This is a genomic window from Fulvivirga marina, assembly GCF_016775155.1.
Classification (GTDB): Bacteria; Bacteroidota; Bacteroidia; order Cytophagales; family Cyclobacteriaceae; genus Fulvivirga; species Fulvivirga marina.
Window position 1 is genome coordinate 1 of sequence record NZ_JAEUGD010000004.1, and the last position, 57,671, is coordinate 57,671.

General features: G+C 39.9%; 45 protein-coding genes and 1 tRNA gene (1 of these 46 running past the window's edge). 26 read left to right on the forward strand and 20 right to left on the reverse strand.

From position 1 onward, the window contains the following. The first annotated feature begins 87 nt into the window (after positions 1–87). On the forward strand, positions 88–336 hold the full coding sequence (locus JMN32_RS01795) for a hypothetical protein (protein ID WP_238354309.1): 249 nt from the start codon (positions 88–90) through the stop codon (positions 334–336). 89 nt (positions 337–425) lie between these two features. On the opposite strand, the gene JMN32_RS01800 is transcribed toward JMN32_RS01795, so the two are convergent. Further along, entirely contained in the window at positions 426–788 is a 363-nt protein-coding gene (locus tag JMN32_RS01800) for a hypothetical protein (RefSeq protein WP_202854569.1), read from the reverse strand. Positions 789–806: 18 nt separating this feature from the next. Next, a complete protein-coding gene (locus JMN32_RS01805; protein ID WP_202854570.1) occupies positions 807–1,784 on the reverse strand; it encodes a phospholipase D-like domain-containing protein in 978 nt (325 codons plus the stop codon). Positions 1,785–2,159: 375 nt separating this feature from the next. On the opposite strand from JMN32_RS01805, the gene JMN32_RS27460 reads away from it, so the two are divergent. Both JMN32_RS27460 and JMN32_RS01810 read left to right on the forward strand, forming a co-directional pair. Continuing rightward, positions 2,160–2,291 carry a hypothetical protein gene (locus JMN32_RS27460; RefSeq protein ID WP_262896689.1) on the forward strand — a complete coding sequence of 44 codons (132 nt, stop codon included), beginning with the start codon at positions 2,160–2,162 and terminating at the stop codon, positions 2,289–2,291. Positions 2,292–2,315: 24 nt separating this feature from the next. Beyond that, the gene (locus JMN32_RS01810) at positions 2,316–2,579 is read left to right on the forward strand and encodes a hypothetical protein (protein WP_202854571.1); all 264 of its coding nucleotides are present in this window, start codon (positions 2,316–2,318) and stop codon (positions 2,577–2,579) included. Between the two features lie 65 nt (positions 2,580–2,644). Here JMN32_RS01810 and JMN32_RS01815 read toward each other — a convergent pair whose 3' ends face one another. Together JMN32_RS01815 and JMN32_RS01820 are read right to left on the reverse strand one after the other, a co-directional pair. Continuing rightward, complete coding sequence (locus tag JMN32_RS01815) at positions 2,645–2,875, reverse strand: hypothetical protein (RefSeq protein WP_202854572.1); 231 nt, start codon at positions 2,873–2,875, stop codon at positions 2,645–2,647. Between the two features lie 113 nt (positions 2,876–2,988). Further along, positions 2,989–4,170 carry a P-loop NTPase family protein gene (locus JMN32_RS01820; protein ID WP_202854573.1) on the reverse strand — a complete coding sequence of 394 codons (1,182 nt, stop codon included), beginning with the start codon at positions 4,168–4,170 and terminating at the stop codon, positions 2,989–2,991. Between the two features lie 1,309 nt (positions 4,171–5,479). On the opposite strand from JMN32_RS01820, the gene JMN32_RS01825 reads away from it, so the two are divergent. Beyond that, positions 5,480–5,671, forward strand: coding sequence for a hypothetical protein (locus JMN32_RS01825; RefSeq protein ID WP_202854574.1), 192 nt, complete (start codon positions 5,480–5,482; stop codon positions 5,669–5,671). A 104-nt stretch (positions 5,672–5,775) separates the two neighbouring features. Then, complete coding sequence (locus tag JMN32_RS01830; protein WP_202854575.1) at positions 5,776–7,032, forward strand: tetratricopeptide repeat protein; 1,257 nt, start codon at positions 5,776–5,778, stop codon at positions 7,030–7,032. A 3-nt stretch (positions 7,033–7,035) separates the two neighbouring features. On the opposite strand, the gene JMN32_RS01835 is transcribed toward JMN32_RS01830, so the two are convergent. After that, positions 7,036–7,470 carry a helix-turn-helix domain-containing protein gene (locus tag JMN32_RS01835; protein WP_202854576.1) on the reverse strand — a complete coding sequence of 145 codons (435 nt, stop codon included), beginning with the start codon at positions 7,468–7,470 and terminating at the stop codon, positions 7,036–7,038. Positions 7,471–7,908: 438 nt separating this feature from the next. Here JMN32_RS01835 and JMN32_RS01840 point away from each other — a divergent pair, with 438 nt between their 5' ends. The 8 genes from JMN32_RS01840 (at position 7,909) to JMN32_RS27675 (ending at position 21,697) form a co-directional block, all read left to right on the forward strand. Next, the gene (locus JMN32_RS01840; protein WP_202854577.1) at positions 7,909–8,223 is read left to right on the forward strand and encodes a hypothetical protein; all 315 of its coding nucleotides are present in this window, start codon (positions 7,909–7,911) and stop codon (positions 8,221–8,223) included. 3 nt (positions 8,224–8,226) lie between these two features. Further along, positions 8,227–8,463, forward strand: a complete 237-nt coding sequence (locus JMN32_RS01845) for a hypothetical protein (protein WP_202854578.1) — start codon at positions 8,227–8,229, stop codon at positions 8,461–8,463. 96 nt (positions 8,464–8,559) lie between these two features. Continuing rightward, on the forward strand, positions 8,560–17,919 hold the full coding sequence (locus JMN32_RS01850; RefSeq protein WP_202854579.1) for an RHS repeat-associated core domain-containing protein: 9,360 nt from the start codon (positions 8,560–8,562) through the stop codon (positions 17,917–17,919). Between the two features lie 18 nt (positions 17,920–17,937). Next, entirely contained in the window at positions 17,938–18,264 is a 327-nt protein-coding gene (locus JMN32_RS01855; protein ID WP_202854580.1) for a hypothetical protein, read from the forward strand. A 1-nt stretch (position 18,265) separates the two neighbouring features. Beyond that, positions 18,266–18,634, forward strand: coding sequence for an SMI1/KNR4 family protein (locus JMN32_RS01860; RefSeq protein WP_202854581.1), 369 nt, complete (start codon positions 18,266–18,268; stop codon positions 18,632–18,634). A 302-nt stretch (positions 18,635–18,936) separates the two neighbouring features. Further along, entirely contained in the window at positions 18,937–19,833 is an 897-nt protein-coding gene (locus JMN32_RS01865; RefSeq protein ID WP_202854582.1) for a hypothetical protein, read from the forward strand. Between the two features lie 84 nt (positions 19,834–19,917). Then, positions 19,918–20,103: a hypothetical protein gene (locus JMN32_RS01870; protein WP_202854583.1), complete on the forward strand. Its 186-nt coding sequence runs from the start codon at positions 19,918–19,920 to the stop codon at positions 20,101–20,103. Continuing rightward, positions 20,090–21,697 (forward strand): recombinase family protein, encoded by a 1,608-nt coding sequence (locus JMN32_RS27675; protein WP_394369145.1) that lies wholly within the window; start codon positions 20,090–20,092, stop codon positions 21,695–21,697. The genes JMN32_RS01870 and JMN32_RS27675 overlap by 14 nt, the downstream gene beginning before the upstream one ends. On the opposite strand, the gene JMN32_RS01880 is transcribed toward JMN32_RS27675, so the two are convergent. Next, positions 21,660–21,731 (reverse strand) — tRNA-Glu (locus JMN32_RS01880). The two genes, JMN32_RS27675 and JMN32_RS01880, sit on opposite strands and share 38 nt — an antisense overlap. Positions 21,732–21,903: 172 nt before the next feature. On the opposite strand from JMN32_RS01880, the gene gap reads away from it, so the two are divergent. Then, on the forward strand, positions 21,904–22,893 hold the full coding sequence (gap, locus tag JMN32_RS01885; protein ID WP_202854584.1) for a type I glyceraldehyde-3-phosphate dehydrogenase: 990 nt from the start codon (positions 21,904–21,906) through the stop codon (positions 22,891–22,893). An 86-nt stretch (positions 22,894–22,979) separates the two neighbouring features. Here gap and JMN32_RS01890 read toward each other — a convergent pair whose 3' ends face one another. After that, positions 22,980–23,723, reverse strand: coding sequence for a YebC/PmpR family DNA-binding transcriptional regulator (locus tag JMN32_RS01890; protein ID WP_202854585.1), 744 nt, complete (start codon positions 23,721–23,723; stop codon positions 22,980–22,982). Between the two features lie 31 nt (positions 23,724–23,754). Then, positions 23,755–24,603, reverse strand: a complete 849-nt coding sequence (locus JMN32_RS01895) for a DMT family transporter (RefSeq protein ID WP_238354310.1) — start codon at positions 24,601–24,603, stop codon at positions 23,755–23,757. A 107-nt stretch (positions 24,604–24,710) separates the two neighbouring features. On the opposite strand from JMN32_RS01895, the gene JMN32_RS01900 reads away from it, so the two are divergent. The 9 genes from JMN32_RS01900 to JMN32_RS01940 all read left to right on the forward strand — a co-directional run bounded on the left by JMN32_RS01900 (position 24,711) and on the right by JMN32_RS01940 (position 36,579). Then, complete coding sequence (locus JMN32_RS01900; protein ID WP_202854586.1) at positions 24,711–25,514, forward strand: prolipoprotein diacylglyceryl transferase; 804 nt, start codon at positions 24,711–24,713, stop codon at positions 25,512–25,514. 65 nt (positions 25,515–25,579) lie between these two features. Next, positions 25,580–26,818, forward strand: a complete 1,239-nt coding sequence (locus JMN32_RS01905) for a J domain-containing protein (protein ID WP_202854587.1) — start codon at positions 25,580–25,582, stop codon at positions 26,816–26,818. A 97-nt stretch (positions 26,819–26,915) separates the two neighbouring features. Further along, complete coding sequence (locus JMN32_RS01910) at positions 26,916–27,353, forward strand: hypothetical protein (RefSeq protein WP_202854588.1); 438 nt, start codon at positions 26,916–26,918, stop codon at positions 27,351–27,353. Positions 27,354–27,452: 99 nt separating this feature from the next. Then, positions 27,453–31,811 carry a PKD domain-containing protein gene (locus JMN32_RS27595; protein ID WP_202854589.1) on the forward strand — a complete coding sequence of 1,453 codons (4,359 nt, stop codon included), beginning with the start codon at positions 27,453–27,455 and terminating at the stop codon, positions 31,809–31,811. Between the two features lie 4 nt (positions 31,812–31,815). Next, positions 31,816–32,226: a hypothetical protein gene (locus JMN32_RS01920; RefSeq protein ID WP_202854590.1), complete on the forward strand. Its 411-nt coding sequence runs from the start codon at positions 31,816–31,818 to the stop codon at positions 32,224–32,226. A 46-nt stretch (positions 32,227–32,272) separates the two neighbouring features. Beyond that, complete coding sequence (locus JMN32_RS01925; protein WP_202854591.1) at positions 32,273–33,784, forward strand: MFS transporter; 1,512 nt, start codon at positions 32,273–32,275, stop codon at positions 33,782–33,784. 18 nt (positions 33,785–33,802) lie between these two features. After that, the gene (locus JMN32_RS01930; RefSeq protein WP_202854592.1) at positions 33,803–34,261 is read left to right on the forward strand and encodes a nuclear transport factor 2 family protein; all 459 of its coding nucleotides are present in this window, start codon (positions 33,803–33,805) and stop codon (positions 34,259–34,261) included. A gap of 164 nt (positions 34,262–34,425) precedes the next feature. Beyond that, positions 34,426–35,274 carry an OmpA family protein gene (locus JMN32_RS01935; RefSeq protein WP_202854593.1) on the forward strand — a complete coding sequence of 283 codons (849 nt, stop codon included), beginning with the start codon at positions 34,426–34,428 and terminating at the stop codon, positions 35,272–35,274. A 111-nt stretch (positions 35,275–35,385) separates the two neighbouring features. Next, on the forward strand, positions 35,386–36,579 hold the full coding sequence (locus tag JMN32_RS01940) for an aspartate aminotransferase family protein (RefSeq protein ID WP_202854594.1): 1,194 nt from the start codon (positions 35,386–35,388) through the stop codon (positions 36,577–36,579). 14 nt (positions 36,580–36,593) lie between these two features. Here JMN32_RS01940 and arsC read toward each other — a convergent pair whose 3' ends face one another. The 4 genes from arsC to JMN32_RS01960 all read right to left on the reverse strand — a co-directional run bounded on the left by arsC (position 36,594) and on the right by JMN32_RS01960 (position 42,247). Further along, positions 36,594–36,935: an arsenate reductase (glutaredoxin) gene (arsC, locus tag JMN32_RS01945; RefSeq protein WP_202854595.1), complete on the reverse strand. Its 342-nt coding sequence runs from the start codon at positions 36,933–36,935 to the stop codon at positions 36,594–36,596. Positions 36,936–36,939: 4 nt separating this feature from the next. After that, positions 36,940–37,482 carry an ATP-dependent protease subunit HslV gene (hslV, locus tag JMN32_RS01950; protein WP_202854596.1) on the reverse strand — a complete coding sequence of 181 codons (543 nt, stop codon included), beginning with the start codon at positions 37,480–37,482 and terminating at the stop codon, positions 36,940–36,942. A gap of 132 nt (positions 37,483–37,614) precedes the next feature. After that, a complete protein-coding gene (locus JMN32_RS01955; protein WP_202854597.1) occupies positions 37,615–39,249 on the reverse strand; it encodes a pyruvate dehydrogenase complex dihydrolipoamide acetyltransferase in 1,635 nt (544 codons plus the stop codon). Between the two features lie 82 nt (positions 39,250–39,331). Then, on the reverse strand, positions 39,332–42,247 hold the full coding sequence (locus JMN32_RS01960) for a BamA/TamA family outer membrane protein (protein WP_202854598.1): 2,916 nt from the start codon (positions 42,245–42,247) through the stop codon (positions 39,332–39,334). Between the two features lie 102 nt (positions 42,248–42,349). Between JMN32_RS01960 and JMN32_RS01965 the strand changes: the two genes are divergently transcribed. After that, positions 42,350–42,721, forward strand: a complete 372-nt coding sequence (locus JMN32_RS01965) for a transposase (RefSeq protein WP_317191756.1) — start codon at positions 42,350–42,352, stop codon at positions 42,719–42,721. A 529-nt stretch (positions 42,722–43,250) separates the two neighbouring features. Here JMN32_RS01965 and JMN32_RS01970 read toward each other — a convergent pair. The 3 genes from JMN32_RS01970 to JMN32_RS01980 form a co-directional block, all read right to left on the reverse strand. Continuing rightward, a complete protein-coding gene (locus JMN32_RS01970) occupies positions 43,251–43,676 on the reverse strand; it encodes a response regulator (RefSeq protein WP_202854599.1) in 426 nt (141 codons plus the stop codon). 103 nt (positions 43,677–43,779) lie between these two features. After that, a complete protein-coding gene (locus tag JMN32_RS01975; protein ID WP_202854600.1) occupies positions 43,780–44,439 on the reverse strand; it encodes a response regulator transcription factor in 660 nt (219 codons plus the stop codon). Continuing rightward, a complete protein-coding gene (locus tag JMN32_RS01980; protein ID WP_202854601.1) occupies positions 44,414–47,167 on the reverse strand; it encodes a PAS domain-containing protein in 2,754 nt (917 codons plus the stop codon). Before JMN32_RS01980 ends, JMN32_RS01975 begins: the two co-directional genes overlap by 26 nt. A 165-nt stretch (positions 47,168–47,332) precedes the next feature. Here JMN32_RS01980 and JMN32_RS01985 point away from each other — a divergent pair, with 165 nt between their 5' ends. Both JMN32_RS01985 and JMN32_RS01990 read left to right on the forward strand, forming a co-directional pair. After that, positions 47,333–47,848 carry a YfiR family protein gene (locus JMN32_RS01985; RefSeq protein WP_202854602.1) on the forward strand — a complete coding sequence of 172 codons (516 nt, stop codon included), beginning with the start codon at positions 47,333–47,335 and terminating at the stop codon, positions 47,846–47,848. Between the two features lie 173 nt (positions 47,849–48,021). Further along, positions 48,022–50,118 (forward strand): TonB-dependent receptor plug domain-containing protein, encoded by a 2,097-nt coding sequence (locus JMN32_RS01990; RefSeq protein ID WP_202854603.1) that lies wholly within the window; start codon positions 48,022–48,024, stop codon positions 50,116–50,118. A gap of 100 nt (positions 50,119–50,218) precedes the next feature. On the opposite strand, the gene JMN32_RS01995 is transcribed toward JMN32_RS01990, so the two are convergent. The 5 genes from JMN32_RS01995 to JMN32_RS02015 all read right to left on the reverse strand — a co-directional run. After that, a complete protein-coding gene (locus JMN32_RS01995) occupies positions 50,219–51,886 on the reverse strand; it encodes a dipeptidyl-peptidase 3 family protein (protein WP_202854604.1) in 1,668 nt (555 codons plus the stop codon). A 53-nt stretch (positions 51,887–51,939) separates the two neighbouring features. Next, entirely contained in the window at positions 51,940–52,851 is a 912-nt protein-coding gene (locus tag JMN32_RS02000; RefSeq protein WP_202854605.1) for a DUF4249 domain-containing protein, read from the reverse strand. A 5-nt stretch (positions 52,852–52,856) separates the two neighbouring features. After that, the gene (locus JMN32_RS02005; protein ID WP_202854606.1) at positions 52,857–55,244 is read right to left on the reverse strand and encodes a TonB-dependent receptor; all 2,388 of its coding nucleotides are present in this window, start codon (positions 55,242–55,244) and stop codon (positions 52,857–52,859) included. 132 nt (positions 55,245–55,376) lie between these two features. Beyond that, entirely contained in the window at positions 55,377–56,213 is an 837-nt protein-coding gene (locus JMN32_RS02010) for a DUF4249 domain-containing protein (protein WP_202854607.1), read from the reverse strand. A gap of 5 nt (positions 56,214–56,218) precedes the next feature. Beyond that, positions 56,219–57,671, reverse strand: the 3' portion of a protein-coding gene (locus JMN32_RS02015) for a TonB-dependent receptor (RefSeq protein ID WP_238354311.1). 914 nt of this gene lie beyond the right edge of the window; only the last 1,453 of its 2,367 coding nucleotides appear in the window; its start codon lies off the right edge, out of view; its stop codon occupies positions 56,219–56,221.

Here is a 57,671-nt window from a genome sequence, read left to right on the forward strand (position 1 = left end):
AAAAACAGTTCAAATTTAAGTTGTTTTCTCTACTTTTAAACTGTCCTATTTTCGGGGGTGCTTACATTTTAACCTAACGGTTTGGCTATGCGCAGTGTCCCGAAGGGCACTGCGTATAGGTTATTGTGTAAGAAGCTGGAAAGAAAGCGTAAAAACCTTATTCGATTAGGAGTGAAACAAGGACAGGCATATGCCTGGAGCAGAACCCGAATGGGTGGATGGGCAGTAGCTCAAAGCCCGATTCTAGGTACTACAATAACCTTATCACGGCTCAAAAAGAAAGGGTATGAAAGCATGATGGATTACTATTTGAAATTCAAACCTGAAATTCAGTGAACCGCCGTATACGAGACCCGTACGTACGGTGGTGTGAGAGGCGCACCGTGGGCTTATGGCTCACGGCCGTCTACTCGATTAGCGGCTGCCTATTCCTCTAATCTTTTAAGTGGAATTATTTTGACAATATATTTTCCAATATCTTGGTTTTGTGTATGAACTCCATTTATTTCCAAATATTCATTATCAACATGTTTTATATTTTGCCATTTTGCTTCAAACACAGTAGGAAATAAATAAGGGTCTATATCACTTTCTAAAAGAGTTAATTGTCCATAACTATCGTAACCATCATATGTTACCATAATTCGCATCTGTTCATTAGTTAATTTGTTTTTTGCAGTTGTAATACTAACAATTGAGTTAAACTGAATAATACTATGACTATTCATTAATTCATGTTGCTGAACAAACTCCCTTAATTGCTGATTATTTATATATTTCTGTTCCATTTTATTTGCTATACCATTTTAGTTATTGTTACTTCTCTTTATTCTAGATTCAACTTCATTAATTAAAGCAATGTTTTTTTCAAACAATTGAAAATTGTTCTCTTGTTTAAATACACTGTCGATTTCTTCAAGTTTTTTAATACTATTAGTCATTGTGACCTGAAAATTTCTGTGATACTCATTGTATGAGTTTATAATTTGCTCATCAGAGATTTCTTTGTTTTCAATTGTCTCATTAAATATATTTTGGTAAGCATAATCACAAAGTTGTGATATGCTTTCAAGAATACTAAAATTCAAGTCATAAACGATATTGAAATTGTCAGGATTATAAACCATAAACCAATTTTCAATTATATTATTTAAGAGCAGTTCTACTTGATTGTAATTTTTAAGTGATGAAATTACTTTCTCAATGGAAGGGTTTAATCTTAGTATCATTGGATTGATGGAATTCCAAGTTGCAATTGTATTCGCAATGAGCCCAGGAATAGCTGTCATGGTTGGTCTCCGATTAACCTTATTAATTTCTCGTTGAATAAATAATCTAAAATCCAATAATGTCCTTCTTTTCCAACTTCCAAATATGTATCGATGCCTATGAATTGTAATGACTTCAACTCTATGTCTCCAACTTGTATCTGTAAAATTGCTTGAACCGTAATACAAATCATTTTCTGTCATAAGCCACTTCGAATGATTGTTCCCATTTAGTATTAATCCGATTCCATTTGTCAAGCAGAAATTAATTATTGCTGGTTGATTATTGTGATAACCTGTAAGATTAGGTGGTATCACCATTAAAACAGGTACTCCTTGTCTAACTTTTGCAAGAAGAATACTAAAGAAAGTATAACCAGCAGTCTTAAAAGTAAAATTGTAACCACCTACAATAATAAAAGAATTTGCGTTATTTAATATGTCTAATATTTCAGGTGTGATATCTTCACCGCTATCCTTGATGCCCCATATTGAATAATGATTGTTGCCTATCATAATATTGTTTTAATAGTTGGCTTGTTCATGTTTTTGCGTTGCTATATGTTTCTTAGGTTGCCGCTAACAATTGAATATGTGCAACGTTGCACATATTCACATTATATAAGCACTTAAATCAACTAACGCATACAAACGACAACAATCGGATTTATCAGCACTTTAATACACTCATTTCGCTCAACAGTCGTTTAAAACTTTCCCAACAGCACAATTTACTTTCGGAAAGTCATCTTTGCTTATGTGAACGAAATTTAAAGCTAGTCAATGCTGAACTACTTTGTCAATACCCAACCTTGGGTATATTGAGTAAAAAAATCAATGATTCCCTAATGCACATACGATAAAGCTATCCCTTGACAAAAATCAAATATCATGAACCAAGAATATAAAGAAACCCTATTAGTCATAAGAGCAGGACAAAAGATTGAAATAGATAACATGAGTTTCACCATACAGAAAACCTCACCATTCATAATGAAGGACGACCTGGCAGTTACCCTCTAGGGGAGTAAGCCCCATGCCATCACCTTGCACCCAACACGAATATTTAAATACAAAGACTACTTATGGAAACCTGAAAAAAGAGGGATCAAATTAAACACAACCGATGGAGGTTGCTTTACCCATTTCGATCCGTTTGATGAAAGAGAATATAAAGACTACCTGAAAGACGAACTAGCCAAAGAGGAGAAAATACATTGCATAAGCGCATTTATAAACACTGAAATTAACCCACGTATAAACTATGATTTTGATAAGGCATTTAGTGAGCTAGACGGGATAGGACAATGAAGGGGAGCGGGCGTTAGGAGCATTTTCAGGGAAGGCCAACCGTGAGCCTTCCCGGATTACTTAAATCACCCATTGGGCGGATCACCAAGTTTATCAAAAATGATTTGTATTTGCCTGGGGTTGTAATATCTCCCTGACCTTTTTCCTATCAGGTGTTGAAAAGGCTTTAACCAGGAATAGAATGTTTTTCTACTTACATCATAGGCCGCCGAAAGCTCACCTACCCCCATTCTTCCAAATGTCTTTGCGCTTTTAATATTTTCCTTCAACATATCTATATATTTTTTTGTTAACACTTTATTTCAGTTTACGGGAACCCTGGTTGAAATTTTCACCCTGCTTTCAAACTATGCCGAACTAGGTTGATTTGTACCGGACTATACAGGTTTATGCAGGATTATACATTAATTTACGGTTCAAATATTTCCATTTCCCCGCCCTGGTTAAACCTGCCGTTCTGTATGGCATAGCCCTTTTCCGGCACATGTATGATCACGTCTACGTCATGCTCAAACTCTTTACTGCCCCGTGCCCTGCCGTCCTGGGTGACTTGGGAAATGTAGACAAAGGATACACCCGGATTTTCCTCCTTCATTCGTAGCAGGTCGTCCGGGGATAATTTGAGCTTGGTAATACTGTCCAGGAATATAAAGTCATACCCTGAGAGATCACCAGGAATATAGCCACTGGCAATAAGCAGGTTCGGATGCGCTACGCCCTTCTCCCTTACCTTATCCTGTATGGTGTGGCCTATACCTTCCTCTTTGGTGAGATATAATACCCTGCCGTGGTTAGCGGCCAGATAACCGGCAAACTCAACCGCCAGATAACTCTTGCCAAACTTCGGTGCGCCATAGATCAGGACACTAAAGCCCGGCGTAGGATCACCTATGAAATCAAGCCACTTACCGGTAAACCCTAAAGTCTCAAACTCCAAACCCATGAGGTCAACACTGCTGATAATGCGTGTATCCTGGTGAAGATCTTCACCCGCACTAGTGCCTGGCTCCAGTCCCTCCAGTCCAAGTACTCCCTGCAACCCCTGCAAAGCTGTAGCACTAATTTTCAAGGGTTCGGTTCCCATGTGGCAACCGTAGGATTTAAGGCTTTCCGACACTTCCTGGACATACTTAAAATAGGGGTCAGCCTGGGTAATTTTCTTTTTCTTCTTCGCCTGGACAATGGCATTATACAACCGGGTGGCCTTGTCGCTGTCTACCTGCTTACCATGCATCCCGATATATCTTTTTAACAGCCTTACACTTTCCCGTACCTGCTCACTGCCTGTTACCTCTCTGAGCCTTTCCAGGGTCTTATTATCAATGCTTACCCGGATGGTCTTGCCCATCTTGTTATAAGTATTGACCGCCCATTTTTGAATGCCTTCGATCAGGTTGGCGTTAGGGCTGGTCTTCCGAATCTTCCGTTCCACAATTTTACGTTGCAAGGCATTCAGGAAAAGTAAAATGCTTTGCCTGGTCTTTTCCTTCCCGTGTATGTTCAGAACGCGCTTAAAAAGCAGGGTTTCTTCACCCAGGGCAATAAGCCAAACTAATAGTGATGTCCTGTCCGGATAAACAATGTAAAACACCTTAAAACGGTCTGTTACATGCTATTACATTTAAAATCTGACCATTACTGCTAAGTACGCTCAATAAAGGTAAAATAGGAATGTCTCAGGGTCGACGCGATGTTTATCCAGACCTGTGATCACGTAATCAATTTTGCGGTTGGGTTGCAATAGTTCTTCATAGGTTCTTGTTTTACGATTTAAAAATGATTGTTTTGTGTTTATATGTTTTATTGAAATAGTAATAAAATAATAATACACTTTATAATGTGATCAAAAGTAACATTAGGGACATTTAAGAACACTTTAGCGCCATTTGCACCCAAATATAACCTATATGATCATTTTATTAAACTTGTGTCATTAAAAAATGCTGCATGAATCAATACAATATTTTAACAAAAAATTATTTTGACTCTAACAAACACTAACACACGCTAACACTACTTAACACGAAGTCATTTGTCAAAATTTTCTACCGTTTCGGTCCGTTTCAGAAACTAGAAATTAGGGGGATCATAGTAAATTTTAATCACTTATGTCGGACTCAGGTTTGTAGCCATGGAGGGCGCGTAGAAAGTCAGTATATTTTTCAAGATGCTTACAGTTAAAAATATTACAAAATAAGTGCAATTTTTTACCAAAAAGAAAATATAATATCTGGTCTTATAAAAATTGGCTATACAATTACTATATAGTACTAGTATGGATAAAACTTACAGGTAAACAATGACGTGACAAAGAAGGCCAAAAATGGAAGGCTTGCTTAATATTTGAAAATAGATGATATAGAAACCAGGTTACCAAAAAATTGCCAGATAGGTAAGTTTGAATCATTTAAAGCAGAAGGAAGTCTTAACCCTAGATTAACACATAAAAGACCTCCTTCTTACTTATATTGATACAGGCTATGGAGTAAAATATTTTAATATTTTCAACTGGTAGATGCTTTAGTATTTTCTGCAATTCTCAACATCCTCATATTCCAATGCGACCGGAAAAAGTTTCTTTATGTAAGGTAAATCCTTAAAAATTAAGAAAGTTTATCAAAAGGACTCGATTACTAAAAAATAGCTCATAATACTCTTTAACTGGTAAAACGTATAACATATTTATTGATCTGTCACGGTTAAAAGCGTTTCTCAATCCTTATGATTAAAATAGACCTTTTTCAAAAATAATGTTCAAAACTTACATATGATTAAAAAGTGTATTCGAGTATTAATTTTATATAAACCTTACTAACAATAGATAATAAGTTACTTTGGATTGGCTCAGGACCACAAATGGTTTACGTTTGAAGGGTTCAATCAAAAAAACAAACAGCCTCATGAAAAATAACTTTAAAACCTTGATATCCCGATCATTGCTAGTACTCACGTTTTTAGGTTTCTCTTCAATATTTGTAGGTTGCAGTGATTCAAATGAAGAGGAACTGTTCAATGAGAATATCCAGCTTAATGATGCAAAAGACAACAACGGAGGTTCGACCAACGATCCAGAAATCATATGGCCCTCATGAATCCAGAAAAACTTACATAAGACATCTTCAAATTCATAATCACATTTTATAAAATGCCATTTGGTCCTACTATTGCAGGTAATCAACCAATCACCTGAAATACCATGACCAAATGGCTCCTAGTAATTTTACTACCTTTCTCTGCCTACTCCAAAACAGACAATGCATTATATTACTACCAACAAGCACAACAACTTCTTAAATCTGATCAAACCAAGGCTCTGGATTTACTGGAAAAGAGTATAGCTATCGCAGAAGTGAATGAAAATATAGAAGAATTTGCTAAAGCTTGCTACCTCGCCGGATGTATTTATTTGGTAAAAGACAATCAATACAATGCACTTAAAATGTTTTATGATGCACTTAAATCTAAAAATGATACGATTAGATCAAATGCATTTAATAATATAGGCGTAACGTTTTTTAAAAGTTATTCCTATAGAAAAGCGGTTGAATTCTATTTGAAAGCACTCAGTCTTAAACAGCAATTAGGCGAGGTTAAAACCATACCAGCAATATGCAGGAATTTAGGAATGTCATTTCGTTATTTAGAGAAATATGATTCAGCTCTTTACTTTCATAAGAAGGCTTTAGCATACTATGATCGAAATATAAATACTGAACATTACTCACTCACATTAAATGATATTGGCTTGGTTTATAAAGCTGAATGCCAATATGAGTATGCCATAGACACTTTCCAGGAGTCCATTGCCATGCTTGTAAAAGGCGCTCCGTATTACGATGAGCGATTCTTGCAAGCCACAACCAATATTGGTGAGACGTATGCTCTAATAGGTATGAATGATCTAGCACATGAGCATTTTCTAAAGACTTTAGTATATATTGACAACTTTGACCACTGGACTGAATTCAGACTATTAAATAATCTTGGCTCAATAAATAAAGTGAAAAAGCAATATGACAGTGCAATTTACTACTATGAACAAGTGGTTCATTTAGCTGCACCAGGGAAAACAAATATGGAAGATCAAGAATATGTGATGGCTCATGAGCAGCTATCATTTATTTATGAATATTTGGGGGAAAGTTCTGAAGCTATAGCCCTTCTTAGGGTACTAACAACGCATCATAAGCAAGTTTTAGATAAGGTTGCGAACCTTGACCAATTGCATAAGCAGTATATGGCACAATTGGCCTTATATGAAATTCAAGTAAAGCAAAAGCAGGAAAAACTTGAATCAGCAAAGCGTTTAAGGGTCATTATTAGTGTTGCAGCAACAATTTCACTTATGGCATTAGCTATTTTTATTATTTGGCTTAGAAAAAAACTAAGAAACCGTATTGAGGAGCACCAGCGACGTGAAAACATTTTCGTGCACTGGTTAGAAAGCTGGTAGTATTTATTTATTCGATTTGAATAAATGAAGCATCTTTTCCCGCTCCTCACCCAAACGCACTACTTTATCATTTAAGGTATGGTTTCGTTCTAGGATACTGATAACCATTTCCTCAAGCTCATCTAATTGGCTCTCGGAACCTGATGTTTTAATCTGCTTAACTAATTTAATAAGCTCGCTATATCCTAGAATTGGTTTTGCTTTCACATCGTCACGCACCTTATCTGTTTCCATTCCTTCTAGCACAAATTCATAACTTGTCCGGCAGACTCTTATGAAGTTATATAAAAAGTCAAAGTCAGGTTTAATATAATTACTTTCAATTTGAGTTACCTTTTGACGACTTACACCGGTTAAGCTGGCTAGTTTATCCTGAGTAAAACCAGCCTCCTTACGCTTTAAACGTACCCTTTCCCCGATGGTCAACAAATTTTCCATGCATTAATGTTTAAATATTTTGCAAATGATCAAAATTTGATCTATTATTGAAATGCTAAGGCAACTAAAATACATAAAATGATATAAATAACAACAGGAGGTCTAACGTGATTAATTCTCCGAATTTCAGCTCAGAAATGTATTTAAAAATGATCCATCACAGCAGGCACGATCGAGAGATTAAAGCAGCGGTACGGTCAATTAGGCATATTCCTTTATTATGGTTGGCCTTTGAGACATTGGAGTCTAAATATCCGCTAAATCAGCTTAACGATGTGGTCGGCTTTCGCAAGAGACAAAGTACTATCGAATTTGCAGATAAGAGCCGGGTTCTAGCTCGGCTATATTTTGAAGAATCCAACTGATGTTGGTTTAGGTTGATTAGCCATAGCAGGAGGCAAACGAGCCTCCTGACTATGGCACTAAAACATTAAAAACATGGAAAACAAAAACACTACATGGGAGGAGTCCGTGCAGCGCTACCAGCAATTGCTGGACGCTCTTAATCAACTTGTGCAGGACACGAGTCGTTTAGCGGGGAGTTATGAGAAAACCAATGTGGATTTTGCTCAACTCATCTATGAAAACGGCCTGTATGAAATCATGAAAAAGGCCGACCTGCTCAAAGAATACGAACGCGCCTTTGAATTCATGCACTACAGCCTCAAAGGGCAGGTAGCTCAATTGCAACAGTTCCGTAATATCCTACAACATCTATCGATTAAAGACCCTGTGAACATGCCGGTAAACTGAGTGATGAAAATCTTTGATTACACGCACCGGCTCAAGGGAAACTACTTTATCAATGCTAAAAACAAAGTGGTATTGATAGATATGGAATACAGAACTATTAAACCTTCAAGTTTCTCTCTTAAGCTTTTCTTTCGGATCAGTTCCGACCAGCTTAAGGAAATACCACCGGATAGTTCCCTATATCAAAACATACTTGCAAGATATACACAACTCCTTGACAATCTAATCCTTATGGATTAAGACAATAATTAATATAATTTTATTAATTTAATTTATAATATTTATATCTACTTTCGGCATTTCCAAAAGTAATCTTACTTCAATCTTCAATTAACCATGACACCTCAAAAACTTCTAATCAGCACCCTGTTTGTTATTATTTCATCCTTTATTCCCGGCTTTGGCCAGGGGGACGCTCCCACTCAGGCACCCGAGGCAGGCTTCCAGCTTGGTAGCGACATTACTGGCGGGGCGGTTAGCGCTGTCAATCTATTCACCGGAGAGGTCAGCTTTCCACTCAACCTCGTATCTCTCCCTGGTAAAAACGGCATCACTCCCAGTGTCAATATATCTTATAATTCCGCAGGTGTCAGCCGGCAAGCTGCGGTTTGGAACAAGGACGCCCCTGCCGGGGTGATTGGGTTGGGCTGGCAAATGGATTTCCCGAAAATCATTGTCGATCACAAACAAACCGGTACACGGGAAGATGACGATTTTTACCTGATGGATGGCGGGGTCAGCCAAAAACTTGTACTGATCAGGAACGGGGCTATCCAGCATTACACGACAGAGCAAAAATCAGCGACGGCCATAACTTATAACCCTGCGCTTGAAGAATGGAAGGTGGTTAGTGGCGATGGTGTGATCATGACTTTCGGTAATAAAAACAGCAATCGCAACACTATCCAGTGGGTTGTAAAGCATGACAACTGGATTGGCAGCACCATGCGAACTTCCAATGCCTCATCGATGGCCTATGTCTGGAACCTGTCTGAAACGCAAAATCGCCTCGGTGATAAAATGTCCTTTCAGTATGAGGTTACTGATCAGTTAGCAGGCGGCAAAAAACAAACAGAGGCTTGCTACATTAGCCAGATCGCCGGACCGACAGGTGCTAAGATCAACTTTATTTATACTGATAAGCAGGCGGGTGAGTATGCAGAACCTCATTTGGAAAAGGCCGAACCGGATGCTTACCAGGAAGTTTACCAAAAAAGATACCTGCACCATATTGATGTGATCAACCCTTACGGGTTAAAGCTGAATACCGTCAGCTTTACCTATGAATTGCTCGGCACAGGGAATAGCGCCAAACGCTTATTAACCGCGATTAAGTCTACCAACAGCTTCGGAGAAACCTCGCCCGGTATTACGTTTGAATATGAGCGTTCAGGTGGCCTCATAGGCAAAATATCCTCTATCACCGAGGCTATGGGAAGTAATGTCAATTATCATTATGCACCGGTTACGCTTTCGCAGTCGGAGCGCTTTAAAAGCATTACCGCGCCTACGGGTTTCGGGGCACCTTCGGTATGGCAGGGCAATAATTTTGTGCTGGCAGGCTGGCATGAGTTGGATGCTGACGGTAAAGCCAAAAAATCCGGCGCAACATTCAAGCTACAGGCTCACACTTGGGATGGAAGATGGATCAGCCGGGATATTTTTAATATCAACAACGTAGTTTATGAATATGGAAGCTACAGGGATATTCAGGTTGTGGCTATGGGGGATTATTTCGCTTTTCTTAAAAAGAATTCCAGTCAAAGCTATTCGTTTTATGCTTATCACAAAGACCCGCAGCGACCTGGAGAATGGGTAAGCTTCGGGCAAAGCGTTGATGTAGGCAGTGGCCAGCCCACTCTGATGGGCGGTGATAATTTCGTGGCCGTGGGAGAGCGTGAAGACGGTGATTTGCACATCATCACATGGAATGGCTACGATTGGGAGAAAAAGGTTATTGCTTATACAGGTAATAAAGAGGTTTTTAATTACACGGCAGCCAATAATTATATCATTCGACATAGTACCTACGGCAGTGATGATGTGGAATTATATCATGTCAATGGTAAGCGTGAATGGACGCGCGCAAAATTTCCTGAGAGCCATGTCGTTAATACGCACCCTGAGGATTTGGTGCGGTGGTATGCCTCCAACTCCTTTGCTGTATTGATCGGTGAAAGTATTTTTCTAAACAGCAACAAGTTTATTTTTAACTGGGATGAGAATTACAACGTTAATCAGCGCACCGATATTGACATACTGGACAATGATGCCATTATAAATATCGTGGGGAATGACCTGGTTGCCTTTAAATTCCCTCAAACGCAGATCAAGGCCTTCCGCTACGATGGCGGGCAATGGAGAAGTACTTCGGGCATGCAATATATGTATGCCGCATTTAGCGCCCCTTCCTACGGTGAGGATATTATTCTTTATACCGATAAAGATAGCGGCATTGGCAAGCGCAATATCTATAATCCCAACACCAACTCATGGGGTGGAAGTGTAAATGTAAGTGGTGGTGGCTATCAGCAAATGGCCGGTCCCGATGGGCTGTTCTATAACAATTACAAATTTTACAAACGCCAGGCTAATGGCACGGTATCACAACTGGCAACAACTTCTAATACCTCTTTGCGTGGCAAGCCCCATTACGGCATAGGCATGGAGCCTTTCGCTATCTACACGTCGGGAAGTGACAGCTATATCCAAAAGTTTGACAACGGTGCTGATGCAGGGCTGATCACACTAACAGGCCGGAAAATAGACGGCCCGCCTTGTGATGGCTTTAACCTGCTTTCCCGTCAATATGTTAGTGGTCAGATCATTGCTTCATATAACGGCAGTTGTCCTGACCGGGCAACGAACCTGCTACTGAGCTATCTGGCAGATGGTCAGGTTTCAGGGCAGATTACGCGACAGGTGGTCAGCAAAGTAGAGGTCAATGACGGGTACCAATCAAGATATACGGCCTTTAGCTATACCACCAACACGGCCAAGGCGGATGTGAGCGGTATAACCGCGCAGTTTAATAAGGCAAGGGTTATTCCAGGAAGTAATAGCGCTTCATCTACGCCATACGGCTATACGGACACGTATTTCTTTAATGGCTTAAGCTCTGAGGAAAGTAGCCTCCCCTTTCCGGATGAACAGGCCAACCCCGGTTTTCATTTGGGCGCATTGATGGGGACGACTTATGCTGCCTACGGCTATGATAAGGATGGTAATAACGTTTCGGTCAGCAAAACAACCTTTAAAGGATTTTTATTCCTTAATTATAATGAGGCCGGAGGCTTGCAATACCAGTCGCGTTATATCAGACCTGTTCACCAATATAATCAGGTGGATGGTTTAAGTACCGAAACCCGCTACACTTACAATACTGAAGGGCAGAAAGCCACCATGGTGGCCGAAAACTATAACAGTTCGGGTAGTAAAGATGTCATCACCACATTTTCCAAATACTGGTGGGAGGTTTATGATCCGAACCTGACAGGTACATTCCTGGGGCCGGTGGTACAAACCAGTGAAAAAGTGAACAACACGACGATTGCCAGCACAGCGACCCGCTGGAAAACGCATACCGGAAAAACTACCGCTCCGATGCCTTACCGCAGCTATACATGGAAAGGTACCGGCTCTCCTGATTTCAGCGCCTGGAATGGTGATCCGTCAACGTCTGATTGGCTCATCACAACTGACATCACCGAGAGGGACCAGGACTTTAATATTGTCAGCACCAAAGATATGGATAATCGTTACACCACGAATGTCTATGACCACCATGGTGTTCAGGTTGCTACGGTTTATAATGCGGCTCCTTCAGAAGTGCTTTGCGCTGATTTCGATGATCACGACCTGACCAATAGTTCAGGAAACTGGACGGCCTCATCCCACTGGCAATTTGACAATGGGACAATGAGGTTTGATAACACTTCCCAGAACGCTAACCTTTATAGCAATAAAGCTGTCAGTACCTCTAAGAAGCAGATTGCAGAGTTTGATTACAAGCTGATCCACAGTGCTGGCTATCTGGCCTATCATTTTGGAAAGCAATCGGCGGCGCATGCACCTCAAAACTCGGGCTACACGGTACGTATCTACAGCGATGCCATTAAGGTCTATTACACCGGAACCCTGCTTGAGAGCTACACTTTTACCAATGATAAGCAATGGCACCACCTGACTGTACGAAAGGGTGGTAAGATCAAGGTGATGCTGGATGGGGTAAAGATCATAGAGACTCTTGCTTCTTATGCTTTGGGTTCATACGACGGAATATACGCCACCTCCGGCAAAATGTATGCAGATAATTTCAGGCTTTATCCTGAAGGTGCCTATGCTACCAGTACCTCATATGAGAAAGACCACCTCTATGCTACCGCTTCCATTAGCAGTGAAGGACTGATAACACGTAAGCTTTATAATAGCCTCGGCTATGCGGTGGCTTCCATAGGCATTGACGGTACACCGTTTTCAACCTCTGCCGGGTATAACGGCTATCGTGAAACAGGGAGCTTCAATACCGCAGACCCACCCAGCGCGCATACCACTACAATAAAAGCCAATGCCGGGTTTTACGAGGATTTTACGACTGATAACCCGCACTGGAAATATGAGGATTACAGCAACGGGGCAACACCTGTATTTAAATTTGAAAATGGTGAACTAAACGTAACCAGTAGCGGCGGGGCAACCAATTCGCAGGCCGATATTTATTACATGGATATGTTAGAGGAGCTAACGGGAAACGTGGGTGTAGAATTTGATGTGCGTACGATCCAGCCCGGCAATAACCATGCTTTGGGACTGGCCCTGGGCGGCGATGGATGGGACGTGCGCAATGGAGGTGCTGAAAATGCCGTATGGCTCGATTTCTCTACAAATAAGCTGCAAACCCATAATGGTCAGTGGAGCGCTATAAAAACAAACCTGAAAGCGGGGACCACTTACCGGATCAAGGTCATGGTCAACACGGAAAGGGGTACGGCTGATTATTTTGTGGACGGTAGGCTTTATCTCAACGACCTGCCGTTAAGGGCTAATACCAGCGGCATACAAAAGATCGGCTTTCTCCACTACAGCTATGGCAGTGCCAGTGCATATGCTATCGATAATGTGGTAGTCTATGCTGATCCTATAGAAAGCACTACCTACCTGGATGCTGCGGGTAAAGTACTGCAACAGCAGGGCAAGGAAAGTGACACCACTTTATTGGTCAGCCAGCAGCTTTATGATGCGCTCGGACGGGGCGATGTCACCGCAAAACTTACGCGGGTAACAGGGGATTTTGGTTATCGTCCGGATTTTATCACTAGCTATAACCGTAGCAACGGTTACATGTATGGTGAGGTAAGGGAATTGAACAATGACGGTTATTACCCTTACAGCGCCACCCGGCATGAAACTTCACCGTTAGGCAGGGTTTTAGAAAAAAGCAGCCCTGGGGCTACTTATAAGTTGGGGTCGGGTAAAAACGGAAGTATTGAATATCTCACCACTTCGGATATTGATCTGGGCTATCCGGGGGGTAAATACAGCGTGGTAAAAACTTTTTCTCCTGATGGTAGCGAGCAAATTACCATGAGTGATCTGGCAGGCAATGTAATTTTGGAAAAAGCTGGCCCTGTTATCGGTACAGACCAGGAAACGCATTATACGGATAAGACTGTAATGAGCGGGCAAAGTCATGCGTTTTCTGTCCCTTTCAACAGTGAGGTAAGCTATGCTTATGCGGATGTGGAGACTTATAAAACTCGGGTAAAAATAGGTACTACGCCGGGCGCTGGAGATATTGTGGATGGAGAGGTCAATGTGTCTGGCACGTTTCAGGCGCAGGCCAATAAGACCTATTACGCGACGGTAATTTTTGAATTGCCGGAGCCGACATTATATTACGATCTCGATTGTATCACGATCATCGAATATGATCCCAAGTTCTGTTTTGATGAAAACAACTGCCGGATATTATGTGTCCCGGATATTGTTTACTACGATTATGATTGCAGCACGCCGATAGACTACAATCCTGATTATTGTTTCAATGCTCAGAATTGTCGGATCAGTTGCGGGCCGACACCGGTCAGGTATTACGATTATGATTGTCGTACGCCTATTGCCTATAACCCGGACTACTGTTTCAATAACAAGTATTGCCGTATTACGTGCCCTGCTCCCTCAGTGGCCGATGCTCAGGCAACGTTACTAAATGATAAATCATATCTAAAACTGACATACGCTGATGGTAAAGTTTGGGTGGATGGCCATACAATTTATGCCACGACTACTTATAAGTATGACACTTATGGTCATCTGGTTAAGGTCTATCCGCCCAACTTCCACAACCCGCCGAATAATGAGGTGGACAGGAATGCTTATATCAAGACGTATGCTTATGACTTCTTAGGCCGGGTGAAACAGCAAAACGGCCCGGACCAGGGTACTACAAAGTCTCTTTACAATGAGAACACAGGCCGCCTGGTATTTTCTAAGGATGGCAAAGGCATCATCAGCTATTTAAAATATGACCAGGAAGGGCGTGTGATTGAAAGCGGTATCTATACGGGAACGTGGAATGAAAGCGCACTTCAAAGCCTGGCTAATGGCGCTGGTCCGGCGGTTTCCGATACGCAAGTGAGGCAATACCATACTTATGAAACCGCTTTTGGGAATGATGTTTTCCACCGCGGGGAGCTGATCAGGACAGCAACCTATTACGAGGGTAATAACGATGCTGTAAATGAGTATTTCACGTATGACCGTTACGGCGTGAAAACCAAAGGGCTGCGGGTTAATAATTACAGTGAGGAAACGGTAACACTGAGCTACGCGAGGAATAACGTCGGTTCCCTGATTGAAGAGGTGGTGCCTGGCTTTGGAACCCTGAATTATAGTTATGACAGGCTGGGCAGGCTGGTTGCTATTGGTGAAACCGATGCACCTGAAACCTACGCCTCTTATACCTATGGCCTGAATGGCGGGCTGAGCCAGGAGAAGCTGAACAACAACAGCTTTGTCCGTAATTTCAAATATGATGGCACGGGTAAGTTGGTACAAATTGATGATCCGTATTTCAGGGAGGATATAAGCTATAGTGCCAATGGCTATGGCGGGGACGCTTATCATTCAGGACTGATAGCCCGAACGACTTATAACTATAAAGGTGTTTCTACCCTTAAGGGGGCACCGGCCAGCTATTATTATGCGTACCGCTATGATAAGCTAGGCAGGCTTGTGGTGAGTGACAACAGTGCGGATAATAATTGGGACATTGGGGTCGGGAGCCCCACCGGCTATGATCCTAACGGCAATATCCTTCGTATAAAAAAAGGCAGTACGCAGCAGCATTACAGCTATTATAACAACACCAACCGGGTAAGCCGCATTTCCGGCAGCACGGATCAGTTCAGCTATGATGCCAATGGTAACATTACCAGTTCGCAGACCAAACAATTAAGTGACATTACTTATGACAGCTATTTCAATAAGCCGTTAAGTACGGTTTATGAGGGTGGTGTGGCACGCTATCGCTATAGCGCGGATGGTGAGCGCGTGATGAAGACCACGGTTCCCAATGATGGCAGCGATACACATTATACCTTATATGTCAGGGGCATGAATGATTATCCCATGATCGAGAAGGAGCGGATTGATGCAGGGGACTGGCATACAAGGTATTTTATTTATGGGCTTACGGGGCTGATCGCTTCTAAAACGGTAACGGCTTATGCCAACGCGGGCTTTGCGCCGAGTACCGCTACTTTTGAAGCAGATAAACGGGCAGATGAAGAGCTGGAATTTGGTGAATCTTACCGCCAGGCACCTATTGTCAATGCCAGTCTTTTCAATGCCACGAAAGCAAAGGGTGCATCTTATGCCCTGAAGCTTACCGGGGAAGCGGGTAAGAAAGTTGGGGTAACGAAGATGCTGCAACTCTATCATGGTGATACGGTGAAGATGACTGTATCTGCCAAGTACCTGAAGGCTCCTGAAAACAACAAAAGTTTTGTGCCTGCTGCATTGGCGGCGGAGCTGGTGCAATCGCTTGGTATCCCTGCCGGGGCGGAAGGTAATTTGTTTCAGGCGGCTTTTGAAAATGCGCTTTCCATAGGGGCGGCAGGGCTACAGGCGGATGAGAAGGGTGTGCCGCAAGCGTTCCTGAATTACATCTTTTTTGACAAGCATATGAACCCGGTAAATTATGGTTATAAGCCGATTACCGAAGGGGCTTATGAGGATGGCACTGATCGCAGGCATGAGGTCATAGAGCTGGAGATGGTGGCCGACCGTGAGGGGTTTGCGGTGGTCTATGTGAGCAATGAAAGTCGTGAATATAGCGAGGTATATTTCGATGATTTTTCAGTGCAGCAGGTTTCTGTACCGCAGGTGAAGTTCTATAGCAGGGATCACCTGGGTTCTACGCGGGTGGTAGTCACGGCAAGTGGTACAGTGGATGCACGCTATGATTATGATGTACTTGGCAATATTGTAAGGCAGGAAGAAGGGTTTATTCCTAATGTTTACCGTTATACTGGTCAGGAATATGATGCAGAAACGGGCCTGCATAATTACAGGGCAAGGTTTTATGACAGTGACCTGGGCCGGTTTTATGCCGTAGACCCGCAGGGGCAGTTCCATAGCCCTTATACGGGCATAGCAAACAATCCTGCTAACTTTACTGACCCGTCGGGGGAAATCGTCCCCTTAATTGCGATTGGTATTGGGGCGGTCATTGGCGGTGCGATCAATGTAGCGATGCACTGGAATAAGATTGACGGTGCTGGTGATTTTGCTGTGGCCTTTGGTATTGGCGCAGTGGCCGGGGCTGTAGGTGCTGCCACCGGGGGAGCGGCTTTTACGGCTATGGGTGGTGCAGCTGCCGGAGCCGGAGGCTTTATAGCAGGCTCTATCGGGGGTATGGCCGGATCGGCGGCATCCATGCCGATACAAAGCATGGGAAATTCCTTGTATTTCGGTGATCCTTACATGACGGCTAAGGACTATGCAATTGGTATTGCAGCCGGCGGATTCATAGGAGGAAGTTTTCAGGGGATTAGTGCTTTGTATCACGGAAGAAATTTCTGGACGGGTGCGTTTGGCTCTCCAAGCCCTGTAGTAGCACCTACCGTACCTACTATTGCCAGACCTGAAATTCCTGATACTGAGCTTTTACCTATGCCGCTAAGCGAGGTTAAAAAGGCTCCATTGTCCAGTACAGCGCCAAAAGCAGCGCTGCCGAAAGATCCGCTAGGAGCAAATGGAATGAAGATAGACGGGGGTGATTTTCTCGAAAATACTTTATATTTGGATGAGGTAGCGGTAACGGCTAAGGAGGTCGTCAGAGAGAGTGTTCCGACAGGAAGATTCTATTCTGTTGCCTTTGAAACCAAGTTAGCAAGTAATCTTTATCCAGGTAAAGGTTATTACTCTCACTTTAAAGCAGCCAATACCGCTTTAAGCAAGGCAATGACTTCCGATGCGACATTCGCAAATTCAACGTCTAAATTGGGCATATCAATTCCTCGTTCACCAACAGGTAATATATTAGGGAAATCACCTACTAATTGGGTATGGCATCACGACGTTGGTACGGGAGTTATGCAATTAGTTCCTAAAGTACAACATACATCCGGGAGTATATTTTGGAATACAATGCATCCAGATGGCGTAGGAGGAATGTCAATTTGGGGAAGATAATCGTAAATAATAATAGATATGAAACTAGTCAAATTAATAAAATACTTAACTAATCCAGAACAGTTAGTAGAACTGTATAAAGAGCAGGGATTAAATACAGAATCAGAAGCATTGCTAATCTATCTCCGAGGAGCTTTAGAACTGGAAGCTGATATCGCCTTTTTTGAAATTGAAGAAACAGAAGATGACCTTGTTTTTGAGAAAGGAGGAATTCAGTACATTCAATTATTTCCTTTAGATTATGCAATAGAACTTATTGAGTCTGACTTAGACCTGAAAAATAAAGGGTATTCTGATTTAGAGATCGCCCAAAGGCTTTTAGAATACAGACAAAAAGATGCCTAATATGAACATTGAAAAGAACCCTTCGCTCAACAAAGCGGATATTGAAAAGTTTACTTCTGGTATCAACTTCAAATTACCGTCTGGATACTTGGAATTTATGCAAGCATCAAACGGCGCAGATATTAGCTTTGATAATGCATATTTGCTGCTTTGGCCGTTAACAGATTTGATCCAGCTAAACCAGGATTATGGCGCGGAAGAATTTGCCCCAGGTTTTTTCCTTATCGGCTCTGACGGCGGGGAAATGGCCTATGCAATCTCAAAAGAAACAAGCCATATTTACACCATGCCATTTATCGGTATGACTGATGAAGATGTTACACTTGTGAGTAGTGATTTTAATGGATTGCTTTTAGAACTTGAAAAATAAACTTTGATAAGCGGTCTTCGGCAAAGCGGAGGCCGCTATAAGTAAAAAGAGACACTCCATCCATAAGACAGTTACAAGAGTTATAGCTTTCCCTTGGATACATACGATGACCGTTCAGGCATTCTTTAACAATCCTGAAAACATGATTTCAATGAAAAGGGATTTTCCCAAAAGATAATTAATGAGGCGCAATTATAAAATTGCCTATAGTTCTGAACTTTGCATAGTTTTTGAAAACATCAAAATGATATAAATTAAAATATCATTTTGATGTTTTTTTGAATTTTAGTTATCATTACCCTATGAAGGATACACTAGATAACTATTTTGGAACAGCCAGTACAGCCCTAGCCGTACAGTTATACCATGAGCTAAACGAGAATAACGTTTTTACGGTAAAAGAAACAGGCTTTTCCTCCTTACTGTTAGGTAGGTGGGCTGACAAAGAAATCCTGGATAATTATAGGAGTAATTCAGGAACCCATAAGAAATTTACCTACATAGAATTCATATGGGTAAAAGTTATTGGACAACTCATAGGCATGGGCGTCCCTCCAAAGCTTATCAAGCCCGCGAAAGAAGGTTTATTTGCGACTATCCCTACTAATGCAGTAAAAGACATATTAACCTCTTACCCCGATCTTCTAAAGGTAATTCCAGACGGAGAGGAAAAAGAAAGGATAACCGCTCTGATAGGTCAAGAATCAAGCCTGGATATTAAAAACGAATCCCTAACGCTTTTCGCTCAATTGGTATGTGAAACGATCATTAACCAAAATCCTATTGCACTACTGTTTTTTACAGATGGTTCCTGGATGCCATGGTATGAGAATAATCCCGGCCTCTATGATAGTGAAGAGCTACAAAAAGTAGCTTTCGAAACCCACACCAAAGTATCGCTATCCAAACTAGTAAAAGATTCTTTTCTATCTGAAAACGTTGATTACCTACTACCTAAATTAAAGATTTTTACCGCACCTGAAATTAAGCTATTGCAGGTAGTCGGCTCTGGTGAGTATGAGTCTATTAAGATACAGTTCGGGGACAAGCAAATTAAAGGTTTGGAACTTACCAAGCGACAGAACGTCCGGCGTAAAATAGTGGATATATTGCAGGATTCCAGCTATCAAAATATAGAGATAAAAACCCATAACGGGCTAGTTACTACCCTTACCAACACGGTAAAAGTGAAATTTTAACCTTTACCCTACGATCAGGGGTATCTACATGTATGAGTGCTGCACTTGAAAGACACAAGAAAAGCACTTGCCACCATGTAAAACGTGAAATCAAATAAGAAGAAAAACAATACAAATAAAGAAAAACTAACGGCAGAAAATTTAAGGGGATTTAAAGGGTTTGAGACGATTCAGGAAGAAGAGGCCACCCACATTGTAAATTCCATAAATCAATTTGCGGCCATAATTGCCGACAATATATTAAACAACAAAGCTTATGAAGAAAATTGATAACCCGGTTTTTGAAAAACATTTTGCGAAAAAGAGTAGGGACAATCGTATTCCTCAAAATGCTCTGTGCGTAATTTACACACGGGTATCTACTAAAGGACAAGAGGACAATACAAGCCTTGCCTCCCAAATGCGCTACTGTATGGATTATGTAGATCGCAGTAAACTAACACTTATAGAGTGTTTTGGGGGTAAAAGTGAAAGTGCCTCAACAGAGGAACGGGAAGAGTTCAAACGTATGTTGGCTTTTGTCAGGAAAAGGAAAATATCTAACATTATCGTTTATAAAGTAGACAGGTTTTCACGTTCTGGTGCGGGTGGTATATCAATCGCTGAAGAGTTAAAAAGCAGGGGGCATATAATCCACTCGGTCACGCAGCCAGGAGACTCTACAACACCGGTTGGCGGTTTAAACCAAAACCTGCAATTCCTTTTCAGCAACTACGAAAAAGAGGTCATAAAGGAGCGTTGCCAAAATGGTATCAGAGATTCCTTAACAAATGGTGAATGGGTCGGCCATTGTCCTTTTGGTTACACTCAGGTCGGTATTAAAAAAGATCGGAAATATGTAATTAATGAAGAAGGTAAGCTGATCCGAAAAGCCTTTGTTTGGAAGGCCGAAGGCAAGACCAGTGAGGACATTTTGAAAATGCTCAAAAGCCGAGGCATAAAGCTATACTCCCAACACTTATCACGGATATTCAGAAACCCTTTCTATTGCGGGCTTATTTCTCACTCAGCCCTTAATGGCGAAGTTTACAAGGGAAATCACCCCGCACTGGTGAGCCAAGAACTGTTTCTAAAAGCCAACAAAATATTGCAAGGCAATACCCAAGGCTATAAACATAACCAGGATGAAGAGCATTTAAGCAACCTGCCTTTAAAGAACTTCGTGAAGTGCGCCAAATGTGGTGTTGCTTACACCGGCTATCTGGTAAAGAAGAAGGGGTTATTTTATTATAAATGTAACGGCAAAGGCTGTAAATGTAACAGGAATGCCAAAGTAATGAATAACCTGTTTGAAGAATTCCTTTCTTCTTACAACCTGAACCCCAATTTAACAGACCCTTTAAAGTTTGCTCTGGAGTATTACCTTGATGCAATGAGCGAAGAAAGTGAGCAGGATACAGAAGTATTGGAGAAGCAATTAAGAGAGGTGCAAAAAAAGCTAGACACTATTGAAGAACGGTTTGTGCTATCTGAAATTACAACTGAAATGTTCCAAAAGTTTATGCCCAAGTACAGGCAGGAGAAGGAGCAAATATTGAAGGAACTAGGAAAATACGAAAACAATTTATCGAACCTTCAAAATAGGGTTGATGAAATAGCTCAATCAACTTCTAATGTATTGAAAATGTGGAGGTTAGGAAGCTATGAGAATAAGAGAAAGTTGCAAAATTTGGTTTTTCCTGACGGAATCCATTATGACCGTGAAAAAGACAATTATCGAACTTTGCGAGTGAATAGCGTTTTTGGTCTAAGTCGCTATATTTCAGAGAATTATAGGGATAAAAAAACGGGGACAAAAGACTTGATTGCCTGTTTGTCCCCTTCTGTAGCCCGTAGGGGAATCGAACCCCTGTTACCAGGATGAAAACCTGGCGTCCTAACCCCTAGACGAACGGGCCGTTTGTTTAAGGTGGTGCAAATATATATTGCCGGATTTTATTTGCAAAACCTTGCCTCAAAATTTTTTAAAAATTTTTCAATGTTTTTTAAAACAGCCATTTAATTGGTTTTACATCCGTCGTATTGTATTTTTGCCCGCGAAATATAACAGTAACTATAACCCACCTAATAATGACTAAAGTTGCAATAAACGGTTTTGGAAGAATAGGCCGATTGGCTTTCAAATCATTACTGCAAAAAGACAATGTTGAAGTAGTAGCTATTAACGATCTTACTGACATTGCTACACTTGCCCATCTTCTTAAGTATGATTCTATTCACGGTAAATTTAACGGCACCGTTGAAACTACCGCTGACGGACTTATAGTAAATGGCAAAGACATAAAGGTTTTAGCAGAAAGGGATCCTGCCCAATTGCCTTGGGGAGACATGAATGTAGATATCGTACTTGAATCTACAGGAAGATTTGTTGACGAAGAAGGTTCTAAAAAACATATAACTGCAGGCGCAAAAAAGGTAGTAATATCTGCTCCTGCCAAAGGTAATATCCCAACTGTTGTACTTGGGGTAAATGATGACATCATTACTGGCAGTGAAGAGGTTATATCTAATGCTTCTTGTACTACTAACTGTCTTGCTCCTGTTGCTAAAGTATTACATGACAACTTTGGTCTGGAAAGTGGTTTTATAACAACTATCCACGCATATACTTCAGATCAAAGCTTGCAGGATGGACCTCACAAAGATTTGAGAAGAGCAAGAGCTGCAGCAATCAACATTGTACCTACTACTACTGGAGCTGCAAAGGCCGTAGGCTTGGTTCTTCCTGAATTAAAAGGAAAACTGGATGGCAATGCTGTTCGTGTACCGACACCTACAGGTTCATTAACTGACCTAGTTTGTACTTTAAACAAAGAAGCATCTGTTGAAGAGATCAATGCTGCCATGAAAGCAGCTGCAGAAGGTCCTATGAAAGGTGTGCTTGAATACACTGAAGACCCTATCGTGTCTACTGACATCATTGGAAACCCTCACTCTTCAATCTTTGATTCACAAATGACCTCTACCAATGGTAAATTGGTGAAAGTAGTGAGCTGGTACGACAATGAGGCTGGATACTCAAACAGAGTAGCAGACTTGATTTCAAGACTTGCTAAATAAGTTTACAACTTTATTTATATAAAAAGCCCGAAATCACTTCATTTTTGATTCCGGGCTTTTTCTTGTCTTTTTTTTTACCAGAGAACCTATGCCAATGACTCCATCTGCGATTCCGTTGCATCAAGGTTGTGGTACACTTTTTGAACATCATCATCGTCCTCCAGTGCATCTATCAATTTCATTACTTGTTCAAATTGTTCATCATCAACAGAAACAGTGGTAGCAGGTATTCGTTGAAGTTCAGCCGTTTCAGCCTCCAAACTCAACTCATCCAGCTTAGTCTGCATATTCCCAAAGTCTTCCATAGCACTGGAAACTTCAATATAACCATCATTAAACACAACATCTTCCGCACCTCCATCAATCAATTCCAAAGTAAGATCATCCTGATCCATACTTTCAGTCTGCTTAATCAGAAATATACCTTTCCGGTCAAACATGTAATCAACAGAGCCATTTACCCCCAGACTACCTCCATACTTTGTAAATAGGGATCTTACACTAGCTACGGTACGATTCAAATTATCAGTAGTACACTCTACAAACACAGCAACTCCAAATGGAGCATAGCCTTCATAAGTAAGCTCTTCATAATTAGCACCATCACCATCAGACTTCTTTATAGCCCTATCAATATTTTCCTTAGGCATATTCTGCCCTTTGGCATTCTGGATAGCCAGTCGCAATCTCGGGTTAGCTTCCAGATCAGCCCCTCCTTCCTTAACCGCTACTGAAATTTCTTTAATGAGCTTCGTAAATATCTTTCCACGTTTTGCATCCAAAGCCCCTTTTTTCCTTTTAATGGTTGACCACTTACTGTGTCCTGACATAATGTTTTTCTTATCTCAACGAATTAAAACTTTACATTTTTGATGTCTGATGATGTTTATACCAGATGTTCAGTATAACTCCTGTTAAAACCACCAGCATACCAACGTAAGTTATAAAGTTAAAAGTTTCTTCAAAAATCACCCAACCAAAAGCCAGGGCATAGATGATATTGATGTATTTAAGGCTAGCCACTTTTGACAATTCTTCGGACTGGTAAGCCTTGGTCATAAAATACTGAGCCACTTGAGTAAGCACCCCTATCAGTAAAAGCAGGAGCCATTCCCACCCTTCAGGGCTAACCCAATCAAACATCGAAATAGTACCCGTAACAGGTAGTGTTACCAATGGGAAATAAAACACAATCACTAATGGGTGCTCATTGGTATTCAGCTTACGAATAAAATTATATGCCAATCCGGAAAATAAGGCCGCAATGATTCCTATACCCAGATAAAAAGGTGTAATCCTGGGGTCAAACCCCTGAATAATAATAATTCCAACGAAAGCTAAAACAAAAAATAACCACTGCAGTGGCTTCACCTTCTCTTTGACTATAAAAACACCTAATATAGAGGTGAAAATTGGAGACAGAAACTGAATAGTTACAGCGGACGCCAAAGGAATAGCCTGTATGGTAGCAAAATACAATATGAGGGCAACAGCACCGCTAGCTCCTCTTAAAAGCAGAATCTTTTTATTCTTGCCCCATATACTAACTCCTCCTGCCTTTAAAAAACCATAGCTCAACACCAGAGAAACTACAGACCTAAAAAAAACCACTTCAACCGCAGGTATGTCAGGTACCATTTTAACAAAGACATTCATCAGGGCAAAGAAAAACCCTGCAATCACCATGTATCTAACCCCTTTTGTAAACATGTTGCAAATAAGAGGCAAAAGAGTGAGAAAGGAAATTATATTTGTAAGTTGCAAGGCCCTGCCACCATATTAACAACAGATTACGTTAAGCTTTATTGATTTTATTGATGTATCCCGAACTCTTCAAAATTTCATTACCAAACTTCTTTTCAGGTTTTCTAGGTGATTATTTCACTGTTTATTCATACGGCTTTTTTATCGTTATCGGAGCGATTTCGGGTGTTTCATATGTTACCTATGAAAGCAAAAAACTATTTAACTTATCCTTTGATAAAATCAACACTCTCTTTCTACTACTTTTAATTGCAGCTATTGTAGGTGGTAAAGTATTCTTGATTTTTGAAAAACCTTCTTATTATTTAGACCACCCAGACGCTCTTCTAACAGGTAAAGGTTTTGTTTTTTATGGCTCTCTCCTTTTCACAATTCCTGCGATGCTGCTTTACTTCAAAAAGCAGCATCTTCCCATCCTACCTATGCTGGACATAATGGCTATAACTACCTGCATTGTTCATTTTTTTGGTAGGATTGGTTGTTTCATGGCAGGGTGCTGTCATGGTATAGAATGGCATGGTCCTCTGGCAGTGGTTTACTCAGACCCTTCATGCCTGGCTCCCCTACATACTTCTATGCACCCCACTCAGCTTTACAGTGCCTCAATGATCCTTTCCATTCTTATAACTTTGCTTTTCATCAAAAAACATAAGAGTTTCAATGGCCAGCTTTTTCTATTGTACCTTATGTTTTATGCAATTGGAAGATCTATCATTGAAACATTTAGAGGAGACCTAAGCCGGGGTTATGTGATAGACATCTACCTATCTCATTCTCAGTTCATTTCTTTATTAGTATTCATGGCAGCTCTCTACTTTTACTTCAAAATCAATCCTGGCAAAAAATCAATATCCTGAGAATTTCCTTTGTAGAGGATTCGTTATATTTACTGTCTACTATATAATTTAGTTGGAGTCATTATATGCTTGATTACTACAAAATATTTGGCATTCCGAGAGGATCCGATTACCCGGTAATCAAGTCCGCCTACAAAAGGCTGGCTATTAAATATCATCCTGATAAAAATCCGGGTAATAAGGCTGCCGAAGAATTCTTCAAAGTTATCAATGAGGCCCATCAACTATTATCTAAGCCTGATCAAAAAGCGCAGTACGATCTTTTACTGGAATATTATTATCAAAAATATAGTGCTACCTACCAAAGGACTTCCTCCAAACACTACAAACGGCCTACTCCCAAAACAGAGCGAAGCATATATGACAGGTATGGAAAGTACAGTTGGAAGAATACTCCCAAGTACAATACAGCTCCTAGCTATCGTGTGGATCGCAACTATTTCAAAGTACAGTTTCTAACCCTGGGCCTGGTCGCATTAGTATCTATCTTCGTCATAGCGATATCTTGGTACAACCAACACCTTCATGACCTCAAAGTATCGGAAATTAAAGCCAAAAACGAGAAAACGCTATCGGAAGCCCAACTATTATATGACAAAGGTCAATATCGAGTGGCACTTACCACAATTGAAGAACTTATCAGGGAGAATCCCATAGACCCTCAATTTTATCATGAAAAGGAAGACATGGTTGCCAGCCTATTCAACCTTACAACTCAATTGTACAGGCAGGCTGATTATTCTCGCGCCATTAAAAACCTTGAAGTCCTTCGGGATTATCAGTCTCCTATGCGTTTGGCAACGTGGAAAATGATGGCAGACTGCAACTTACAGTTAAATAATTACAGCAAAGCCATTCACGCACTGGAATACATTTTAATTAGAGATAAAAGAAATATAGAACTGATTATTTCAATTGGAGACATCTATCACACCAAACTGAACAGGAGCAAAAAAGCACTAGCATACTACAATAAAGCTAAATATTTGTTCAAGGAGTTTCAAAGCGCATCTTATGGAGAAGCTTTTGAATTGATCATGCCTGTAGAGAAGACCCCTGAGATTTATTACGAGTTATTTAATAAGCGCGCTGAAGCCAATAAAGCTATAGGTAATTATGAAGAGGCTATTACCGACTACAACTGGGCTATTTTTCTCCATCCGAAAAGAGGACAGTCGTACTTACTCCGGGGCGATTGCTACAGGAAACAAGGGAACATCGAAAAGGCATGTAAGGATTTCAAGCGATCCGAAGAATTAGGAAACAATAGCGTACAATCACTACGTCATAAATATTGTATTTAGACTAAATTTTATAGTTAACCACAAACAACTCCAACTATTTCAAACAAATCTTTTTTTACATTGTATAACTCCGTACTTTTATATTAAACGAGATGCTATGGATCAATTAACTAAAGAAGAGCTTGAGTCTGTAAAAAGAAGTTTTTTTAATCTTCTCGCACTTTTTTTGGGAAACGAACAAGTTGAAAGCAAGTATGTGGCCTGCCTGATGAAATGGAGCGTACAGCTCAACCTAACCCATAATGATCTGCACCACATAGAAGGCAATTTTAACAAACTTATATACATTGCTCCTGAAGATAAGCTTTCAAAAATGGAGGCCATATATCATCTGGTGCATATGATATACATTGATAATATAGTGGAAGACATCGAATTAGAAGTGGCTACCATTTATGCTGAAAAACTGGGCTTTGACAAGTCAGTAGTTGGAGAACTTTTTAAGGCCATAGCAACAGCACCCTACGACGGAAAAACCAAACTTGAAGTAAAGCAGGAAGTAAAAGAATTTCTTGAGCTTCACGACATGAAGTAATCAGGTTTTGTCATACCCCTTATACACAACAACAATATTTCACAATGTAAGGTTTTGACCAAATTTATTATTAAATTTGTGTTTTTTAAATCGTACATTATGAGAAGAAATCTTTACCTAGCGTTACTCGCAATTATTGCGTTTGGAGCTGTTATTTACCTCAATAGCAAGCCACAAGAAACCTTCGACAAAGCAGGCCACATGGCTAAGCTTAAATTCTCAGAAGGAGAGGAAGAAGGAGAAAAAGAAAAAGACAGGCCTGACTTAGCCGCGGCCCATGATTTTGAAATGACCAAGTCTCCTATTCTTGGTTACCCCCCTATTATCGAAAAAATAAAATCATTTGAGATTACAAGGAAATTGCTGCATAAAAAAAGTAATACCAAGGCAATTTCTAATGTGGCATGGAATGAAAGGGGACCTGACAATGTTGGTGGCCGAACTCGCGCACTCATGTATGATCCTAATGATGTATCAGGCAATAAAGTATGGGCTGGCGCAATTGCGGGAGGCATCTGGTTTATTAATGATATAACCGACCCCAATGACAAGTGGCAAAATGTTGACGACTTCATGGGTAATATTGCTATTAGTACCTTAGCCTATGATCCTCAAAGCACCTCAACATTTTACGCAGGAACAGGCCTTATCTTTACCAACGATGTAAAAGGTGGAGGTATTTGGAAAAGCACTGACAGTGGAATGACGTGGACCCATCTTAGTAGTACCAGCCTGGAAACAACTAGCGATTTTGAATATACTCAAAAAATAATTGTTACTTCGACCTCAAAACTAGTGGTTGGTACATCATCAGGAATTCAAGTTTCAACAGATGGTGGTAACACTTGGGTTTCCACTTTAGGTGAAACTATTACCGACCTTGAACTGGCAAGCGACGGAACTTTTTACGCAAGTAACTATTCTGGTGATATTTACAAATCAACTGATGATGCTGCCAACTGGACAAACATTCTTTCTGAGACAGGCTACAGAGTCGAGTTAGCAATAGCTCCGTCTGACCCAAATACAGTTTATGCAGTTTCTGAAGGACCATCCGGTAGAGATGTAGGTTTTTTCAAAAAGACTACAAATGGTGGCACTACATGGTCCGATCTTACTATGCCTAAATATTCGGAGCAAAATTGCTCAGAATCATCATCGGACTTCACCAGAGGTCAGGCATTTTTTGATCTAATACTTGGAGTTTTTCCTAATGACCCCAATAAGGTCATTGTTGGAGGAATTGATTTACACCGATCAGAAGACGGTGGAACAACTTGGAAACTTCTTTCTTACTGGACAGGATCATGTGCAGACTACGTTCATGCTGATCAACATGCCATGCTCTTTAAAAATGAAACCACCGCTTTATTTGGAAATGATGGTGGGGTATATTATTCAGACGACCTTGATGCTACAACACCTCAATTTGAAGAGAGGATAAATGGCTACAATACAGCTTTATTCTATTCATGTGCTGCCTCCAACGTTGAATTATCAAACACTTACCTCGCAGGAGCACAAGATAACGGAATGCAAAAATTCAATAATCCTGGCGTCAATTCAACAACTGAAGTGACCGGAGGTGACGGAGCTTTTAGTTTCATTGATCAGGACAATCCAGATGTAATGATTTCGAGTTATGTTCGCAACGTTTACCATAGGTCATTGGATGGAGGCGTTTCATTTACTAACTTCTCAGATGATCAAAGTAGTGGTAGGTTTATTAACCCTTGCGATTACGATGACGATGCTGATATCTTATACGCCGCAACGAATGCTGATGCTATGAAGGTATATTCGAATATTTCTGGTAGTAGCGTCGCTACTGAAACAAAAACAATTTCGGTTGGAGGCCGCGTATTGAGTCATTTAAGAACTTCTCCTTACACTGAGAATAAAGTTTTTGTTGGTAATGACAGAGGTGGTGTATACAGCATCACAAATGCTAACAGTTCACCAGTAGTAACTGAAATTGATGCCAATGCTTTACCTGAAGGATATGTTTCTTGCATAGAAGTAGGCGAATCAGATGATCACTTGTTGGTAGTTCTTTCCAATTATGATGTTAACTCTATTTGGGAAACTAAAAATGGCGGCCAATCTTGGGTAAGCAAAGAGGGTAACCTACCAAACATGCCTATAAGATGGGCTCTTTTTAACCCCGAAAACAGAAAGCAAGTATTGCTCGCCACTGAATTTGGAGTTTGGTCCACTGATGATATAACAGTTTCTACTCCTGATTGGGAACCTACCGTAGAGGGCCTTGCCAACGTAAAATGTAATATGCTTCAATATAGAGAAGCAGATCAACAAGTAATAGTGGCTACTTTTGGACGAGGCCTATTTACAACTAATGTATTTAGTAAGAACACATATGTTGAGTTCCAAGCAAACAAAACCATTACGTATATAGGGGAAGAAATTACTTTCAACAATTATACAACAGGTAATGCTGCCGACTATCTTTGGGATTTTGGAGATGGCAATACTAGTATTGAAAGTAGTCCAACATACAGCTACAGCGCTCCCGGAACCTATACAGTTAAACTAACCGCAAATACAGGGGCTAATCAAAGCATTAAAACTAACTACATTACTATACTACCAAACAGAGAAGGGGACTATTCCCTTGCTGAAGGAGGAAATTTTGATGTTTATTCTGGAGATTTTGTGGCTCTAAATATTCAAGGAACTGCTTTTGAAAGAGGCAACTCTTCAGTGTCAGGAAAAAATGGTACAGCAAGTGGTGCATTCGCATGGGTCACTGGAATTTCAGAAAACCAGTACACTGACAATTCAACAGCCTACCTGTATACTCCACATTTTGATCTTTCAACGGCAGGCACATACAATCTGTCTTTTAAAACAAAGTATCAATTTGAAGACACCTGGGATGGATTTATTGTTGAATATACCACTGATGGAGGGAACTCATGGATCAAATTAAACAACGCACAGGAAGCAGGCTGGTATACCACCATTTCAGACCCTCAATCCGTTTTTGGAGCTTCTGTCCCTATATTTAGTGGTAATACGGGAGGTAGCTTTGCAACTAAAAATACAGATGTATCATTTTTAAGTGGTAATGGTTATGTTGGTTTTAGATTTGCGTTTAGAACAGATGCAGCTACTGTAGATGTAGGTATGGCAATAGATGACTTTATACTTACAGGCCCGCAAACCAATGCATTACCTAATTTCACCAGCACTCCTCTTGGAGCAAATCTGTGTGAGGCTTCTACAATCACTTTTTATGACAATTCCCAAGGGTCAATATCATCTTATTCCTGGAGTTTTGGTTCAGGAGCTAGTCCTGCTACTGCCGTTGGAAGAGGACCTCATGAAGTTACTTATTCAACAACAGGCAATAAAGATGTAAGTCTTACAGTACAAGGAGAGCTGAATGGTTCTCAAGTTGAAACCAAAAATACCTATATATCTATTGCAGCAAACAGTATTCAGGAAAAAACAGTGACTACTGGCAATTCCGACCTTTGCATGAACGAAATAGGTTTAGTAGTAATTAACGGCAGTGATACAGGCTTTACGTATCAATTGTTTAATGCCGCTGACAATACCCCCGCCAGCCCAAGAACTGAAGGAAACGGGGCTAATTTAGAATTAGAAACAGGAATTTTACTTGAGCCAACTGAGTTCTATATAGAAGTTAGAGACATGAATTCTACATGTTCTGCTATTCTTTCAGATCAACCTGTAGTGAATGTATTACCTCCGACAAACAGAAAAGTAACATTAGAGGACGCTAATATATGTGCTAATAATCCCATTAGTGTAACTGTAGAAAACTCTGAAACTGATGTAATTTACAGAATCTTCAATATTACTAATTCAGAAGTGTTCAGTGAGGATTTCATAGGAAATGGAAAAGACTTAGTACTTACATCTTATTTGGTAACAGATACTATTGATATAGAAGTAACTGGTGAACTTGGAAGCTGTAACGTATCCTTTACTTCAGCTAAAATAGAACCTCGTGGAACACCTGAATCTACGATTACAGATGCTGGAGGTATTTTAACCGCATCAAAAGGAGAAAGTTATCAGTGGTACCTCGATGGAAAAATCATTCTAGGCGCCAATAAACAGGAATACTCCCCTCGTGAGTTAGGTGACTACACTGTTAAAGTGACCTCCAATGGATGTTCTGTTGTTTCTGAGCCATTTAGTGCAACGGTCCTTGGTCTGGAAGACCTGATTAAATCTGGTGAACTTAGTGTGTTCCCTAACCCTACTTCAGGAGTGTTAAACATCAAGCAAGATGGCCGATTCAACAGACTCACTATATACAATCTTATGGGACAGGTTATCGTAACCAAGGATATTGTTTTCCAAAATGAAGTAGTTATGCTTTCTTTCTTACAACCAGGTCAATACATATTAGAATTGACTGGAAAGTCTGAAAGTGTTAAAGTGAACATTCAGAAACATAAATAGTTTAATGAAAGTATTAAATAGCTTGATTCTATTTGGTTTTGTGTTTTTCCTTGCATGTGTCAATGGAAAAACACAAACATCAAATTATAAATCTATATCTGAGGAAAAACTTAGTGGCCAGATTGAATATGTTTTTAGTCCTGACTCATCTTATGTTATGAGTTTTGTAGAAATCAAAGGAACTGCTAAGCACCCTCAGAATAACATAAAATATATTGTTCATGATCTAAAGACTGACAAAGTGGTGTATGAAGATGCCCTGGATAATGGATCTGTTAGTTTTTATAATGACCATGCAATACAGATTATAATGATCCCCGGAATTATGCGGGAAGGTCAGAGTTCGGATGACTTCACCTATGTATACGATTTAAAAACTAAGGAAAAGAAAACACTGACAGAACTTAAAAATTAATAAAAAAAGAGCGCCAAATGGCGCTCTTTTTTATTAATATCGCTTGATGCTATCAAAACCACAGCAAAAGGCAACTCTCATATCAACTATACTGGCCTCAAGCATGGCCTTTATAGATTCTACAGCACTTAATGTTGCACTTCCTGCCCTCCAGAGCGACCTCGATATAAAAGGATCCTCTCTCCTATGGGTAATCAACAGTTATGCATTATTTTTATCAGCTCTGCTATTGACAGGAGGGTCAATGGGCGACCGGTTAGGGCGCAAAAGGATCTTTATTTTAGGAATCGCATTATTCTCAGTTGCTTCTATCCTCTGTGGGTTATCATCATCTTCAGATATATTAATCGTTTCCAGATGTATACAGGGTATAGGAGGTGCGTTAATGGTACCCGGTAGTTTATCTATCATCTCAGCACTATTCCCCAAGGAGAAACGAGGAAGAGCTATTGGCACCTGGTCTATGTTTAGTGCCATGACAACCGTATCTGGCCCCGCATTAGGAGGTTGGCTGGCAGGCATAGGGTTATGGAGACTAGTATTCTTCATCAATATTCCTTTGGCGATTATTGCACTTTTCTTTTTAAGAAAGGTACCTGAAAGCAAAGACCCTAATGCAAACAAAGGAGATGCTAAAGGGGCTTTTGTAGCTACTTTATCTTTAGCCTGTTTAACTTACGGTTTTATTGAAGCACCCAACTTCGGATTCAATGCGCCACGCATTTACGCTAGCTTGGCAGCAGGCCTGGTATTGCTACTTCTGTTTATAATCTATGAAATGAAGACAAATAGTCCCATGATGCCTTTGTCTCTATTCAAGTCTAAAACATTTAGCAGCACCAACGTTATTACTCTTTTCATCTATGCCGCATTGGGAGGATTTCTATTCTTTTTCCCTTTAAACCTAATACAGGTTCAGGGATACCCGGATGAAATTGCAGGATTAGTGATGCTGCCATTCGGTCTGTTAATAGCCTTTCTATCCAGATGGTCCGAGCATCTGGCTGACAAACTCGGTGCCCGAACTCCATTAATAATTGGCTCCATGCTTACAGCCATAGGTTTCTTTCTGTTCTCGCTACCCGGCCAAACGGCAGGTCCCTCAGATTTTTGGAACACCTTTTTTCCTGCCATTATCACAATTGGCATAGGTATGGGCCTAACAGTAACACCACTTACAACAGCTGTAATGAACTCAGTACCTCACGGCAAAACCGGATCTGCTTCTGGTATAAATAATACCATCGCCAGAACAGCCGGTGTACTAGCCATTGCCATCATGGGTGCTTTTGGTGTAATTACTTTCAAAAACAGTTTTATAGAAAATACCAAAAATCTCCACCTCCAAGAAGCAGTTCAAAAAGAACTGGATGAGGAAATTCTCAAACTAGCCGAAGCTCAACCTCCTACAAATACAACCAAAGAGCAAAAACAAATTATCAACACCGCGGTAAAGACATCATTTATAGAAACCTTCAGACAATCAGCTCTTATTGCCAGTATTTTATCAGGACTTAGTGTTTTTACAACCTATATTTTTATTAAAAAAAAGTCTTAAATTAAGTTAAAAGTATATATGAAAAGAGCAATTATCATTTTTTTATTGGGTATCTCACTAGTTACCCAAGCACAGGAAAAAGACCATATTAATACATTCCTCAACAACTGGCATAAAGCTGCAGCAGAAGCCAATGCTGACATTTTCTTTGGTAGTATTGCTAATGAAGGCATCTATATCGGTACTGATGCAACAGAAAGATGGGACAAAGAATCATTTTGGGCTTTTTCGAAGCCATACTTCGACAGAGGCAAAGCTTGGAACTTTAAGCCATATGACCGCCAGTTGCACTTCTCTGAAGATGGCAAGATAGCTTGGTTCTCTGAATTACTAGATACCTGGATGGGAGTTTGCCGAGGGTCTGGCGTATTAAGAAAGTCAGAAGGCAGTTGGCAAATCCTGCAGTACCATTTATCGGTCACAGTACCTAATGACGATATTCACAAGTTCATAGAGCTGATTAATAAAGAAAAATGAAACACACATTTTCAAGCTGTTTCTGCAAAAAACTTACACTCTCATTTAGCGACCTAAAAGCGCTAAAACATTAAAAAAACGCCGTTTAGCTGGTTACAATTTGAGTTTTATTTGTATATTATACTGAATGAGGTAGAATATTAATTATTTGAATTGACATCTTATTGAAAATATTACAAATTGCTTTATGGCAAAAAAATAGATCAAAAATGGGTGTTGTAGAGTTGGGCAGATTTAGGGTTATTTGCTTTGGTTTATTCTTATTGCTTCTGTTTTTTTCTCCCGATGTAGAAGGGCAAAGAAAGAAAAGCAAGCATACCAAAGCTTTTTACAAATCACGTTATACCCCTGCAAAAAAAGCAGACAAGCAGTGTTTTCAACTATTCAAAAAGAAATACTCAAAACCGAAACATAAGGATAACCAGTCCTTTTTGGCTTCTTTGTTTGGTACTCCAAAAGCAAAATCAAAACCAATGGCAGAAGTCGATCCTAATGACACTCCACCTCCACCAGTTAAACCGCAACCGATAGCAAAAAAAGAACCAGAAAAGAAACCCTCTACAGAAAATAATACTAAAGAAGACCAGGTATTAGAGCTTAAGAATATTCCAGAGCCTACTTCTGCAAAGCATGAAGAAATAAGAAAAAAAGTTGAAAGAAATCTTCAAACGCACAAAGATGGGGAGCCCATTGAACTTGAGCCTTTATACTTCATTTTCGATGACGCAGAATTTTCTGTGGTAGATATGGAGCCTTTTTTAATAGCAGTTGAATACGCATTGCAAGGGCGAATGGTTCTTATTGAAGGACATACAGATAGTTATGGAAAAGATGATTACAATGTCAAATTATCCATCCAAAGGGTAGAAAAAATCAGGCAACTTATGCTTGATATGGGGGTGCCTGACGAAAGAATTTCTGTAGTAGGCTATGGTGAAGAAAAATCCGTATTCGATAACACTACAAAAGAAGGACGCCAAAAAAATCGAAGGGTTGATTTCAAAGTATTTTAAAATTATACCTTCCTCTTCTCGCAATAATTACAACTTCCTAGCGCTTAATATAATAAGTTAATTTCACGTCTATGGCTGACTAATATTGATAATATGATTTAGCTTTACATCATGAATTTCAGTCATTCGGTTTTCCTGAAAAATATTGCTCAAACTACGGGCAACCCTTTTTTAATAGACATAGAGCGAGCAGAAGGACTTTACCTTTATGGTCCGGAAGGTCAGCGCTATATGGATTTAATCTCTGGTGTCGGAGTAAGCAATATTGGGCATCGTCACCCAAGTGTGATCAGTGCCATCAAAGAACAGTTAGACAAGCATATGCATGTCATGGTATATGGTGAATTCGTTCAATCGTCACCCAATGAACTCGCAGAAAAACTCGTTAGTCATTTACCTGATAATTTGAGCTGTTGCTATTTCACCAATAGTGGGACAGAAGCCAACGAAGGTGCGCTGAAATTAGCTAAACGATATACAGGAAGAACCGAAATCATTGCCTGCAGAGGTGCCTATCACGGAAGCTCCCATGGCTCTTTGAGTGTATCAGGCAACGAAGTAAAGAAATCTGCTTTCAGGCCCCTTTTACCCGACGTAAGGTTCATAACTTTTAACAACATTGAGGACCTTAGCCTGATTACTACTAAAACAGCCTGTGTTATTATGGAAACCATCCAGGGTGACGCAGGGGTCAGAATCCCCTCGCAGAACTACATGAAAGCGCTGAGAGAAAAATGCAATAAAACGGGCACACTTCTCATTTTTGATGAAATTCAAACCGGAATAGGCAGAACAGGTAAGATGTTTGCATTTGAACACTTTGATGTCGTACCGGATATTCTTACATCCGCTAAAGCACTGGGAGGTGGATTACCGATAGGTACATTCATCTCGTCCTATGAGATCATGCAAAGTCTAACCCATAGCCCTATGCTGGGACATATCACTACTTTTGGAGGAAACCCCGTATGCTGTACCGCCGCCCTTGCTACTCTGAAAGTTATAGAAGATGAAAACTTACTTAGCAAAGTTGAAGATAAGGGTTTGCTTTTTGAGCAATTAATGCAGCACAAAAGGGTTAAAGATATCCGACGAAAAGGTCTGCTATTCGCCTTTGAATTTGAGACTAGCGAAGAAGTAGCTTTTATTGTTCAAGAGTGCCTAGAAAACAGTGTTATATGTTTTTGGTTCCTCTCCTGCCCTAATAGCTTTAGAATTGCGCCTCCAATTAACATCACGGAGGATGAAATAAAGGAGGCTTGCAAAATCATTATCAACGCTATGGACAAACTAGACAACCTATAATAATGACTAGCCGGTTATAGCAATTCTTTAACGTTTTCTGGAGGACGGCCTATAACCGCTTTATCACCTTTCACTACAATCGGCCTTTCAATCAAAATAGGATTTCCTTCCATGGCTTCTATCCATTCATCATCAGTCAGACTTTTTCCTTTATACTTTTCCTTATAAATAGCCTCACCTTTCCTAATTAAACCCTCGGGCTTAATTCCTAGTTTTTCAATAATTTGCTTCAGCTCACCTTTTGTTGGCGGGGTTTTAAGATATTCCACCACTTCCATCATGGCCCCTGAGCTTTCAATTATACCTAAAGTTTCGCGGCTTTTACGGCACCTGGGATTATGATATATTGTCAGCATACTTTTAGTCTTTTATAGTTTCAACCACCAAGTTGTGGTTGGTATATATACATATATCAGCAGCTATATTTAAGCTTTCCCTAACCATATCTTCAGCTGAGAGACCTTGTGCATGCTTTTTCAAAGCCAGTGCTGCCGCCTGTGCGTACATCGCCCCTGATCCTATTGCTGCTATGTTATTGTCTGGCTCAAGTACATCCCCTGTTCCTGATACTATAAGAATCTCATTCTTATCAGCAGTGATCAACATTGCCTCCAACTTCCTCAGGTAACGGTCTGTCCGCCAATCTTTAGCTAGTTCTATAGCGGCCCGTTTCATGTTACCTCCATAACTATTAAGTTTTTCGTCGAACCTTTCAAGAAGAGTAAAGGCATCTGCTGTAGACCCTGCAAAGCCTGTTACTATCTTGCCATCCTGAAGTTTTCTGATTTTTTTTACATTACTTTTGGCTACATAATTACCCATAGTAGCCTGCCCATCAGCACCAATCGCAACTTCTCCATTATGCATAACCGCCAGCACGGTAGTTGATCTTACTTTAGTCATTCCCATTTAAGTATCTTTTATTAATCCTAGTACCTATTCTCAAAAGCACATAAATATTTAACACCATACAGATTAAATAAATAACCCTGACAATTAAGAAAACTGTCAGGGTCATTTATTTAGTTTTTATAATTAAACCAGTATTCTGACAGGGTTCTCCAACAGCCCTTTAAGGGTTTGAAGAAACGCTGCTCCTAAAGCTCCGTCTACCACTCTATGGTCAGATGAAAGGGTCACTTTCATCACGTTGCCAGGCACTAACTGGCCATTTTTAACGACAGCAGTTTCTTTTATTCCTCCTACAGCCAAGATACAAGCATCCGGCGGATTGATTATCGCTGTAAACTCTTCTACGCCAAACATTCCGAGGTTAGAAATGGTAAAAGTGTTACCCTCCCAATCTTCAGGCTGTAGTTTTTTAGTATGTGCTTTTTCTGCCAATTGTTTAACCTCAGCAGAAATGTGTGATAAAGATTTGTTATCTGCAAACCTTACTACAGGCACCAAAAGTCCTTCATCCACAGCAACTGCCACACCGATATGGATATGCTTGTTGTACCTGATCTTATCGCCTAACCATGAAGAGTTCACTTTAGGGTGTTGTCTTAAGGCAGCGGCTACAGCTTTAATAACAAGATCATTAAAGCTTATTTTCACTGGAGAGAATTCATTCATGGATTTTCTGGCCTCTATAGCCTTATCCATATTGATCTCCATGGTGATATAAAAATGAGGTGCTGTAAACTTGCTCTCAGAAAGTCTCTTTCCAATCGTTTTCCTCATTTGAGAAACATTGACCTCATCATAGCTTTCTTCACCTACTATCTGTGGTATATTAAATGAAGTTCCTTTATTCTCAGCGATCTGCTGTACCGCTTCTGTTGTGGGTGTATACCCCTCTACATCCTTTTTAACTATACGCCCATTGTCTCCAGAGCCCTTAATCTTTGAAATATCATACCCCTTCTCCTCTGCCATTTTCTTGGCTAATGGTGAGGCCTTTACTCTACCACCCTCGGTAGCTCCAGAAACTTTTGAATCAATAGTATCCTTTTTCTCTGATTTCTCAGCAGGTGTAGCTGGCGTTGCGTCCTTTTCCTCTCCTGCAACTCCTGATTTTTGCTTTGACTGATGAGCTTTCAATAGTTTTTCAAAATCAGCACCCTTTTCACCCACAATAGCTAACACACCATCAACTGCTACAGCATCACCCTCTTTTACCCCAACATAAAGAAGTGTACCCTCTTCATAGGCCTCAAGCTCCATAGTAGCTTTGTCAGTTTCTACCTCAGCAAGAATATCACCTGCCTGAACCTGATCACCCTCCTTTTTCAACCATGAGGCAATGGTACCTTCGGTCATAGTATCACTCATTTTAGGCATGGTGATCAAGGTAGCATTAACATCAGAAGCATCAATTTCTTCTATATCCTCGTTACCAGAAGTTTCCTTCTTCTCTTCTTTTTTATCTACCCCATTGTCTTTTATACCGTTTTGGGCTTCTTTAAGCAACGTACCAATATCCTCTCCCTCTTCGCCTATAATTGCAATAACCCCGTCAACGGGCACCGATTCCTTTTCCTTCACACCTATATGCAACAGTGTACCATCTTCATAAGACTCTAGCTCCATAGTAGCCTTATCTGTTTCTACTTCTGCTAATATATCTCCTGATTTAACTTTGTCTCCTTCTTTAACTAGCCATGATGCGATCACCCCTTCTTCCATGGTATCGCTCATTTTAGGCATACGTATTACTTCAGCCATAAGTGTGTTTTAAAAATTTTGTTGTCAAAAATAGGGGTTATAATTCCTTTATTCAAATAATGTGTTTTTAAAAATTACCTTCCTAAAAGCTGATATTTGAAATCAGGAACTCAAATTTACTACCTCCTGATTTAAAATTATTAGCTTCTGCATAAGAAAATCTAAAACCGAGTGCAATATCTGCAGGAAAGCGCAAAAAATTCACATCAAAAAGGACATCAGCTCCGACCGAGCGATATGTATCTTCTCGTTGTAATTTTACCCGCTGCGCTTCATTAATAAGATCAATTTCGGAATAACCGTAGTCATAAAACAAGTTTGCCCTAATCCTTTTCAAATTTAAAACAGGACCCAGGGCAATGTCGGGATACCATAAAGGAAGGGTATAGTTAACTGAAGCAAAAAAGAAGTCCTCCCAGGTACTATGTGAATAACCTCTTGGTAACGGTATTTGATTTGCTAAAAGATAAGTGTCATTATTTAAGGTGTCAAGTTTCCATAATTTATGTTGATAGGCTCCTCTCAAGTAAAAGGAATGGTGTTTAAAAATTCCCGGGAAATACAATGTTCCTCTCAAGGCCAACTGTCCGGCATCATAATCTCCTCCAAACGGCGAACTGGTATAGCTACCTACAAATGACTGCCCCCACTTGCTGTTGATATCCCTGGTACTCTGCTTAAGTAAACTGTAGTAGCTAACCGTAGCAACATTTGTGTACAACTCTCCGTTGGCCTGTTGATCAAGAAATCGAAAATTTTGATTAAAGTTGTCCACTTTGGTAATACCCACTTCATTTCCAATTGACAACTCTCTATGATATTTAGACCTTGTCAGTAACAAGGGCAATCTCAGTCCAACATCGACAGAAGTCTCATCCCAGTTAAAAGTTACATCCTCAATATCATTGTTTTCATTGGTAACAGACTCTACTGTAGAACGTGAACCCTTGGAAACCTGAAAATCAATAATGGGATAAAACCCCTGATAACTCACATTCAAATAACCAAAACCGGTCTCCTCAACCGCATCATATTGATAACCGAGTGAAATGGCTGTAGTGCTCAATACATCTTGCGAAAAAACACCAAACTGCGCACTATTCAGGTCAGTATTAGCAAAAGGCCCCCAACTGTGAATGTTAATCATATGACCGACCCGGCTATATTTCTTTTCAGGGTATTCTGTATCAGGAACATCATTCAAAATATCCTCATGCCCCTCTTGATCAACCACGGGCTGATAGTATTTCACGGACCGATCCTTCGTTTCAACAACCTGATCCCACTTAGACTTATCCAGAGGTACTTTTACCACATCCAGCCCGTTTACTGTATGGTCATTGTAATAAATAAACATACCATCATTAGATATTTCAGGGTTATAAGCGCCATATTTACTGCTTGTAACCTGATAGTACTTTCCTGATTCCAGGTCATACATATAAATGTTATCAATACCACTTATTGGCGAACTGTAAAAAAGCATATTGCCATACAAAACAGGGTGACCTATATTCTCATGATTGGCGAAAATATGCGTTTCCTCAACCCCTGAATTAACCTCAAAAGACACTACAGAACGCCCCTCCGTTGTTGTTTTCAACGCTACAACACGCTTCCCGTCACTTGACCATCTGGCCATTGAGTAAAAAGCTTTTTCAGGGTTGTCAAAGCGCTTAACTTCCTCTCCTGTATTGTAATCCAATACAACCAGGTATGTACCTTGATCTTCAGTATTTAATACCGTCACAATATGATCTGCATCTGGAGAAATAGCAGCACCACTATATCTGGTTTTATCTGTTATAGTTTTTACCTGCCTTGTTTCAAAATCATATGACTTTATAACCGAATAGGAGCGCACTCTCCAGCGCGGATCAAAATGCATCTCGTTCCACACCACTTTATTTTGAGCAGAAGAAAGCATACCGCTTTCATTCATAATACCAGGAATAAAAACCACTTCATCCTTACTACCTGATTTGACATTAACAAATTGTTGAATATCCCCAATACCCGATTTTAGGACAATTAACTCACCATTATCGAGTATCTGTGGGTTACTGTAATCGGTAAATGTCTTTGATTTTCTACCATTGACTGTTTCAAATGTTGTGATGTTAAGTTCTTTTAACTGCCCTGTCCAGACACTATCCAACTCATCCATCATCATCTCATAGTTCTTCACTAAATATGATCCTGTATGTTTCTTTAAGGCATTTGAAAAAGTAAATGGGATGAAAGGCCATGAAAAGGCACTATTTGAAACTTTCCCCCATATATCGGAATCTCCTGTTCGTCTTCTCAGGTGAGTAACAAAATGATAGCCTAAAATATAATGGTTGGGCACATAATCTTTAAATGACCTGAGGTGTTGCTTATGGTAATTAAAACGCTTACCCTCAAGCAGATTTGACCTGAATACTTTATTAAATGATGGTATTCTACCCCGTCCACTATGTGTAAAACTAGTCTCTATCGCCGTAGCATCCCCTTCCCAAAACCACTGAGGAGCCGCAGAAAAGGCCATGCCTGCCTGTGTATTTTCACCGAATAGATAATAAAAAAATTTATTCCAGCCTGTTCTACTTTGCTCGAACTGCACAATATGTCGGTACTCATGCACAGCAAGCAGGTCTAACCAACGATTTGTACCTGTAAAATTATAGTCCTGAGGTGGCATGGTATAAAACTCAGACCTTCTCGGCCCAAGAGTAACAAAGCCGTTGGAAACAGAGTTTTGATTTTGCAAGATCAGCGATATCTTTTTGGGGATCTTCTCTCCCATCGACTCCGTTTCGGCAGCTCTCAGATGCTCCAAAGTATTGGCCATTCGCTGAGCCTCTTCACTAAACCCTTCGGGAAATATAATACGAAACCCTGGTGTATTGATCTGCCTCCAATCTATAGCGGGAGGATTATTATCCAGCACTTCCCCTTGACCTCTGACAATAAAAGGAACGATGGTTAATATCAGGAAACATAAATACTTTTGCATAATTCAGCCTATTATTCACCCCTAAAATAGACATAAATTAAGAAATACCGTACTTAAGATACTAAAGGTACTAATGTAAATTGGGCAATAAGACGAGCTGACATCCTCTTCCGTCGCTACCCATACCTGGAGCAGGCCTACGAACTGGCCCAAGGCCTTGGAAGGATATACCACACCGTGAAAGACAAAGGCATCGCTTTCACCAAGCTTGCTAAATGGTATGACCAGGTAGAAAAAGCTCAGTTTAAATCCTTCAACACCGTTTCTGGGACGATCCAGCAACATTATCTGACTATCCTCAATTATTTTGAACGTAGAAACACCGATGTCGCAGCTGAGTCTTTCAATGCTAAAATTAAAGCCTTCAGGAATCAATTCAGAGGAGTTAAAAACGTTAGTTTCTTCCTTTACAGGCTTTCAGAATCTATGCTTAGTACAATTGCTCCACAGGTTTTCCGCTTGATCCCGAATTAGTCTACATGCTACAAAATAAAAAAGCAGCCAGAACCCCTTCTGACTGCTTGCGGTTTTCCGAAACCGTTTAATTAACCTAAACTAAAGTATTTTTAATTGCTTGCGAACTTATAATTCCACAGGCTTTCTTTTTAAAAAAAAGCAGTCAGGACCCCTCCCGACTGCTCATGATTAATCGTAAACCATTAATCAACCTAAACCTAATCTTTAATATTTTTTTTGAGATTACTCTCAATTATTCCTCATCCTAAAATTCAAGCAGCTTTATTTATTGCCTGAATGTTTTACAAATATAAGGCACTTATAACCACATTTACATTAGGGATTTTCCGTAATTTCAAATATAAGTGTTTCCCTTAGTAACCATTTTCAGGCGTAAAAAAAGCAGTCAGGACCCCTCCCGACTGCTCATGATTAATCGTAAACCATTAATCAACCTAAACCTAGTCTTTAATATCTTTATGAGATTATTCTCTCACTACAATGCAAACATACATAGTATAACTCACTCTATTATAGGCGATAATACTTATTTTAATAAATACGTGTTTCCCTTATAACTTTCCAAAAGTGTAGAAACATACTTACCACCCTCCAGCAAATGCTCAATTGCCTCCGGTAATTCTTCTTCAAATGAATGAACCAAAAGATACCCATTAGCTCCTCTGTCAATAATGCTCTCTATTAAAAGCCTTTCGGTATAATGATCCAGAACAAGTACAGGGCAAGACCACTCATATTGATTATCACATATTAACTGCAAAAAGTCTAATCCAAGACTATAGGTATCCACTATAATTAGGGCAGGCTCTTTTATTCTCTCCAGGTATGGAGAAGAACTATCCGGAGATACTAAAAAAATATCCCACAACTTGAAAGCCTGATTTGGAATACTTTCAAATACTTCATTAGAATTACTAAAGAAAGCTATGTCTCTATTTTCGTCCCGGTTCAATCTATAGTTGGATTTGGCTAGGGTAAAAATATCAAATGAAGCCAGGGAAGTTATAAGGAAATATGCGTAATTTGGTTTTTACGTGTAACCCTTATACACCTTACTAAATCCCTTCAAAAAGGTTGTTTTTAATAGCATAAAGCACTAATCCTGTAGAATTTTTTGCGCCGGTTTTTTCTAACAAATTTCGTTTGTGTACCTCCACTGTCCTCACGCTAATAAAAAGCTTATCTGCTATTTCCTGGTTTGAATCTTCTTCAAGTATAAGTCGATAAATTTCCTTTTCCCTAGGGGTAAGTGGGGTTGGCAAAGCCTCTCCTGTACTTTTGGGCTTCTTTTTTGCCAAGTTGTTCATCACAGTTTGAGCCACTTCTTTACTGTAGTATATTTCGTCTCCCAGGATAGCATTTATCGCTTCCTTCATTTCATTTTCATCACAACTTTTGAGAATATACCCGCTCGCCCCGGCATCCATCATGGCCTTAATGTGCTGATAGTCATTATGCATGGTAAGGGCCAATACACGGATATTTTTATTAACTTTCATTATTCGTCTAGTGGTTTCAATGCCATCCAGCCCATCCATATTAATGTCTATGATCACCAGGTCCACCTTTTCGTTTTTCTTCTCCAGGAAATCAAGCGCCTCCAAACCATTAGCCGCCTGATCTATCACTTCATAATCAGGGTCATTTTCTAAATAGAGTGCTACTCCATCTCGTACTACTTTATGATCATCAACTATTAATATTTTTGCCTTCATAAGATTCTTTTCTATAAGGTACTTCAACAATTATTACGGTTCCGTTACCCTTTCCGCTTTCGATTTGCAAACTTCCCGAGAGGGAATTTACTCTGTTCAACATACTTTTCAAACCAAAACTATTTCCAGTTTCCATCTTTTCATTGGCATCAAAACCTATACCGTCATCCTCAATGGTTAATATGACTTCCTCTTCATACTTCATCAACTGAATAGACACTGTCGTAGCTTTTGCGTATTTCAAAATATTATTCACAGCTTCCTGAGTAATTCGATACAAATGAAGTTCAGTGTTTTTAGGCAGCCTGTCTCCCTTCAGATTATCATAAAAATCAAACTTAGTCTCAGAAACAGCATCAAGGTCGGCAAGTAAACTTTGAACAGAAAGTACATAACCAAAATCTTCAATACTCTGGGGCATCAGATTATGAGCTATTTCCCTACTATCTCTAATAGCCTCTTTCAGATAATTAAGTCCAGTATTGAGTTTTTTTAAGCCTCCATTATTAAAAGAGATGTCTTTTTTCAGTGAATTAAAATTTAGAGAAACTGTCGTCAGCTTCTGACCTAGGGTATCATGCAACTCTTTTGCTATACGTGCCCTTTCATTGTCTTCCGTCTCTATAATAGTAGAAATGATCTTCTCTTGGGCTAACCTGCGGTCTGTAATATCCATTACAAACCCCTCGATCATATCACCTGCCGGAGAAATAGCCCTGCCTTGCTCCCACATCCATTTCTTTTCTCCGTGAATATTAACGGGGTATATGATCTGAAACTGTTTATTTGCTGCCAGTGCCTGTTGAATAGCTTTAACGTTCTCAACATTATATTCTTCAGGGATCATATCAGAAAGGCGTATTTTTCCATTGAGAAAATGTTCAGGTGGTATTCCAAATACCACTTTGCTACCTTCACTGACAAATACTGGGGTAAATCCTTCATCCACCTTACTCCTATAAACCATGCCAGGAATATTTGCCATGAGATTAGCCAACGTCTGCTGGCTTTCCATAAGCGCCTGCTCCGTAACTTTGGATTCATGGATATCCACATGAGTACCTATAGCTCGTATAGCCCTACCATTTGAATCCCTATCCACAACACGCCCATGCACCAAGAGCCACTTCCACTCTCCGGACTGTGTTTTTATGCGGTATTCATTTTCATAGTAATCCGTTTCTCCCTTCAGGTGGCTCACCAATCTTTCCCGGGTTCGTCTCCGGTCATCAGGATGCAGCATTTCATAAAACTCTTTCGGTTTGGGCTGAGACTTATCAACCTCATAGCCTAACATTTTAAATTGATAATCATTAAAATGCAATGATCCTGTACGGATATCCCAATCCCACATTCCTTCACGCGCACCTTCTATCGCCATTTGCAGACGCTTTTCGCTCTCTGAAAGAGCCTCCACCATTTTACGCTCCTCTGTAACATTTCTGGAAACATATAATATATGTGTACATCGCTTGCTCCTGTCCAGAATAGGTATCAAACTAGATTCAGCTACACCTCTGCTACCATCAGGCATTTTGAAGCCTTCTTCATATTTTATCTGCTGCTGCGAACGTATGGCTTCCGCCATTTTTTGATACCTGTAGTTGATTTCGTTATCATCCAGCTTTAGTAATTTCCTGTAAAGGTCTTTTAATCCCATGCCTATAACTTTATAGGAAGGGTAGTCCTTATTAAGCATATATAGTTCTTTCAAGTACCAATCGGGTAGCTTGGCTACAGCATAAGAACCTAACTTACGAACCTGAAACAAGGCGATAAACTCTGATGCATTATTATATATTAAGGAAAGAGTCTGTTGTCTGGATTTAATATTGGCGTAAGCCCTTTTCAGATCCGCTGTTCTTGCGGCAACCATCCTGCGAAGTACATTAACATAAAGTAATAGTTGCCCTACAATAAAAATAGCCACACCTAATATTACATAACCCCATATGGGCACTTCAAAAGGCTTGTGCTCTTTGAAGTAAGTATTCATAGATCTATAGTAAATGGAAGACTTATCCTGTTTAAGTGCTACAATATGGCTTTCAATGATGGGGACAACCTTGGCTTCCAAAGGCGCTGCATCACGAAAAATAAAGGAAAGTCTGAATGGCGAGAACACCACGGGGGTCTGCATCACATCATATTTATAATCATTGATGTCTCCATAAATTCGGCTGACGATACCAGCATCTACTTTTTTCTTATCAATCAGCTCAAGAATTTCCTTATAGTTCTTTGCTTTTACAATGGTACACCGCAAATCCAACTCTTTTATAGAAGCGTAAAACCCTTTATAAGGTCCATTGATAAAGTAGCTGTTTTCCAAAACAGCCACACGTTTCCCTCCCAAATCGAGCAATGAGGTGTAATCAGACTCACGCTTGGCATATACTCTTGCCCATGTAGAAACCAGACCGGAACTGGCTATGTCGAAGTTGGCGCTTCTCCCCTTATAATCTCCAGACTCAGTGGTTACATCAATTTCGCCAGATTCCAACCACTGAAAACATTCATCTGCCTTACCATTTTTATAAATAAGCCTCCACCCCTCTTTTTCTGCAATATCTTTAAGAATATCTATAAACAATCCCTTTGGCTCTCCACGCGAATCGGAGAATGCAAGCGGATAATTATCATAAACACCAACCCTGATAACTCTTTGACCATTTACCGTTGAGTAAAATGAAAAGAGGACCAATGCAACAAGGAGCAAATTTCTCATATAATACATAAACACGATCCCTTGTAAATATTAAATCTAACAAATTCCTCTCATATATTACTCCCCCTAAGTGAATTACGTATTTTAAAAAATACGTTGAAGCTCTTAAAGTTGTAAAAAAAACAATACCGACTTTTGCAGTCAAATTATACTCCATAAATAATCATGAACAAATTTTTAAACTTTCGGTATTTACTAGCTGCTCTTTTGGTAGCAGCAAGCATTCAGTCATACTCACAGGCCACTGATGATCAAGTAAAAACGGTGTTTGTTTTCAATTTTACAAGATACATCCAATGGCCTACAAATGAAAGTAACTTTACAATCGGAATTTTGGGCGATGATACTGCCCTTGAAAAAGCATTTCAGGATATGGCTTCCAAAAAGTCTACATCAGGTAAAAAAATCATAATTAAGAGCTTTGCTTCAGCTAGTGAAACAAATAATTGTAACATCCTATACATACCCAAAGATCAAAGCTCTCAATTCTCTCGAGTTAAATCCCAAGACTTAAAGAACGTGCTTATCATTACTGAAAAAGCAGGATTGGGTCGTCAGGGTAGTGGTATTAACTTTATCGAAGTTAATGGAAAGATGAGGTTTGAAATCAACAAAGGCGAAATCGAAAGAGCAGGCCTGAAGGTATCAAGCCAGCTTTTAGGGCTAGCCAATGAAGTTTAACTCCCGCCTACAGACACTAAACACATTAATCAGCTTTTTATAATTTGAACCTACCTTTTAAGAGATCTACCTATCTCTAAAATAACTATACCTGTAGTGTACCCGTGGCTAATACCTATACCCTGATAAACTGAGGTGTAGAATGTGTTTAATGATGTAAAACTTTACCCCATATGAAGAATTTTTTGACCTTATTTTTTATTTCTGTGCTCTCTTTTGGCGCTATGGCGCAGAATGATGAAGATTTATATGAATTGTCTCTGGAGGACCTCATGCAAATCGAGATATATTCTGTCTCTAAAAAGGCAGAATCACTTTTTGATGCGCCACTTTCAAGCTCTACATTAACAGCTGATGAAATTGTTAATTCTGGTGCAACCAGCATTCCCGAAGCCTTGCGTCTTGTTCCTGGCCTAATTGTAAGGGAGCAAGCCAATGGTGTTTACGATGTACATTTAAGAGGGCTGGATAACCTTACAAGGTATAGTAATGGAGCCGATGCCAGCAACCTGATCACCTTGATTATGATTGATGGCCGGCCTATTTTCAACAATAACCTTGGAGGTGTGTACTGGGAAGCTATTCCTATCAGTTTAATTGATGTAGAAAGGATCGAGATAGTAAGAGGGCCTTCTGCTCCATTGTACGGACCCAATGCAGTTGCTGGTGTAATCAACATTATTACCAAGAACGTAACAAAAGAGGGTTTAACTGCTCAGGCTGACCTTAGAGCAGGTAATGCTAACACGCAAATAGGCGGTATTAACCTAGGTTATAAATTCAGTAATAAATTCAGTGCTTCTGTATCAGGAAATTTTGAAATGCGTGATAGACACGATGACCTGTATTTTGACTATGCATCCGGATCATTTACCAATTATGAAAACATAGCAGGGCTTGCCTCCGATTACATTGAAGACAAGGACCAATCTCTGGATAAAAGGGGAATGAACCTTTTCATGGACTTCACCCCTACAGAAAAGTTCAGTGTACAACTTCAATCAGGTATACAAGAAGCTTCTATTCAGAAAGTTTATCAAGACAACTTTTATACTCCTTTCTCAACTTCGAGCTATGAGTCAAAATATGCAAGTCTCAGCGCTACATATGGTAATCTGACAGGAAGGTTTTCATTTGTTGATGGCTATGATAACCTTGAGGAAGGCTCCACTTTCCCATTACTCAAATACGATTACAAAACTATTGATGCATCGGTTGAATACGATTGGAGTATATCAGAAAAACTTTCCATACGCCCAGGTGTAAGCTACCAGTCTGCACAATATAGCGACGAACCGTACATTGCTCCTGAATCTGGTATTTTGGGTGTATTAAATAATGAACAGACCATCGAAAGCTTTGCCGGTTCTTTTGGTATAGATTATGATATTACCGAGGCATGGAGACTAGTGGGTGGTATCCGAATGGATAAATTCTCTACTCCCGATGAGGCCTATATTTCTTATCAGTTGGCCTCCACATACAATATCAATGAAAACAATCTGATAAGAGCTGTGTATGCAAAATCCAATAGTGGATCATTTATAGGCCCCAATTATGTCAATATAGTTTTCCCCAGAAATGGAGACATCGTTTCTTATTCAGGAAATAAAAACCTTGACTTATTCCAGATCCAAATGGTGGAACTTGGGTACAGAACAAAGATATCAGGCAACTTTGAATTAAATGCTGAATTGTTCCATCAGACCGCTGAAAATGCATACATTACACTTTTAGATGCTGAACCTGGGGCTGTGTATTATTCGTATGAAAACATTGATGCAAAAGCAACACAAAACGGATTGACTTTGTCTGCTAATTATGTAGCAAACAATAAATTTCAGATAAAACCTTTTATTACTTATCAACAAACAGAGGTTAAGGATCTACCTACAGGATTCAGAACAACTGCTATTGATCCTGTAAACAACATCAGCAATACAGTGACGGTCGACAATGACCAAACTCCATCTTTGTTTGGTGGGTTGTACCTGAATTACAAACCGGTTAAGAACCTCAACATCAATCTTAACCCGTATTACATGAGCGAACAAAGCCAATACAGCTTTTATAGCTTTGCAAATCCAACATCAGATGTTGGTGAAGTTGACAGCAAGTTGATCATCAATGCGAAGGTGGCATATGATGTAACCAAGAACATTAACATTTATATAAACGCAAGAAACCTGTCTGGTACTGATAGTAGAGAATATATAGGGGCGGACAGGAACACTGGGTTAATACTAGGTGGAGTAAGAGTGAAGTTGTAAGATGAGTAAGTGTGCGATGAAAAAGAGGGCTGCTATGTACGAAGCAGCCCCCTTTTCATTTCAGCACTTTTAGTTAAAGTACCAAATTTCTCCATTCGAGCTATAGCCCCAGAACTTCAACTCCCTGCTCAAAAACAATGTCTACAGGTATACCTTGCTTGGACAGTTCATCCAGATCTCTTTGCAATTCAGGCTTAATCAATGCTTTCTCATCCACTAGTTGTTTCACTCCCTCATAGTCACCATCACCTTGTAAAGTCAGTATCTTCTCGGATAGGGAGTTCATCGCTTCCTGCATTTTTCCGAAATTGATCTTATAAGTACCCTTTTGCTCATCCTTTGTAAATGCCCCCTGATCTTTGAAGTAATTAAATCTTACCATATTGGCCTTACCATGAGCACTTGAAGCTCCAAATCTTACAGAACGGAATATGCTAGCCATAAAGGTGGTATAATAATCCATCAACTCTCCTTCAATCTCACCATTCTCATGAAGCTTGGTGATCATATAAAGTCCTAATACATCAGCCTTACCTTCTTCGAGCGCTGATGCATGCTCTTTCAGTGCCTCCCGAACGGTAGTCTTACCATTGATAGTATTTTTGATTCCCAAGCCATGAGCTACCTCATGAAACATGGTATTGGCAAAGAAGGCATCAAAAGTAATATGTTTTTGCTGTTCTTCATCAATGAGCACTTTGGAAATAGGAACAAGTATTTCATCGAACTTAGCTTTCATAGCATTCTTCAACTGAGACCTTCTGGTTCCTTTCTTCAATTGTACCTCCTCATCATTAGGCAAATTAACTGCTATTGTTTTGCTTCCTGCATTGCAATCACCGGCGTAATAAATAACATCGAATGCCGCTAATTGAGAGTCTGTACCGGGCTTTTCCTTCTTGTATTTATCATCTACCGGCAATCCTTTTTGTAATTCAGGCAGAAGTGTAGCGTATTTAGCCAGGCGCTTGCTCCATTCCATGTCTTTTACAAGCACATAAGTTTCATGCGCAGCTTTATAGCCATAAAGTTGATCTTCATAGGTCTCAATAGGTCCTGTAATAATATCGATCTGATTGGTTTTCATGTCCATCCATGCTATGTCACTTTCATAGTAGTTATCTGTCAAAAGTGCTTCGGCACGCAGGTTAAGGTATTTTTTCAGTTCGGCATTATCAGCAAGTTCTGCGGCCTTTTTCAAAAGATCCGACGCTTTCTTAACCTGCTCTTCAAACATGACATGAAAGGGAATAGAAGTAAGCTCACCAGTAGAATCCCTTCTAATAAAAGTATATAATGAAGTTTTATCTTCAATGTTAGCAGCTTCAAACTCCTCCTTGGTCATGTCAACAGGATAATAATTAGCTCCGGCAGGTTTATACCCCACTCCCTCAATAAATGGTTTGTTTCCATTTAAACGATCCCAAGGTCCATAATTGATCTTTACAAATTTTTTAGCGGCATCGTTGTCTAATGTACTAATTAAAGAATCTTTATGTCCATAAGCCTCAAACCAAAAAAGCTCATCCATAATCTCTCCCACCTCAATCAACATGGGGATCATCTGCTTTTGGTTTTCAGAAAGTGTGGTAACGTCAGTCGTTAATCTTACCGTGGTATACTTATTGAGCAGGGAATTGAGAACAGAATCTTTCTTAGGTTCTGCCTCAACCTCTACTACAGATGATTCCTCTTGCTTTTGGTTACAGGCCGTAAATAGTAAGGGGATTAAAGCAACTATAGATAACTTGAAAAAGAATTTTGACATTTTATTAAGTTTTGGTTTTCACCGAAATTAATAAAAAGCCTTGAACCCAGTGATTATTCTTTCAGTTTTTTACCTTTTCCACTAACTGCCGCCACATTAAAAAAACCTACCACACCTTTACCAGTGTTTTCCGTAGCATAAATATTTGTAGGTACATTAGCTAATGGCTGTGCGAAAAGTTCGCTAAATCCGCCCGGTCTGTCTGTTTGAATGACAACTTCTGTAAGAAAATAAAAAGCCTCATTAGAAATTGAATGTATCTCTACATAAATAGAGTCTCCCAGGTCATACGGAGGAATAAAATCGTCATCCTCATCAAGGTCTACCGGGTTTATTCCCCGACGAATGGGCTCAATAAATGTAATTCCATCAAAATTACTACCTTCAGTAAAGGCTGCATCAAAGGCAAGGTTCACCTCCTGAGGTTTGTTGAGTAACACACCATTTTTATAAGCCCTTATCCAATAGCTGTCTCCAACCCCTACCTGATCACGTGCCCAAACTTCAGCCAGATACGACTCAGGAAAAAAGGGAGTCTCTTCCTCATAAGTAAATGATATACTGTCTACCTGAGCCGTTCTGTTCATAGTAGTTGCTGACAGGTAGCTGTCTCCATCCTGCAATTGTATATTCAGGGTATACACATTACCAATTTTACCCAGAGTAGGGTTGACAGCCGTTGGAGTCCATACATATTTACCGGCATCATGTTCCATAAAACTATAGATCTTACCCTCATTATCCTTTACAGTAACAGTAGCCCCGGACACCTCTGGAGGTAAACTCTGCTCAAAGTATGGCTGAGACATAGTGAGTCTAATAACCTGATCTTCTGGTTTATCATTGATCCAGGCATCTACCACTAAAACAGGGTCAGCTTTGTCCAGATCAACATCAATAGTATCTTCACATGCGCCAGACAATATGGAGATGACAAATATGTATATAAGCATTCTGATATTCATGGCTGTTAAAACTTAAAATTATAAGAAATCGACGGGATAATAGTACCGACAATGGCAACACGCGTTGCTTCAGTATTAATCGCTTCTCCAGACATTACTCGATCTTCATCCTGTGAAAAATAGATTGAGAATGGATTTTTTCGTCCGTATACATTATAAAAGGAGAACACCCAATAATCTTCGTTTTTCCTCTCTTTTCCTTTTTTCATCTTTTTACCCTCAAGTCGTAGCGACAGGTCCAGGCGATGGTAGCTTTCCAATCTGATGTTATTCCTTCCTTCATCAGAAATATAAGGAATAAGTATATCCTGCACTACATAACGTGATGTAGGAAATGTAGTTGGCGTACCCGTTACAAAGGTAAAGTTACCCGATAATGATATGCGCTCATTCAGATCGTAAAAGGCTGCTACTTTGAGGTTATGGGTTTGATCATAGCGGGTAGGATACCACTTTCCATCATTAATTCCTTCGACTTGTAATTCCGTACGGCCCAATGTATAACTTACCCAGCCATTCAGATTACCTACATTCTTTTTTAAATAAAGTTCAAGACCATAAGCTCTACCGTCCCCACTAAGCAAATCTCCTTCCAAATATTCATTGATCAGAATATCAGCACCGTCAATATAGTCAACCTGATGTTTGGCCAGGCGTGTATACACCTCAACAGAAGCCTCATAGTCATTTCCTTCCCCAAAGTTTCTAAAGTACCCCAGCGCGAACTGATCTCCTATTTGAGGCTTCAGGTTATTTGATGAGGGAACCCAAACATCCAGAGGGTTTGATGCAGTAGTGTTTGAAACAAGATGAATATACTGTGACATGCGGTTATAGCTTCCCTTTATAGAGCTACTTGCATTGAACTGATATTTAAATGAAAACCTGGGTTCAAGGTTTGAGTAGGTCTGAATGGTTTCCCACCTGTCATAGTTTTTAACACCTGTCATTGGCTTTCTTTCTCCTGGCTCTGCATCTCCATACTCATAGGCTACACCAGGCCCCAGATAGCGAAACATGGAATATCTCAACCCATATTCTGCAGAAAATCTATCGCTAAGCTCATGCTTATTACTCAGGTATACAGCAGACTCCAGGTTGTACTTTTTATCCAGGCTAAAATCTATACGTTCCCCAGCACTTACTCCTACCGCATTGGCTGGCTCAAAGGTGTAATAGATAAATGATCCTCCGAAACTTACTTCGTTATAGTTGTTAACAAAGTAAGTGAATTCGGGCTTGAACATGTAATTTGTAACATCGGAGTCCCAGGTAAACTTATCCCTGGCATCTTCGCCAAACTCCAACTGATAATCATATTTACTATATACCGCCGTGAAATTTGAAAAAAGCCTGGCATTGAAAACGTGGTTCCACCTCAAACTGGCTGTTTTGCTTCCCCAATTAAAGCCTTGATTTTCATCAAATTCAAAAACATCTCTTCCAAAATACCCTGACAGGTACAATCTATTATTCTTGTCAAAATCATAATTGGTCTTCATGGTCAGATCATAAAAATTCAAGCCTACATCCCCTAGATCCTGCAAAAAGGGTCTGGCAAGAATATCGATATACGACCTTCTCCCTGCTAATATAAAGGAAGACTTGTCTTTAACTATTGGCGCTTCCAGAGCAAGACGGCTAAACACAGTCCCGATACCTCCGTTAGCTTCAAAACGCTTACTATTTCCTTCTTTGGTGCGAACATCAAGAAGTGAAGCTATACGACCTCCATGCTGCGCAGGAATGGCTCCTTTGTACAATTTGGTGTCCTTGACAGCATCAGGATTGAAAACAGAAAAGAACCCAAATAAGTGAGAAGAGTTATAGACTGGTGCTTCATCTAAAAGAATAAGATTCTGCCCAACACCTCCTCCACGTACATTAAAACCCGCTGCACCCTCACCTACTGTACTGACTCCCGGAAGTAATTGGATACTCTTTAAAACATCAACCTCTCCTAAAAATGCAGGTAGCTTTCGAATGGTTTGAATATCCAGTTTATTTGTGCTCATTTCAGTACTGGTTACATTGGCATCCACTCGTTCTCCTGAAATTACTACCTCCTCCAGTTGCTGACTCTCTCCCGCCATCTCCAAATTGAGTCGCTGATTTTTTATAAGCTCCACCTGCTTCACAATAGGTTGGTACCCTACATAGGTGAACTCAATAATATATTTTCCAGGAGGCAAGGTGACCGAATAAAACCCATAGACATTTGATGCCGATCCGCTCTTGGTTTCACGAACAAAAACGGTAGCTCCGATCAAAGCTTCTCCATCATCCGCATCCTTAATATATCCGCTGAGCGTTACTTTCTGCTGAGCAATCAGAGAACTAACTGAACATAATAAAACAAATATGGCTAAAAATCGAAATGTACGTTTGGGCATGTCAGATTCTGGTAAATGATTTTATACAACTTGTGTGCAAATAACAGACACGTAAGCCACAAAAATGTTCAGCTTTAGCAAAAAAACTTTAACATTTTTGTGGCTTACATGTTTTGTCCAAATCGAACTCCGCTATTCGACTGCTATACTATCGCTGACTACAGCACTGACCTGGAAGTATCCAAGGGCAGCATTGGTAAGGTTGGACCTGGGGTTTGCTGGTGGAGGGGTGAACATACCTCCATCGGTATTAAGCAACGAAGACAGGTCGTTATAATAAATATAGCCCTGCCTTGAAATACTATACATTTCCACCCTTGCCCTATCTCCTAATTTATAGAAACCTGCTGTAGGGATACCGTCAATACTTTCTCCCAACAAATCATCATTTGCATAATAAACGTCTGTTTCTGAATCTAACAAAAGAGAATCATTACGGTAAAATTTAAAAAGATAATAATCCTCAGTTTCCTGAGGCTCTTTGGCATAGAAAAGTATTTCGTAAAAGTAACCTTCATCTTCAGGATCATCGTACTCCTCCTCATTTAAAGACACTTCTAGTGAATCGATGGCTGTAACAGGGTTAAGAACATCTGTTGCAGTATAAATCTCTGAGCCAACAGTTACAGTAAGCTTGTATGAACTGCCTACCTGGCCAGCAAAAACGTCTTCCGAAAGATAATAACCTTCATCATCCATACCTGACGGATTATGAACATAGTTAAATACATTACCCTGATCATCCTCAACGGTAACGGCAGCATCTACCACACCTGAAAAATTCCCATTTGAATAAAACTCTCCCGACCGTGATACTTTTACATAGTGATGTTTTTCCTGATCTGTCACCAGTCCTTCGATCACTATTTTAGATTGAACCTGCTCAGAATCGAGTACTACAGTCTCCTCACAACCCATGAGACTTGCTGCGGTTATCAGTGCTAATAAGTATAGAATATTTTTATTCATGGCTATTAAAATTGAATGTTATAAGTTACAGAAGGCAATACAGGGAATAATGATATCATTCGAGCCTCTTTCACATCTCCGTTGATGATATTTCCCTCATCATCCTGTTGCACGCGGGTATAGATTGTAAAGGCGTTCTTTCTACTATAAGCATTGTACAGAGAGAACACCCAGTTGCTCTTCCACTTTCTGTCTTTATTCTTTCTAGGGGTAAGCGTTGCCGAAAGATCCATTCTATGAAAATCAGGCAACAAGTAGCCATTTCTTTCGCTGATGTAATCTACCTGATAGGTGTCTCCATATTTATACCTGCCTGCAGGCACGGTAATTGGTCTTCCTGTACTATATGTTAAGCTTCCTCCAAATGACCATTTATCATTCAAATCATAGGTGCCAACTATATTGAACACATGCCTTCTGTCATAATTAGCCAGAAAAGGGCGACCTAGGTTCACACCATCGATCTTACGCTCTGTTTTTGACCAGGTATAGCTGGCGAATCCAGTAAACCTCCCCTCCTTCTTTTGCAGCATCAACTCAAGTCCGTATGACCAGGAGTCACCTTGCCTGTACTCGGTGGGTAGATCCTTGTTAAAGAAAAGTTGGGCGTTATCAGCAAAATCAGTGACATTGTCAATGTCCTTGTAATATGATTCCACTGAAAATTCCAGGGTATTGTCTTTAAAATTTCTGAAGTAACCCACTGCAACCTGATCAGCAAGTTGCGGCTTTAAATAGTAGTTACTTGGACTCCAAGTATTGAATGGAATAGGCACAGTACCGCTGGATATCAAGTGTGTATTCTGCACCATTCTGTTGTATGACACTTTCACTGAACTTCTCGGGTTGATCATAAACCTTGCTGCAAATCTGGGTTCCAAATTCACATAGGTCTTAATATTTTCAAGATGATCATAGTGTAAAGTGTCTTTATGTACTATATCGATGTTATCCTGAGGATCTTCATAAATGTACACATCTGACTTTCCTACATTTTGAAATATTGATAGTCTGGCACCATATGATAGTGTAATCCTGTCACTAAGGCGCTGTTCGTTTCCAAGGTATATAGAGTGGTCAAGGGCATAATCATTCTGTATCTCCTGAGTTTCAAATATAGAGGCTTCTGAAGTTGGCGATATCTCGCCTGGTGAGAACCTGCGATAAGTGAGATGATAGCCAAACTCAAGTTCATTGCGTGTATTGATGAAGTAGTTAAGATCTTCTTTAAAAGAGAATTCCTGTAGATTGGAAGTCCAATTAAAACCTTGGGCATCATCATCAAACTCGAGGGCGTAATCAAAGTTACTAACAATAAGAGATGTATTTGAAAACAGACGGTCATTAAAAAGATGATTCCACCTGAAAGTACCTGTTATATTCCCCCAATCAAAACCAAAAGTATCATCAAAATTGAAAACATCTCGCCCCAAGTACAAGGCTGCAAAGAATCTGTTA

Bases quoted from the DNA above. Each gene is read 5' to 3' on its own strand.
- arsC (WP_202854595.1), bottom strand. From the start codon at position 36,935: ATGCTGACAATATATCATAATCCCAGGTGCCGTAAAAGCCGCGAAACT.
- JMN32_RS01920 (WP_202854590.1), top strand. From the start codon at position 31,816: ATGAAAGTATTAAATAGCTTGATTCTATTTGGTTTTGTGTTTTTCCTT.
- JMN32_RS01895 (WP_238354310.1), bottom strand. From the start codon at position 24,603: ATGTTTACAAAAGGGGTTAGATACATGGTGATTGCAGGGTTTTTCTTT.
- JMN32_RS27675 (WP_394369145.1), top strand. From the start codon at position 20,090: ATGAAGAAAATTGATAACCCGGTTTTTGAAAAACATTTTGCGAAAAAG.
- JMN32_RS01850 (WP_202854579.1), top strand. From the start codon at position 8,560: ATGACACCTCAAAAACTTCTAATCAGCACCCTGTTTGTTATTATTTCA.
- JMN32_RS01890 (WP_202854585.1), bottom strand. From the start codon at position 23,723: ATGTCAGGACACAGTAAGTGGTCAACCATTAAAAGGAAAAAAGGGGCT.
- hslV (WP_202854596.1), bottom strand. From the start codon at position 37,482: ATGACTAAAGTAAGATCAACTACCGTGCTGGCGGTTATGCATAATGGA.
- JMN32_RS02005 (WP_202854606.1), bottom strand. From the start codon at position 55,244: ATGCCCAAACGTACATTTCGATTTTTAGCCATATTTGTTTTATTATGT.
- JMN32_RS27595 (WP_202854589.1), top strand. From the start codon at position 27,453: ATGAGAAGAAATCTTTACCTAGCGTTACTCGCAATTATTGCGTTTGGA.
- JMN32_RS01925 (WP_202854591.1), top strand. From the start codon at position 32,273: ATGCTATCAAAACCACAGCAAAAGGCAACTCTCATATCAACTATACTG.
- JMN32_RS01905 (WP_202854587.1), top strand. From the start codon at position 25,580: ATGCTTGATTACTACAAAATATTTGGCATTCCGAGAGGATCCGATTAC.
- JMN32_RS01830 (WP_202854575.1), top strand. From the start codon at position 5,776: ATGACCAAATGGCTCCTAGTAATTTTACTACCTTTCTCTGCCTACTCC.
- JMN32_RS01825 (WP_202854574.1), top strand. From the start codon at position 5,480: ATGAAAAATAACTTTAAAACCTTGATATCCCGATCATTGCTAGTACTC.
- JMN32_RS01960 (WP_202854598.1), bottom strand. From the start codon at position 42,247: ATGCAAAAGTATTTATGTTTCCTGATATTAACCATCGTTCCTTTTATT.
- JMN32_RS01980 (WP_202854601.1), bottom strand. From the start codon at position 47,167: ATGAGAAATTTGCTCCTTGTTGCATTGGTCCTCTTTTCATTTTACTCA.
- JMN32_RS01865 (WP_202854582.1), top strand. From the start codon at position 18,937: ATGAAGGATACACTAGATAACTATTTTGGAACAGCCAGTACAGCCCTA.
- JMN32_RS01985 (WP_202854602.1), top strand. From the start codon at position 47,333: ATGAACAAATTTTTAAACTTTCGGTATTTACTAGCTGCTCTTTTGGTA.
- JMN32_RS01805 (WP_202854570.1), bottom strand. From the start codon at position 1,784: ATGATAGGCAACAATCATTATTCAATATGGGGCATCAAGGATAGCGGT.
- JMN32_RS01910 (WP_202854588.1), top strand. From the start codon at position 26,916: ATGGATCAATTAACTAAAGAAGAGCTTGAGTCTGTAAAAAGAAGTTTT.
- JMN32_RS02010 (WP_202854607.1), bottom strand. From the start codon at position 56,213: ATGAATAAAAATATTCTATACTTATTAGCACTGATAACCGCAGCAAGT.
- JMN32_RS01995 (WP_202854604.1), bottom strand. From the start codon at position 51,886: ATGTCAAAATTCTTTTTCAAGTTATCTATAGTTGCTTTAATCCCCTTA.
- JMN32_RS01990 (WP_202854603.1), top strand. From the start codon at position 48,022: ATGAAGAATTTTTTGACCTTATTTTTTATTTCTGTGCTCTCTTTTGGC.
- JMN32_RS01800 (WP_202854569.1), bottom strand. From the start codon at position 788: ATGGAACAGAAATATATAAATAATCAGCAATTAAGGGAGTTTGTTCAG.
- JMN32_RS01900 (WP_202854586.1), top strand. From the start codon at position 24,711: ATGTATCCCGAACTCTTCAAAATTTCATTACCAAACTTCTTTTCAGGT.
- JMN32_RS01855 (WP_202854580.1), top strand. From the start codon at position 17,938: ATGAAACTAGTCAAATTAATAAAATACTTAACTAATCCAGAACAGTTA.
- JMN32_RS01955 (WP_202854597.1), bottom strand. From the start codon at position 39,249: ATGGCTGAAGTAATACGTATGCCTAAAATGAGCGATACCATGGAAGAA.
- gap (WP_202854584.1), top strand. From the start codon at position 21,904: ATGACTAAAGTTGCAATAAACGGTTTTGGAAGAATAGGCCGATTGGCT.
- JMN32_RS01795 (WP_238354309.1), top strand. From the start codon at position 88: ATGCGCAGTGTCCCGAAGGGCACTGCGTATAGGTTATTGTGTAAGAAG.
- JMN32_RS01930 (WP_202854592.1), top strand. From the start codon at position 33,803: ATGAAAAGAGCAATTATCATTTTTTTATTGGGTATCTCACTAGTTACC.
- JMN32_RS01860 (WP_202854581.1), top strand. From the start codon at position 18,266: ATGAACATTGAAAAGAACCCTTCGCTCAACAAAGCGGATATTGAAAAG.
- JMN32_RS27460 (WP_262896689.1), top strand. From the start codon at position 2,160: ATGAACCAAGAATATAAAGAAACCCTATTAGTCATAAGAGCAGGACAA.
- JMN32_RS01975 (WP_202854600.1), bottom strand. From the start codon at position 44,439: ATGAAGGCAAAAATATTAATAGTTGATGATCATAAAGTAGTACGAGAT.
- JMN32_RS01840 (WP_202854577.1), top strand. From the start codon at position 7,909: ATGGAAAACAAAAACACTACATGGGAGGAGTCCGTGCAGCGCTACCAG.
- JMN32_RS02000 (WP_202854605.1), bottom strand. From the start codon at position 52,851: ATGAATATCAGAATGCTTATATACATATTTGTCATCTCCATATTGTCT.
- JMN32_RS01835 (WP_202854576.1), bottom strand. From the start codon at position 7,470: ATGGAAAATTTGTTGACCATCGGGGAAAGGGTACGTTTAAAGCGTAAG.
- JMN32_RS01940 (WP_202854594.1), top strand. From the start codon at position 35,386: ATGAATTTCAGTCATTCGGTTTTCCTGAAAAATATTGCTCAAACTACG.
- JMN32_RS01845 (WP_202854578.1), top strand. From the start codon at position 8,227: ATGAAAATCTTTGATTACACGCACCGGCTCAAGGGAAACTACTTTATC.